The organism is Streptomyces sp. CBMA152 (assembly GCF_014596475.1).
GTDB lineage: Bacteria > Actinomycetota > Actinomycetes > Streptomycetales > Streptomycetaceae > Streptomyces.
The window spans coordinates 1-57671 of record NZ_MECJ01000017.1; the positions used below are offsets into that span (position 1 = coordinate 1).

The following is a 57671-nucleotide window of genomic DNA, read 5'->3' on the forward strand; positions in this document are numbered from 1 at the left end:
CCCGGCTGCGGCGCCGCCGCTGGGGCAGCGCGTCACCGTCGGGCGCGCTCTCGTGAGTGATCGCGCCGCCTGCGTACGGGGCGAGTTCGGGCGTGTACGGGGCCGCGTGGGCCGGGGCGGGCGGGAGCGCGGGGTGCGCGGCGGCCTGCGCCTCGGCCTGGCGCGTCGAGCGCGGGGCGGCCGCGGCGGGCGGGCGCTCGGCCGGGTCGATCCGGCTCAGCAGATGGTTCTTGACCAGCAGCACCGCGCGCACTCCGCCGTACGGCGAGGGCGAGGACAGGTCGACGGAGAGGTCGAACTGCCGGGTCAGCTGGCCGATCGCGGCCAGGCCCATCCGGGGCGGATCGCCCAGCTCGGAAAGGAGGATCGGGTCGGTCCCGGCCACCATCCGCTGGGCGTAGGCACGTTCGTCGGCGTTCATGCCGACCCCGGCGTCGTCGACGGTGACCGAGACGCCGTGGTGGGCGCGCTCCAGGTTCACCACGACCTCGGTGTCGGGCGCGGAGTGGCGCAGCGCGTTGTCGAGCAGTTCGGCGACGATGATCGCGACGGGCTCGACGGCGTGCGAGACGAGCGCGGTGCCCGGCTCCAGATGGTTGTGGACGCGGACCCGGTGGTAGCCGACGAGCCGGGACTGGCCGCCGGTCACCGCGTCCACCAGGTGCGACTCCTCGCGGGCGAGCCCGACCCAGGCGCCGCAGACGACGGCGGTGACCTGGGCGCGGCGCAGCGACTGCTCGTTCTCGTGGTCGAGTTCGAAGAGCGTCTGGGCGAGCTCGGGGTCGTCGTAGCGCCGTTGGAGGCCGCGCAGCTGGTCCTGGAGGCGGTAGAGACCGGCCTGGATCTCGCGGGTGGCGCCGCGCATGCCCGCGCGGGCGGCGGCGTCTACGCGCTTGCGCTCCTGGGTGACGGCGGCGAGGACGCCTGCGAGAACGCCGTCCAGGCCCGCGCCGAGTTCGGTGCCCGCCACATCGGGGTGGAGCGGGCCCGGCACCTGCACATGCGGATGCGCGGCCCGCGTCGCCTCGGCCGCCACGCGCCGCTCGGCGAGATGGGCGACCTCGGCGGCGTACGCCCGGGAGACCCGGCCCACTTCGCCGCGCGCGCCCTCCACCTGGGAGCGCAGCGAGGCCATCTCCTCCTGCTGGCGGGCCACCCGGCGTCGGGAGCGCAGCAGCCCGCCCCCCAGAACGAACGCGGACAGGGTCCCGGCCGCCAGGCCTCCGGCGGCCAGGTCCGGTATCTCAATCATCTAATGGACCTTCAGGGGGGATCAGAAGGAGGGCATGCGCACGCGCGCCCCGGGAGGCGAACGTGCCCAGTACACACTGTCATTGACCGGTCCCGCACTGTTTTACATGAAGATCGCTTCGAAAGCTGAACGCGGGGGTCCGAATTTGTTCGTCAGGGGTGGTTGAAGAAGTTACGGACCCGGTAGCGGCGGCGCCGGGACTCGCCGGGGTACTCCTCGTCGTCGTTGTCGTCCGGGTGGTGCAGCACGGTCCAGCTCACAGCCGAAACAGCCGGTTCCAACGACAGCCTGCTCACCGCTTCTTCGAGCATGCTGTCGTCGCGGCGCTCGGTGGTGAGCTCGGCGGCCACGGTGACCTTGCCCGGGGTGTCGGCGTCCTGGCTGAGCACCGAGCGCAGCCGGAAGCCCGGCCGGGACAGGGCCTGCACGGCGAGCGTGCGCACATGCGCCTCCTCCGGCTCGGCGCACACCACCTCGAACAGATAGTCCGTACCGACCTCGACCCCGCCGTGCGGCTCGCGGTCGAGCCGTCGCCCCAGCGGCCGCAGCAGCAGGTTCGCCCCGACCACCCCCGGTCGTCCCGAGCGCGGCCACCCCGTACAGACCGGCCCCCGCGAGCGCGCCGACCGCCGCCGAACACCACAGGGTGGCGGCGGTGTTCAGACCGCGTACGCTCAGCCCGTCGCGCATGATCACACCGGCGCCGAGGAAACCGATGCCGGAGACGATCTGCGCGGCCACCCGCGAGCCGTCGTAGCCGGTGCTGCTGGTCGCGCCCGCGAAGCCGTAGATCGAGAGCAGCACGAAGAGCGCGGAGCCCGCCGCCACCAGTGCGTTGGTCCGCAGGCCCGCCATCCGGGCCCGCCACTGGCGCTCCAGGCCGATGATCGCGCCGTAGCCCAGACCGGCCCCGATGTTGGCCGCCGTATGCCACTCGTTGAGCATGTTCCGTACCCCTCGCCGTCGCGCCGTCCCTCTCCTATCGGCGGCTCGGGGCGCGGTGTTGAACCGGGTTAGGCTGGCCGGGCGGGGGCCGCACGTACGGAGGGCAGCTTGGAGATCCGGAGCGCTCAGGAGCAGGCCTGGGAGAACAAGATCGACAAGGGGTTCAACGTCACCGACGTGCCCCTGGAGTTCGGTCTGCTGAGCGCCGAGATGGGCGAGGCGTTCACCGCCTGGCGCAAGCGGCTGCCCGACTTCGGCGAGGAGCTGGCCGACGTCTTCCTCTATCTGGTGGCGCTGGCCGAGATGAACGGCGTCGACCTCGACGACGAGGTCGCCCGCAAGCTGGAGAAGAACCGCCGCCGACGGTACGAACGCGATGAGCGGGGCGTGCTCGTACGGGTCACGGAAGGCTGAGACGGGCCGTCCGGGGAGGACGGCCCGTCTCTTTCGGAGCTACCGCTGCGCGAACACGGCGACCGTGCGCGCGGGCACGGCGAAGGTGCCGGAACTCGCCTCGTACGACGAGGACTTGACAGTCGTGTCGGCGCCCGATGCCTGGACAGGGTGCAGGGCGTACGCCTTGCCCGCCAGGTCCACCACCCGCTGGGTCTGCCGGTCCGGGGCCGCGTTGAAGACGACGACCAGGCCGCCGAGCCGCATGGTGATCACACCCGGGGTCTCGTCCTCGCCCGAGAGCGGGAACGAGAGCGCGGCCTGCACCTCGGCGGCGGTGGCGAGACGGAACGCCGGGTCCGTCGTACGGATCCTCAGCAGATCCTGGTACGCGGCGGAGGCGCCGTTGATCTGCGGGCAGCCGACGGTGAGCGTGGACGCCGTCAACAGGGGCTTCGCGTAAGCCCACTTGGACTTGTTGTCCGCCGCCTGCGGCAGACCGCGGCCGAAGCCGTTGCCGTCCTTGCAGTCCCAGTGGATCGCGTTGAACCAGTCGCCGCTGTCGAAGGAGTTGCGGTCCAGGGACTTGGAGCGCAACAGATCCGTACCGGCCTGGGAGAGCGCCGGACCCTGCGAGAGCGCGGCGGTCGCCAGCGCGAGCACCTGCATACGGGCCCGGTCGGCCGGCGACGTCGACTGCGGCAGCTTGAAGGCCAGCGCGTCGTACAGCGACTCGTTGTCGTGGGCGTCGGTGTAGGCGAGCGCGTCGCCGGGGGCGGCGGCGTATCCGGCCGGTGCGCCGTTGTAGTCGACGTCCGCGCCCTTGACCGTACGGCCCGAGGTGTCGGTGAAGGTGTACGCGGCCAGGCTGCCGGAGAGGCCGACCTTGATCAGGTCCTGGTAGTGCAGCAGCCGGGACCGCTGCTCGGCCACAGTGCCGTTGGCGGCCGAGGAGTTGGGGTCGGTGTACAGGCCCGAGGCGAAGCCCTGGACGCCCGGGTCCTCGTCGAAGGGGCCGCCGCCGCGCACCGCGTCGCGCGCCCGGTCCGAGAAGGTCGCGATGCCGGTGCCCGCCATGTTCTTCTGGGTGGCCTGCACGAACCGCGCGTCGTCGGCGACCTCCCCGAAGTTCCAGCCCTCCCCGTACAGCACGATCTTCTTGCCGTCCACGCCGTCCTTGGCCAGGGTCAGCGCGTCGAGCGCCTTGCGGACGGCCAGGATGTTGGCCTTGGGGTGATGGCCCATCAGATCGAAGCGGAAGCCGTCGACCTTGTACTGCTTGGCCCAGGTGACCACCGAGTCCACGACGAGCTTGCCCATCATGGCGTTCTCGGGCGCGGTGTTGGCGCAGCAGGTGGAGGTGGCCACCGTGCCGTCCGCGAGGAGCCGCTGGTAATAGCCGGGCACGATCTTGTCGAGGATCGAGTGGTCGGCCTGGCCGCTGGCGGTGGTGTGGTTGTAGACCACGTCCATCACCGTGCGCAGCCCGGCCCCGTTCAGGCCCTGCACCATCTGCCGGAACTCGACCGTGCGCCGCGTCCCCTCGGGGTCGCTGGCGTACGAGCCCTCGGGCACGGTGTAGTGCAGCGGGTCGTAACCCCAGTTGTACGCGTCCTTCGCGGCGCTCTTCGCCACGCACGCCTGCTGCTCGGTCGAGTCCGGCGCGTACACCTTCAAGTCACAGGCGGGGACGGCCTGGTCGGACTTCTTCTCGGGAATCGTGGCGATGTCGAAGGCGGGCAGGAGGTGTACGTACGAGGTGCCCGAGCGGGCGAGCTGGGTCAGGTGCTTCATGCCGTCCGAGCCGGTGTCCGTGAACGCCAGGTACTGGCCCGGGTGGTGGGACGTGGGGTCCGCGATGGAGAAGTCGCGGATGTGCAGCTCCTGGATCTGCGCGGCGCGCAGCGGCACGGCGGCGGGCTTGCGCAGCGTGGCCCACCCCTTGGGCGCGAGCTTCGGGTCGGCGAGGTCGACGACGAGGCTGCGGGCCGAGTCGGTGGTGAGCGCGGTCGAGTACGGGTCGGTGACCAGGTTGGTGACGACCTTCTGGACGCTGGGCGCCCACACCGTCACGGCGTACCGGTACGGCTTGCCCGCCCAGCCCTTGAGGCCGGTCACCGACCAGACGCCAGAGGCGCTGTCACGGTGCATCGCGACCGTGTGGCCGTCCAGTTCGAGCGCGACCCGCTGGGCGGTGGGGGCCCACAGCGACAGGGTGGGACGGCCGCCGTGGAACACCGGGCCGAGCGCGGCCTTGGCCGCCGCCGGGCTGTACACGTCGTCGAGGACGCCCTGGGTCTGGACGCCGGTGGCCGCGAGCAGCGCGCCGTTGTCCAGGCGCTGGGTGGCGACGATCTGGCCGGTGAGGGCCTGGGTGACACGGGCGCGGTCGCGCGGGTCGACCGTGAACGCCGCGTACTTCTTGAGCTGCGGGAACTTGGCCTTCTGGGCGTCGGTGAGGCCGCCCTTGACGGGGATGAGCCGCAGCCAGCGGCCGTCGCCGGTGAGGGTGCCGTCCTTGACGGCGAGGCCGCCGTTCGGCGCGTACACCAGTTGGTAGCTCGCCGCCGTGGTCCCGGTGTCCCAGGCGACGGTGTCACGGTCGATCCACTGTGCCTTGGCCTTGGTCAGATCGAGGTCGGCGGCGGAGCCCGCGACCGACGGCAGCAGGTACTTCTCGACGCCGTCCAGGAGCCACACCTCGTGCCCGTACGTCGAGAAGTCCAGGGACCGGTCGGTGGCGAACTCCTTGGTGTCGCCCTTGTGGACGATGTAGCTCAGGCTGCTCGCCCCGTCCTTGAGCGGCACCTCGAAGACCGCGCCGAAGGCGTCCGTACGGACGGGCTTCAGCGGGTTGGCCCAGTCGGTCGGCGACGCGGCGCCGGTCCAGGTGTGCATGCCCCAGCCGGTGTAGTCGCCGTCCGCGCGGTGGTAGTGGACGACGGCCTTGGTGGTGTCCTGCGGCGGGTGGGCCCCGGCGGGCGGCGTGGTCGCGAGACCGTCCTTGCCCTGCTCGACCCAGACCTCGCCGGTCCTGGAGAGGTCGATGGTGCGGTCGGCGGCGACGTCCTTGTTCCCGTTCTTGTCGACCACGAGGAAGCCGACGCTCGACGCGCCCGGCTTGAGCTTGACGTACGCGAAGGCGCCATAGGCGTCCCGGCCCACGAAGTCATGGCCGGCGGGCCAGGTGGTCGACTCGCCGTCGGCGAGGTCGCCCCAGGCGTAAAGGCGCCAGTCGGCGTAGTCGCCGGCGGGGCGCTTGTAGTGGACGATCGCGTAGTCGCGGCTGGTGGCGGTGGGCACGGGGTCGGCGGCGGGCGTGCCACTGGTCGTCACGGCGGTGGCGCTCGCGGTGTGCCCGGCCGAATCGACCACAACTGCCTTGTAGCGCACGGGAGTTCCGGCGGCAACCGTGCCGGGAAGATGCTGGGTCACCTTGTACGGGGCGTGGTCGGCGGAGCCGAGCACCTGCCACTTGGCGTTGCCGACCTGGGCGGCGAAGACCACCCGGTTCAGCTGGCCGCCGTCGACGTCCGCCGCGATCTCGATGTCACCGGTGGCACCGGCGGCCGGGGCCCGCAGCATGAGCGAGGGCTTCACAGCGGGGGCGCCGAGGGACTTGGTGGCTTTGTAGACGACGGCGGACAGGGCGGGCACGCGTACGGAAATGCGCCGGTCGGCGGAAGTGGTGGCCGTGTCGGAGGCTCCGTAGACGCCCTGGAAGGCGGTGTTCGCGGAGCCGGTCGCGAACTCGGCGCTCTTCACCTCGGTCGCGTTGTTAACCGCGACGACGTACTCGGTGCCGCTCTTCGCGTCGGTGCGCGAGAACGCGTAGACGCCCTTGCCCGTGGCCGCGTACCGCTCGGTCTGCACACCGTCGGCGAGCGCCGGGTTCTCCTTGCGGAGCTTGGAGAGAGCAGCGATCTCCTTGTAGAGCGGGTGCTCCGGATCGAAAGCGCTGCTCGCGTGCGTACGGGTCGTACCGATCTCGGTGTCGGCCAGATAGTCGGCGACCTTGGAGGCGAACATGGTCTGACGGGCGTCCTTGTCGCCGCCCGGGCCCGTGAAGCCCTGCTCGTCGCCGTAGTAGACGACCGGGTTGCCCCGGCTGAGGAACATCAGCTCATGGGCCAGCTCGGCGCGCCGCAGCAGCTCGGCGCCGTCGGCCTTCGGGTTGTCCTGGAGGAGGAAGGAGCCGATGCGGCCCATGTCGTGGTTGCCGAGGAAGGTCACCTGCTCATAGGCGTTGGCCTTGTCGGTGGTGTAGCGGTAGTCCTGACCGAGGACCGCCGACAGGTCCCCCGCCGAGCCGCCCTGCGAGGCGTAGCCACGCATCGCCTGCTGGAGCGGGAAGTCCAGCGTCGCGTCCAGCCTGCCCTTCGTCACATACGGGGAGGTGATAGCCGGGTCCCCGGAGTACACCTCGCCGTAGAGGAAGAAGTTCGGCCGCCCGTGCCGGGCCGCATACGCTTCCAGGGCCGTCGCCCACTGCGTCCAGAAGTCCATGTCGACGTGCTTGACCGTGTCCACACGGAACCCGTCGACGCCGAACTCCCCGACCCACTTCTCGTAGATCCGCTCCATCCCGCTGACGACCTCGGGCCGTTCGGTCCACAGGTCGTCGAGCCCGGAGAAGTCGCCGTACTCGGCGCTCTCGCCCGCGAACGTCGAGTCGCCCCGGTTGTGGTACATCGTCGGGTCGTTGAGCCAGGCCGGCACCTTCGCGTTCTTCTCGGCGGCCGGGACCACCGGGGTGTACGGGAAGGACGCGGCGTTCACCTTCGGGATGCCCGCGCGGTCGTCGAAGGGGCGGCCCTCCGTGTCCAGATACGGGTAGGCGCCCTTGGAGCGGTAGCCGTACTGCTTCTCGGCGTAGTCGACGGTGTCGGCCGTGTGGTTGGTGATGACGTCGAAGAAGACCTTCATGCCCTTGGCGTGCGCCTGGGCGATCAGGTGGGCGAGCTCGGCGTTGGTGCCGAAGTGCGGGTCGACCTGGGTGAAGTCGGTGATCCAGTAGCCGTGGTAGCCGGCCGAGACGTCCTTGCCCGTGCCCTGCACCGGCTTGTTCTTGAAGATCGGGGCGAGCCAGATGGCCGTCGTCCCGAGCCCCTTGATGTAGTCGAGCCGCTGGGTGACCCCCTTGAGGTCCCCGCCCTGGTAGAAGCCCTTGTCGGTGGGGTCGTACCCCGTCTGCAGCCGCGAACCGGTAAGTCCGCCGCGGTCGTTGGAGGTGTCCCCGTTGGCGAACCGGTCCGGCAGCAGGAAGTAGAACTGCTCCCGCGTGGCGTCATGACGGGCGGGCTCGGCGGCCAGCCGCGCGTCGCTCGGCGGCGCCGGCGGCCGTGGCACGGCGGAGACGGGCAGCGCGGGAACGAGCGCCGCGCACAGGGCGGCCGCAAGCGCGACCGCGGTTCTGCGCAGGGGGATCACCGGGAACTCCTCGGTCGTACGTGGATGGGTGCGGGGGCCGTTGGGCCGCCCGGCGCCGACTGGACGCGCCGGGCGGCCCGGCCGTGGGGGCTCAGCCGCGCGAGGTGTTCATCGCGGTGTTCCCGGCAGTGTTCGTGGCGCTAGCAGGTCCTGGCGCCCACGTGCAGCGCGAGCGCGGTGTCCGGGGCGAGGGTCGCGGTGAACTGCCCCGAGCCGTCGACGGTGACCGGCTTCCCGCTCTGGATGTCGCAGTAGCCGCCCGCCGCGAGCGAGGTCTGGAAGGTCCGGGTGAGCGACGAGCCCTCGTGGTTGATCGCCACGAACGCCTTGGCGCCCCGGCCGAACGCGATGGCATTGTTGCCGTCGTCCCACCAGTTGCTCACCGCCGCCCCGCTCGCGGTGTTGCGGAACTTCACCATGGACCGGATCTCGGGCCAGGCGTGCTGGCACTTCCAGCCGTCCTGGTAACAGGCGTTCACCTGGCCGCTGTTGGGCGGACCGGCGTCCGTACTGCTGAACTCGTAGCCGGAGTGGACGTCCGGGGAGCCGTAGGGCCAGGCCAGCATGAAGACATGCGCGAGCGTGTACCTGGCGCCGTCCCGGTAGTTGAGGGTCTGGCCGCCGCGCTCGGTGTCGTGGTTGTCGACGAACACCGACGCCTGACCGCTGGGCATATAGCCCCAGCCCTCGCCGTAGTTCTTCAGATACGCGAGCTTCTCGTTGTTGAACACCCGCTTGAGGTCCCAGGAGTAACGGAACTCCTGGGCGTCGCCGGTGCCGAGGTACTCGGTCGGCTGCACGGCCTCGCCCGCGCCGTAGATCGTCTCCTGCTTCCAGTAGACGCCCGGGTTGGTCAGCCGCGACTTGATGTTGGCGAGGTCGTCGGCGGGGATGTGCTTGGCCGCGTCGATACGGAAGCCGTCGACGCCGAGCGAGAGCAGGTCGTTGAGGTACCCGGCGATGGTCTTGCGGACGTACTCCTCGCCGGTGTCGAGGTCCGCCAGGTTGACCAGCTCGCAGTGCTGGACGTTCCAGCGGTCCTGGTAGTTGGTGACCGGCGAGGTGCAGTCGTCCATGTCCGCCGCCGAGTAGGTGCCCGGGTAGTCGTACTTGGTGAACGACGAGCCCGCCGAGCCGGTGCCCGACGCGTTGGTCATGTGGTTGATCACCGAGTCGGCGACCACCTTGACGCCCGCCGCGTGGCAGGTGTTCACCATGGCCTGGAACGCGGCCCGGTCGCCGAGACGGCTGCCGATCTTGTAGCTGACGGGCTGGTAGGCGGTCCACCACGGGTCGCCCTGTATACGTTCCTGGGGCGGCGAGACCTGGACGTATCCATAGCCGTCCGGGCCGAGTTCATCGGTGCACGCCTTGGCGACGGAGGCGAAGTTCCACTCGAACAGGACGGCGGTCACGTCCTTGGGGCCGGGCGCCGCCGCCTGGGCCTGCGGAGAGCCGACGACGAGCCCGCCGGCCGCCCCGACCAGGGCGAGAGCGGCGGCGAGTGGTCTGCGGGTGCGGGGGGTGCTGCGGGTCCGACCGTCCATGGGGGGATCCTCCGTGCGGGACGCGGGTGACGGAGCAGTTGCTGAATGTTCTTGCTGAAAAAACCGGCAACAGGTTGCGGTCGAGACCGTAAAGCGGCCGACAGCTTTCGGTCAACCCCTTGGACACCACCTCGACATATGGCGGAAACCTCGCTCCCCGTCGCCCGCAAAAACCTCCGCAAGATATTGCAGTGATGTGCCAAGCAAGAGCCGCCGCACGGTGACGGTCCGTACGGCGGCTCGGGCGGTCTTCAGGGGCCGTTGGCCAACGGCCCTCGGCGGGAGGGCTCAGAAGCCGATCGCCTCGCGGACGAGGACGACCGTGCTGCGGAACGGGATGACCTCGCGGCCGTTGATGAGGATCTTGGCGAGAACACTGCGCTGGCCCATCACGGTCTGGGCGCGGACGTCCTCCTTGGGCAGCGAGTACGTCTCCAGACGGCGCAGCGCGGTGTCCAGGTCGGCGACGACCTTCTGGGCACCGACCACCCAGATCGTCTTGCCCGCGCCGAACGCGTACGCGCCGAGCTGGCTGCCACTGGCCGAGCCGGTGACCAGACGCCCGTCCTCGGTGACGGCGTGCACGCTGCCCACGACCACGTCGGGCGCGGAGCGCGAGGTGCGCACGTCGTCGCGGCGGGCGCCGCGCTGGTCCCAGTCGGCCTGCTCGGCGCGCATGCTCTTGAAGCGGCCCGACTCGTCGATGTCCGCCTGGATGCCGGAGAGCCGCAGGGTCTCGCTCGTCGCCGCGAAGACCGACTTGTCGGTGGGCAGGGCCTCGTTCACGAGCTTGCGGGCGTCGGCCGCCGTGTCCACTATGTGCACCGCAAAGCCGTTGCCGCGCAGGGCCTCGGCCGCCCGCTCGACGCTCTCGGCGCTCGCCGGGACCGCGAAGGTCTCGTCGGCCGGCAGCGTCTGGATGGTCTTCTCACTCATGGTCATGCCCTTCAAAGAGATATCGCCGCCCCGCGCACCGGTCGCGCCGGGCGGCCCCGTGTCCGACCTCCCCGATCGGACTCCGTGTCAAAAACTAGCGACCGGGACGCGAGTCGCGTTCGAGTGGCGCCGGATCGGTCAACTGCGGCGCTTGTCCGATCGCATAGGCTCGGCCGCGAGATGAAGAGCAACCCCACTCCGCTGGCGCCCAAGGCCGACAAGGACACCGTGCGGCGGCACAACCTCAGCCTGGTGCTCCGGGCGGTCCACGACGAGGGCGAGACGACCCGGGCCGCCGTCGCGGCGCGGGTGGGACTGACCCGGGCCGCCGTGTCGTCGCTGGTGGAGCAGTTGCTGGAGAGCGGCTGCCTCACCGAGTCGGGCAAGACGTTCAGCGGCCAGGCCGGGCGGCCGGGCACGGTGCTCAAGCCCGCGCGGACCGGACCCGCCGGAGCCGGGGTCGAGATCAACGTCGACTACGTCACCGTGTGCGTCGTCGACCTGGCCGGAACCGATCGAGTGCGACTCACCGAGCATCTGGACAACCGGGGCGCCGCGCCCGCCGAGGTCCTGGCCCGCGCGGCCGGGATCGCCTCACGGGCCCTGGACTCGGCCCACCAGCAGGAGCTGCGCCCGGCCGGGGTGACGCTCGCACTCCCAGGTCTGGTGGCTGCGGGGAAAGTGCGCCAGGCGCCCAACCTCGGGTGGAACCAGGTGCCCGCGCAGGACCTGTTCGCGCAGGCGCTCACCGCACTGCGCCCCGGCACGCGCGCGCTGCCGGTGCGTTCCGAGAACGAGGCCAACCTGGCGGCCCTCGCGGAGCTCTGGTTCGGCGGCCGCGACGAAGCCCGTACGTTCCTCTACGTATCCGGCGAGATCGGGGTCGGCGGCGCGCTGGTGCTCGGCGGCGAACTCCTGCGCGGCGCCCACGGCTTCGCCGGAGAGATCGGCCATGTGCCGCTCGACCCGGCCGGTCCCCCGTGCCGCTGCGGGGCGCGCGGCTGCCTGGAGCAGTACGCGGGCCAGCTGGCACTGCTGCGTACGGCGGGCATCGACGAGAACTCCGGCGCGGCGGGCGTCGCCGAACTGGAGCGCCGGGCCCGCGCGGGCGACGAGCGCGCGGTCGCGGCCCTCTCCACGGCCGGGCTGATGCTGGGCCGGGTGCTCTCCGGCGCGGTCAACCTCCTCGACCCCGAGGCCGTCGTGCTCGGCGGGATCTACCGCTCCCTGCTGCCCTGGCTGTCGCCCCCGGCCGACGCCGAACTGGCCGAACGCGTGGTGTCGGGCCTGTGGTCCCGGGGCAGCGGCAGGCTGCGCGCCTCGTCGGCGGCGGGAGACGCGGCGCGGGGCGCGGCGGCGCTGGTGGTCGAGGACGTACTGGACGACCCGGCGGGGTGGGCGCGGGACGAGTCACGCTGATCCTGCGTGCGCTCAACAGGGCTCAGCGCACGCCCAGCAAGTGATCCAGCGCCAACTGATCCAGCCGCTCGAACGCCATGCCGCGCGCCCCCGCCGCCTCCGCGTCGAAGTCCTCGAAAGCCGACCGGTCCGCGAGGAGCCCGGCGAGGCCGTCCGCAGCCGTCGGGCGGGCGAGGTCGTCGAGGCGGGCCGCGCGCAGCGCCTCCCGTACCACCGGGTCGGCACGGAACGCGGCGGCGCGCTCGCGCAGGATCAGATACGTGCGCATGTTGCCCGCGGCCGACGCCCACACCCCGTCGGTGTCCTCCGTGCGCGGCGGCTTGAAGTCGAAGTGGCGCGGGCCTTCGTAGCCCGCCGACTCCAGCAGGTCGACCACCCAGAACGCGTCCCGCACGTTCCCCGCCCCGAACCGCAGGTCCTGGTCGTACTTGATGCCGGACTGACCGTTGAGGTCGATGTGGAAGAGCTTGCCCGCCCAGAGCGCCTGGGCGATGCCGTGGGTGAAGTTGAGCCCGGCCATCTGCTCGTGCCCCGTCTCCGGGTTGACGCCGACGAGTTCGGGGCGCTCAAGGCGCTCGATGAACGCGAGCGCGTGTCCGACGGTGGGCAACAGGATGTCCCCGCGCGGCTCGTTCGGCTTGGGCTCGACGGCGAACCGCAGGTCGTACCCCTGGCCGACCACGTACTCGCCCAGCAGGTCGAACGCCTCCTTCAACCGGTCGAGCGCGACCCGCACGTCCTTCGCCGCCCCGGACTCCGCGCCCTCCCGGCCGCCCCACGCCACGTACACCCGCGCGCCGAGCTCGACGGCGAGGTCGATGTTGCGGATCGTCTTGCGCAGCGCGTACCGGCGTACGTCCCGGTCGTTGGCCGTGAAGGCACCGTCCTTGAAGACGGGGTGCGTGAAGAGGTTGGTGGTGGCCATCGGGACGGCGAGCCCGGTGGCGTCGAGGGCGTGACGGAAGCGCTTGACGTGCGCGTCCCGCTCGGCCTCGGACGAGCCGAACGGGATGAGGTCGTCGTCATGGAAGGTCACCCCGTACGCCCCGAGATCCGCGAGCCGGTGGACCGTCTCCACCGGGTCGAGGGCCGCGCGGGTCGCGTCGCCGAACGGGTCGCGCCCCTGCCAGCCCACGGTCCACAGGCCGAAGGTGAACTTGTCCTCGGGGGTCGGGGTGAAGCGTTCCGTCATTGTCCTGGCCACCTCGGTACGCTATTTGTTTTCTGACATGACGAATATGGCATGATCGCGGCGACTTCCGGAAGCCCGGGCGTTCACCTAATTTGTTCCTGCCGCGTGCAAATGAGACCCGAGCATCGCTCGTGACCCTTGCTCGGGATCCGTCGAGGAAGGTTTCCGTATGCCGCCGAGCTCGGTCGTCATCGGGGTGGACAGCTCCACGCAGTCCACCAAAGCGCTGTTCGTCGACGCGGACACCGGGCGCACGCTCGCCGTGGGCCGCGCCCCGCACCGGGTCGACGGCACGGCCGGGGCCCGCGAGAGCGACCCCGAGGACTGGTGGCGGGCGCTGCGCGAGGCCGTCGGGGCCGGGCTGAAGGAGTCGGGCGTGCCCGCCTCGGCCGTCGTCGCAATCGCGGTCGCCGGACAGCAGCACGGCCTGGTCGTCCTCGACCGGGGCGGACGCCCGCTGCGCCCGGCCCTGCTCTGGAACGACACCCGCTCCGCCCCGCAGGCCGCCGCCCTCACCGCAGCGCTCGGCGGGCCCTCGGCGTGGACGGCCCGCACCGGTTCGGTCCCGGTCGCCGCCGTGACCGCCGCGAAGTGGCGTTGGCTGTACGAGAACGAGCCCGCGACCGCCGCCGCCACGGCCGGGGTGCGGCTCCCCCACGACTTCCTCACCGAGCGTCTGGCGGGCGTCGCCGTCACCGACCCCGGGGACGCCTCGGGCACCGGGTGGTACTCGACGGCGACGGGTGCCTATGACGCCGAGCTGCTTCAACTCATCGAATTGGACGTGGCGTTGCTGCCGCAGGTCGCGGCGACCGGTTCGACCCGTGTCGGATCACTGGCGGCCACCGCCGCCGAGGCGCTCGGCCTGCCTGCCGGGATCGCCGTCGCCGCCGGGACCGGGGACAACATGGCTGCCGCCGTGGGGTTGGGCCTGGGCGGCACCGGGCTGCTCGACCACCCCGTCCTCAGCCTCGGCACGTCCGGGACGGTGTTCGCCGCGACCCGCACGCGGCCCGCATCGGTGGGACTCTCCGGTTTCGCCGCCACGGACGGCACGTTCCTACCGCTCGCCTGCACCCTGAACTGCACTCTTGCCGTGGACAAGGTCGCTTCCCTGCTCGGCCTCGACCGCGATGACGCGGTGCCCGGTGGCGAGGCGGTGTTCCTGCCCTATCTCGACGGCGAGCGCACGCCCGATCTGCCGACCGCCGCCGGGTTGCTCACGGGGTTGCGGCATGCGACCTCGGGGCGCCAGTTGCTCGGGGCGGCGTACGAGGGCGCCGTGTTCACCGCGCTGCGCGCTCTGGACGACCTGTTGCGCGCGTGCGGGCTCGACCCCTTCGACCCGGGCGTCGCCGCCCGTCCGCTGCGGCTGATCGGTGGGGGTGCGCGGGGGCGTACGTGGGTCGAGACCGTGCGGCGGCTCTCGGGGCGGCCCCTCATCGTGCCTCGGGTCGCCGAACCGGTCGCGCTCGGCGCCGCTGCGGTTGCCTTGGCGGCGGCGACGGGTGGGGATGCGGTGGGTGTCGCGAACGGGTGGGGTGCGGGGGCTGGGCGTGTGCTGGACCCGGTCGCGCGTGATGCGTCGACGTGGTCGCGGATCGCCACGGTCCTGGACGACGCCATACCTTCCCTGCTCGGCGGCGGGCAATAGCAGCTATGCGTTCGGCTGCGGACCGTGCGTGGCCGGTCGCGCAGTTCCCCGCGCCCCTAAATGCGTCTGGCGGGCGTGCCCCATAGGGGCGCGGGGAACTGCGCGATCAGCCCGGCACGATCCGCAGCCGAATGTCCACGCATCCAGCGGCGGCGCGCTCAGCGGGTCTCGCGCAGCAGCTCCGCCAGCGCGCTGTCCATGTCCAGGTCCCGGTCCTCGACATCGGCGGGGACGGCCGCGTACGTCAGGAAGAGGAAGCTCCGTAGCGCCGCCGTCTCGAATTCCAGGAGCGCCCGGCCGTCAGGGGAGCTCAGTTCGACCATGGTGCGGGTGCGGCTGCTCGGCCACAGGTGGACGTCGCCCGCGCCGACCTCGCCGCGCAGGCCCCCGTCGAGCAGATTGCGGGCGAAGACCCAGGTCACGCCCTCGTCGTGGAGCGAGACCTCGGGTGGGAACAGCATGGCGACCGCCAATGGGTCGGCGGCGCTGTAGCCGAGGGTCACCGAGATGGTGACCGGGTGGGACGCATCGGTGACGAGGCGGGCCAGGACGGACTGTTCGACGGTGGGTGACATCGGCTCGCTCCTTGCTGACCGGCGCTGCGGTTCCGGCTCCTTCGCCCGTACGGCCTCGGCAGACGGCCCCTGGGACGGACCCCGGCTTCCCGATCTGTGACTCGCATCACATCATCTCAATAGTCACACATTCAACACCTGGCCTTGGAATTCGTACGAAAAACCTGGACGGGTTCCGGGGCGGGTGCAGCTGCTTCGGGGGTCTGACACCACCCCCGTCCGGGGGTCCAGACCTCCTGACCCGGCCCCCGCTCCCGGCGGACGATCGTCAGCGACCGATACGGACGACCGGAGCAGGGGGCTCAGCCATGGGTGATCACAGTCGGCGGAACGTGTTGCGCGGCGCGGCGGGCGCGGCCGCAGGGGGTTTTCTGGTCGCGAGCGGTGGCACAGCGGGCGCGGTCCCGCGTGGACGACAGACCGCGCCGGCCCGTACGGCCGCCACCTCCCAGCCCTTCCTCCACGGCCCCTTCGCCCCCGTCACGGAAGAACTCACCGCGTTCGACCTCCCCGTCACCGGCCGCATCCCCCGCTCCCTGAACGGGCGTTACCTGCGCACCGGCCCCAATGTGCTCGGCCTGGAGGACCCCCGGGCACACCACTGGATGCTCGGGGACGGCATGGTCCACGGGGTGCGGCTGCGGGACGGGCGGGCCGAGTGGTACCGCAACCGCTGGGTGCGGTCGGCCGCCGTCGCCAAGAAGCTCGGCGAGCCGCACCAAGGGCCCGTCCCCGAGGACGACTTCGCCTGCAACACGCACGTCATCCCGTACAAGGGACGCATCCTCGCACTCCAGGAGAGCGGGCCGCTGCCGTACGAACTCGACGGCGAGCTCAACACCTTGCGCCCGTACGACTTCCGCTCCACCCTGAGCGGCGCGTTCACCGCGCACACCAAGTACGACGCGCACGCCGACGAACTGCATGCCATCGCCTACTACCCGACCTGGGACCACGTACGTCATCTGGTCGTCGACCGGACCGGACGGGTCGCCCGGACGACGCGGATCCCCGTGGCCGACAGCCCGATGATGCACGACTTCGCGCTGACCGAACGGCATGTGGTCGTCTTCGACTTCCCGGTCACCTTCGACGCGGCGGCGGCCGCGTCCGGCGCGCCCGTGCCGTACGTGTGGAACGACCGGCACCCGGCGCGCGTCGGTGTGCTGCCGCGCGCGGGCGGCAGCGTGCGCTGGTTCGAGGTCGCGCCCGCCTTCTACTCGCACACGCTCAACGCGTACGACGAAGGGGACACGGTCGTCGTCGACCTCACCACCTTCCCGGCGCCGTTCTTCGTCGGCGGGAAGGGCTCCGACGGGCCGACCGCGCTCGGGACCGCCTCCCTGGACCGCTGGACGGTCGACCTGGCGCACGGCCGGGTCCGTACCCGGCGGCTCGACGACCGGCCGCAGGAGTTCCCCCGGGTCAACGAGACGCTGGTGTCCCGGCGTCACCGGTACGGGTACACGGCGGCCGCCGCCGCGATGTCCACGGCGTATCTGACGGCCGACGGCGTTCCCCCGGACCACTCCTTCGGCAACGCCCTGGTCAAACACGATCTACTGCGCGGCACGTCGCAGCTGCACCGGCTCCCCCGCGACGCCGCCGTCGGCGAGGCCGTCTTCGTCCCGGCGCACGACGGACCGGCGGCCGCCGAGGACGACGGATACGCGCTGGCGTATGTCCACAATCCGGAGCGCGGGGCCGCCGACCTGCTGATTCTGGCGGCACAGGACTTCACCGGGCGACCGCTGGCCCGTATCCATCTGCCGGGACGGGTGCCGCTGGGGTTCCACGGCAGCTGGGTCGCGGACGCCTGAAGGCCGGCGGCGAAAAAAGTTCACGGCTCGGCCGTGTTCCGTGTCGATCCCGGGGAGCGCCGTTCGTATAGAGGGTGAGAGACCGGCAAGGCGCCGGTCGTGCGGCCGAGGAGGACACCATGCAGCAGTATCTGCTCAGCGTCATGCAGCCCGAGGGAACCCCGCCGGCGCCCGAGGTCCTGGCAGGGATCATGCGGAACGTGGAGAGCTTCCACGACGAGCTCAAGGCGGCTGGTGCCTGGGTCTTCGCAGGGGGACTCCACTCCCCCGCCACGGCCACCGTGCTGCGGGTCAAGGACGGCGAGGTGCTGATGACCGACGGCCCGTACGCGGAGAGCAAGGAGTATCTGGGCGGGCTGTGCATCGTCAGCGCGCCGGATCTGGACGCCGCGCTGCGCTGGGGCCGCAAGGCCGCCGAGGCGACGACACTGCCGATCGAGGTGCGGCCGTTCATGGGCGGGGCCGGGGAGTGACGACCGGCACGCCCCCGGGCCCATCCGTCGAGCGCGTCTTCCGGGCCGAGTACGGCCGCGCGGTCGCCGTCCTGGTCCGTGTCTTCGGCGATATCGACATCGCCGAGGAGGCGGTCCAGGACGCGTTCACCACCGCGCTGGAGCGATGGCCGGCGGCCGGGGCGCCGCCGAGCCCGGCCGGGTGGATCATCACCACTGCCCGCAACCGGGCCATCGACCGGCTGCGCCGGGAGGCCTCCCGGGCCGACCGGCAGGCGCGGGCGGCCCTGCTGCGGGCCGGGCGGGCCGAGGACGAGGAGCCCGAGGAGGGACCCGTGCGCGACGAACGGCTTCGGCTGATCTTCACCTGCTGCCACCCCGCCCTCGCCACCGGCGCCCGCGTCGCCCTCACCCTGCGGCTGCTCGGCGGGCTGACCACGGCCGAGATCGCCCGGGCGTTCCTGGTGCCGGAGCCGACGATGGCCCAGCGGCTCGTACGGGCCAAGGCGAAGATCCGCGACGCCGGGATCCCGTATCGCGTGCCGTACGAAGCGGACCTGCCGGAACGGCTGCGAGCCGTCCTCGCTGTCGTGTACCTGATCTTCAACGAGGGGTACAGCGCCGGTTCGGGCGACCGGCTCGTACGGGAGGACCTGTGCGCGGAGGCGATCCGGCTCGGGCGGCTGCTCGCCGAGCTGATGCCGGACGAGGAGGAGGTGACGGGGCTGCTCGCGCTGATGCTGCTCGTCGAGTCGCGCCGGGCCGCCCGCGCGACGGCGAGCGGGGAGCTGGTGCTCCTGTCCGACCAGGACCGCACGCTGTGGGACGCGGCGCTCATCGCCGAGGGACAGCGGCTCGTCCGCGTGTGTCTGCGCCGCGACCGGCCGGGTCCGTACCAGATCCAGGCGGCGATCAACGCCGTGCACAGCGACGCGCCGACGGCCGCCGCCACCGACTGGGGCCAGATCCTGCGGCTCTACGACCAGTTGCTGGCGCTCGCGCCGAGCCCGGTCGTCGCCCTCAACCGCGCGGTCGCCGTGGCCGAGACCGAGGGCCCCGCCGAGGCGCTGGCGATCGTGGACGGCCTTGACCTGGACGGCTATTACGTCTTTCACGCCGTACGCGCGGATCTGCTGCGGCGGCTCGGCCGCAGCACTCAGGCGGCGCGGGCGTACGAGGAGGCGATGGCCCGTACCGACAACGCGGCCGAGCGCGCGTTCCTCGCCGGGCGCCGGGACGGGCTCAGCCCAGCTGGCTGAGCATGCCGACGACCGAGTTGACCGCGCTGTGCAGCGACGGCGCGGCTGCGGTGTCGGCGAAGTAGAAACCGAAACCCGCGCAGATCAGCACGTGGGAGAGCTTGGTGCCGCCTTTGCGCCAGAGGAAGAAGGCGGCGGCAGCCAGCGGCAGCATCAGAGGAAAGTGCACGGAGGGCAAGGGTGTTCACCTCGTGACCCCGAGTCTGTCGAGCACCGGGCCGCCGCCGTGCGGCTGCGGCCCGGTGGAAAGCACCTCCGTCACGCTACGACCGATGCTCACCCGACGCCACCCATGCGGTCACCGGTTGTCATCGCCGCAGGTGACACCCCGATCACACGGCCGTGGCCACCACGAGACGGCAGCGCGGGGTACCGTCCGCCCGCCGTCCCACCTCCGGCAGCTCGCGCAGCTCCACCACGAACCCCGCGCGGATCAGCTCCTCGCGGACTACGGAAAGCTTGAAGTCCCGGTAATACATGACGAATTGGGGCCGCCACACCGCGTTCCGCACCCGCATCGCCGAGTCGAAGGCGAGCAGGGCCCAGTACCCCGCCGAGCCAGGGCGGGGCGGGGCGGCGATCGGGAACGCGAACCGGCCGCCGGGCCGCAGCACCGAGCGAACCTGGGCGAACAGGCCCGGCCGCTCCCGGGGCAGGAAGTGCCCGAACGCGCCGAAGCTGACGACGAGGTCGAAGGCCGCCGCGAACGGCAGCGCGCGGGCGTCGGCCCGCACCCAGTCCGTACGCCCGGCGGCCGCCCGCGCCCGGCCCACCTCAAGCATCCCCGCGCTGAAATCGACCCCCACGACCCGCTCACGGCACACCTGCCGCAGCACGTCCAGGCCCGCACCCGTGCCGCAGCACAGGTCGAGCCCGTGATCGACGGGGCCGAGCTCGCGCAGCGCCCGCGCGACGGCGTCCAGGACGACATCGGGCGTGCGGTACGGGGTGAGGTCGAACTTCGGCGCGAGCAGGTCGTAGCCGTGCTCGACCGACGACAGTGCCTGAACGGCGAGTTCACGGACGGTGGGGCCCTGGGGAGCGAACATCGCCCTCAGCATAGGGGTGGCACCCAGCGGGCCTGGTCAGCGCGGGGGTGCGGCGCCACCGGTCGCCGAATGCGCGTATCCATGGATAACCTCGGAAAAGGTTACGAATTGGCCTATCGGGGGGTCGGCCGAGACGGGAGAAACCATCGTGAAATCCACTCTGAGCAACCGCTGTGCCCGGATGGCAGCAGTGGGCGCCCTGTCCTTCGCCCTGGTGGCCGGTGGAGCCACGGGAATCGCGACCGCCGCCACGCCCAAACCGACGCCGAGCGGCAGCAAGCACGCCTCGGCGGCGACGAGTTCGCTGACCATCAAGGCCAGCAAGACCGACGTCAAGGTGGGCGACACGGTCACCTTCACCGGCCGGTCGAAGGGCCTGTCCATAGGCAGCAAGGTCGTGCTCCAGCACAAGAACAAGGGCAAGTGGACGACCCTGCAGCCCAGTACCACCATCAAGCAGGGCAGCAGTTACTCACTGGACCACAAGTTCACGGCCAAGGCCAAGGAAGAGCTGCGGGTCATGGACGGCACGACCACGTCGCCGTCGGTGACCGTCACCGTGAAGTGACGGCCACCGCGTTCCGGCGACGCCGGAGCTAGCCGATCTTCAGCTCACCCATCTCGCTCCATCCCGCCGCACCCTCGATCGTCGTGCTGACGATGTCGGGAGTGCGGCGCAGGAGCGGGCGCATCGTCTCCATGGCGGCCCTGAAGTGGTCGGAGTTCACATGGGCCTCGCCCGCGCCGTCCTGGAACGCCTCCACGAGGACGTAGGTGTTCGGGTCCTCCAGGCTGCGGGACCACTCGTACCAGAGGTTGCCCGGCTCGGCCCGGGTCGCGTGGGTGAAGTCCGCGACGAGCTGGGGCCACTCCTCGGCGTACTCGGGCTTCACGGCGAACTTGACGCAAATAAAGATCATTCAGGCATTCTAAGCAGGCCGGTGCATAAGCGCTGCGCAGGCATCGCGTGTGCCGCCCGGTCGTGGCCCGTGCCGTGCTTCATCGCCTGCTGTGCATAATCGCTCGGCGGTGCGCGGTGGCCGGGGGTACTGTTGCCGCCGCCAAGCAGTCCTCCGCCCGCCGAACCCCAGGTGAGACCCATTACCGCACTCCCCCACTCCGCCGTCGTCACGCGGCTGCGCGCCGCAGGCTGCGTCTTCGCCGAGGACGAGGCGGAGCTGCTGCTCTCGACCGCCCGCACCCCGGCCGAGCTCGACGCCATGGTGCGGCGCCGGGCCGACGGGCTGCCGCTCGAACACGTCCTGGGCTGGGCGGAGTTCAGGGGGGTGCGCGTCGAGGTGGACCCGGGTGTGTTCGTGCCGAGGCGCCGTACGGAGTTCCTGGTCGAGCAGGCCGTGGCGCTCGCCGGTCCGGGCGCGGTCGTGGTCGATCTGTGCTGCGGCTCGGGCGCGTTGGGCGCGGCGCTCGTCGCGGGGATCGGGCGCGCCGAGCTGTACGCGGCGGACATCGACCCGGCCGCCGTGGCCTGCGCCCGGCGCAATGTCGGCGCCGCCGGCGGCCGGGTCTACGAGGGCGACCTCTTCGCGCCGCTGCCCGCCGGGCTGCGCGGCCGGGTGGACCTCCTGCTGGCCAATGTCCCGTACGTACCGACCGAGGAGATCGAACTGCTCCCCTCGGAGGCACGCGTCCATGAGGCGCGGGTGGCGCTCGACGGCGGCGGCGACGGGCTCGACGTGCTGCGCCGGGTCACCGCCGAGGCGGCCGGGTGGCTGGCGCCGGGCGGGCATCTGCTCTTCGAGACGAGCGAGCGCCAGGTGCCGACCGCCGTCGAGACGGTGACCCGGGGCGGTCTGGTGGCGCGCGTGACGACCTGCGACGAGCTGTACGCCACGGTCGTCATCGCGACCAGACCCTGAGCACGAACCGTCAGCGCGGGCTCACGCCATCCAGAAGAAGACCGCCGTCATCCGGCTGTCCTCCATGGTGCTCCCCCAGTAATTGGTCGCGCTGTGAATCATGTTGGCGCTGTACAGGAGCAGCCGGTTGTACTTGTGCGCGACGCGGACGTCCTCGGTGAAGGAGTTCGGCGGCACGAACCGGGTGCCGAGCGCCTCGGCCAGGTTGTTGTGCGGGGCCGCCACCTGGTTGCCGCCGAGGACACCGCCGGGCAGGCTCTGCCGGAAGAAGCTCGTACCGCAGTCCTTGGGCACGTCCGGGTTGAGATAGAGCACCGCGGCATAGCGGCACAGCGCACGTGAGTCGGTGTGCGGGCGCTGCTCGCTCTCGTCCTTGCCGACGACCTGGACGCAGTTGTGGTTGAGGGTGGCGCCGCCCGGTGCCTGCTGGAGCCAGAGCTCGCGGGCGCCGGTCGACTTCTTCACCAGCCGCTCCACCCGGCCGAGTTCGGCGGGTTCCAGGCCCGGCATGGTGCGCATGCCCGGCCAGGTCTCGGGCTTGCGGGGGTATCCCTCGACCCAGTCGTCCTTGGCCAGACAGCGCGCGCGGACCTCGTCGACATTGGGCAGGACGTCGTCGAGGACCCAGTAGTCCCGGCCGAGCGTGGGTTTGCGATAAGGGAGCACCGGGAGTGCGGAGGAATTGGGGGGCATGCGGCCGAACCTACTTCCGTAACCGCCGGTCGCCGTCCGCGACTTGGTCAACCTTGCGTCAAGGGGCGGCGAAACACTTCCCGTGACGAATGGCGCATTGCGGGGACTTCCCCATGGGAGATCCCCGCAATGGCAAAGGCAGCACCAATTCCCCGCCAGGAGCGGACCCGGGGACGGTCAGGCCTTGCGGCCGACGCCGCCGAACATGGCCACCTCGTCCGGCTCCGGCGCCGACGCGTCCTCCGGCCGCCAGCGCGAGCAGGAGACGACGCCCGGCTCCAGGATCTCCAGGCCGTCGAAGAAGCGGGCGGTCTGCTCGGGGGTGCGCTGGGTGAGCTTGGGCGTGCCGTGCTCGTTCCAGAACGCCACCGCCTCGTCGACGTCCGGCATGTCCGGGTGGGTGACGGTGTGGGAGAGCACCAGGAAGCTGCCGGGGGCGAGCGCGTCCATCAGATTGCGCACCAGCCCGTACGCCTGCTCGTCGTCCCCGATGAAGATGACGACGCCGAGCAGCATCAGCGCGACCGGCTGGCTCAAGTCCAGGGTCTTGGCGGCGTGTTCCAGGATGGAGTCCACATCGCGCAGATCCGCGTCGAGGTAGTCGGTGCGGCCCTCGGGCGTGCTGGTCAGCAGGGCGCGGGCGTGCGCGAGCACCAGCGGGTCGTTGTCGACGTAGACGATCCGGGACTCCGGCGCGATCCGCTGGGCCACCTCATGGGTGTTGTCGGCGGTGGGCAGACCGGTGCCGATGTCGAGGAACTGGCGGATGCCCCGGTCGGCGACGAGGTGGCGCACGGCCCGGCCGAGGAAGAGCCGGTCGGCCCGGGCGTAGTCGCCGATGCCCGGGTGGAGCTCGCGGATCTGGTCGCCGACCGCCCGGTCGACCTCGTAGTTGTCCTTGCCGCCGAGCCAGTAGTTCCAGATCCGGGCGGTGTGCGGCTGGGCGGTGTTGATCCTGCTCCGGACGTGCTCGGGAGCATCGAGGTGTGCCGGGTTGTCGGTCACGGGCGTCGTCTCCTGGGGGCCTGGTGGACTGTCAATGATCAGCCTAGATGGCCAAGTTGAGCCGTGTCGCCGATACCCCTCCCCCGCCTGCCCGAACTCCGGGTGTACGGATGACGTCATCGGCGCGCCTGCCGGGTTCCCGGGCGAAGTGACCCCCAGTCTCATACGATCATGGCTGAACGGTTCCGCTCCTCAGCCACCCCCGTATCCATGGAGGTCAACCGTGACCAGGACGGCTCACCGTATCCGTACATCCGCCACCGCCACAGCAGCCGCGGCAGTGCTGTTCGCGGTCGCCGGCTGCTCGTCGTCGGGCGGCGGCTCCGGAGAGGCCGCGGGCGGTGTTCCGGTGGTCAAGAAGGGCAAGCTGACCACCTGCACCCATCTGCCGTATCCGCCCTTCCAGTCGGAGCAGAACGGCAAGGTCGTGGGCTTCGACGTGTCCCTCATCGACCTCGTGGCCAAGAACCTCAAGGTCGAACAGAAGATCCTCGACACTCCGTTCGAGAACTTCAAGACCGGTGCCTTCCTCAACTCGGGCCAGTGCGACCTCGCCGCCGCCGGTATGACCATCACCGACGAGCGCAAGAAGAACGTCGACTTCTCGATGCCCTACTTCGACGCCACCCAGGCGCTGCTCGCCACCAAGAAGAGCGGCGTCACCTCGCTCGCCGACCTCAAGGCCAAGGGCAAGAAGCTCGGCGCCCAGGCGGAGACCACCGGCGAGAGCTACGCCAAGGGCAAGGGCTTCAACCCGGTCGCCTTCGAGAGCTCGGACGCAGTGCTCAACGGGCTGCGCACCGGCCAGGTCGACGCCGTCATCATCGACTACCCCGTCGTCCAGGGCTGGCTCAAGAACAAGGCCAACGCCGACGAGTTCGCGCTCGGCGAGAACATCTCGACCGGCGAGCAGTACGGCTTCTCGGTCAAGAAGGGCAACACCAAGCTGCTCGACGCCATCAACAAGGCCATCACGGACGCCAAGGCGGACGGCACGTACAACAAGCTGTACGAGGAGTGGATCGGCCCGCTTCCCAAGGCCCAGTCGTGACCTCCCGCCTGACGAGGCGTCAGCGCAGGCGCGTCTCGCAGGGCATCCAGTACGTCGTCTTCCTCGGCGTGCTGATCACCATCGGTGTGCTGGCCGACTGGGGCAGGCTGCAGAACCAGTTCGCGCAGCCTGACCTCGTCCGCAAGCTCTTCCCGGACATCATCACCACCGCCCTGCGCAACACCGTCGTCTACACCCTCTCCGGTTTCGTCTTCGGTCTGGTGCTCGGCCTGGTCGTCGCGCTGATGCGGCTGTCGTCGGTGGCGCCCTACCGCTGGGTCGCGAGCATCTACATCGAGCTGTTCCGGGGACTGCCCGCCCTGCTGATCTTCATCTTCGTGGGGGTGGCGGTCCCGCTGGCGTTCCCCGGCACGGAGATCCCCGGCGGTACGTACGGAAAGGTCGCCCTCGGACTCGGTCTGGTCGCCGCCGCCTATATGGCCGAGACGATCCGGGCCGGCATCCAGGCGGTGCCCAAGGGCCAGATGGAGGCGGCCCGCTCGCTGGGGTTCTCGCACGCGCGGGCGATGATCTCGGTGATCATCCCGCAGGCGTTCCGTATCGTCATCCCACCTCTGACCAACGAACTGGTGCTGCTGTTCAAGGACTCCTCGCTCGTGCTGTTCCTCGGGGTCACCCTGGAGGAGCGGGAGCTCACCAAGTACGGCCGCGACCTGGCCAGCGAGAGCGCCAACTCCACCCCGATCCTGGTCGCCGGGCTGTGCTACCTGATAGTGACCGTGCCCCTGAGCTTCGTGGTGCGCCGCCTAGAGGCCCGCGCCGACCGGGCGAGGTGAGGAAGCGATGCCACAGAACGAGATCGAGATCCGCGGGCTGCGCAAGTCGTTCGGCGACAACGAGGTGCTGCGCGGCATCGACCTGGAGGTCGCCCGGGGCGAGGTGGTGTGCGTCATCGGCCCCTCCGGCTCGGGCAAGTCGACACTGCTGCGGTGCGTCAACCTGCTGGAGGAGCCGAGCGCGGGCCAGGTGTACGTGGGCGGCACCGAAGTCACCGACCTGGACGTCGACATCGACGCGGTGCGGCGCCGTATCGGCATGGTCTTCCAGCAGTTCAACCTCTTCCCGCACATCACGGTCACCGAGAACCTGATCCTGCCGCAGCGCCGGGTGCTGCGCCGGGACAAGGCGAAGGCGGCGGCCGTCGCCCGCGAGAACCTGGACCGGGTGGGGCTCGCCGACAAGGCCGACGCGTACCCGGCGCAGCTCTCCGGCGGCCAGCAGCAGCGGGTCGCCATCGCCCGGGCGCTCGCGATGGGCCCCGAGGTCATGCTCTTCGACGAGCCGACCTCGGCGCTCGACCCGGAGCTCGTCGGGGACGTCCTCGCGGTGATGCGGGTGCTGGCGGGCGAGGGCATGACGATGATGGTCGTCACCCATGAGATGAGCTTCGCCCGCGAGGTCGCCGACCGGGTGGTGTTCATGGACGGCGGCGTGATCGTCGAGCAGGGGCCGGCGGCCCAGGTGGTCGGCGCCCCGCGCGAGGAGCGGACCAGGAACTTCCTCAACCGCATCCTCGACCCGTCGGCCGCCGACCGGCCGACCTCGCAGCGGCCGCCGGAGGACGGCTGACGGTTTATCAGGTGTACGTGAGCGGCGCCCGCCCATTGGGGCGGGCGCCGCCCGCTCTCATCGGATCAGGACCCGGCGGCCCTCATCTTGTGGGTGAACACCCAGGTCGCGATGGAGTCGCCCAGGGTGTAGCCGTCGCTCGCGTCCCACGGGTAGTGGACGCCGAGCCAGACCCGGCTGTCGCCGTCCTCGTGCGCGGCCTGGCTGAAGCTGGTGAACGAGCGGGTCCGCATGGGCGACTTCGGGTCGTCCGTGGTCACGGTGAAGCTCACGTTGTCGCTGGTGAAGTACTGCCGCATGACCCCCGCCCAGGCGGCGCTGAACGCGGCGTGGCCCGAGGCCCACGCCGGGAAGCAGGGCGAGGTGCCCGACAGCGGCTTCCAGGTGGTGTCGAGCCCGCCCTCGCGGATCGCGGAGACCGGCCGCCACAGGTCGATCGGCGTACGGTACTTGACGTCCCACTCCCCGATGGCCGCGTCCGCCATGGCGACCGAGACCAGCGCGAAGAGCCGGGCATTCTGATACGGCGTCAGATTGTGGTCCTTGGCGACCCGCGCGGTCGTGTCGAGCAGCTGCCCCGGCGGCTTGAAGGTGCCGTTGGCGTCATTGGCCCAGAACCAGGCGGCCGCGGTCTGGTCGGTCGTCCGCGCGGTGGACCCGGCGGCACCGAGGGTGCGCACCGCGTCGACCTGGCTCGCGTAGGCGGGGCTCGCCAGCAGACTCTCGTACGAGGCGTACGTTCCCGGCGTCGGGGGCCGGAACTGGGAGCCGGACGTCATCGCCCACGGCTTGACCAGGCCCCAGGTGGGGGTGACCGCCTGGCTGCCCTGGGCGCAGGCCGGGTCCGGCAGGTCGGGGTAGCTGGTGGGCTGCCAGGCGCCGGGCTTGCCGTCGGGCGTGTACACGCTTCTGTCGTCCGAGCCGTCGGCCGTACGGAAGTTCTGGATGTTCTTGACGATCGTGCCGACCAGCGTGAGGTCGATGATGTCGAAGTCGGTGGAGTTGGTCCCGAACCGCTCCTTGAACTTGTTGTCCAGATAGGTGGTCTGGTCCGGGAACAGCTTGAGCAGGACGTTGTAGGCGGTCCGCCCGATCGCCCGCTCCTCCTCGCCCGGCCCCTCGTACCCCCAGCCCTTGGAGTAGTTGATCGCCTGGAGGTACGGGTCGGAGGTCATGGTGCGCCAGCGCAGCTGGTACGAGCTCTCCGCGTCGTAGATCGCGGTGTTCATCATGGCGGCGGCCCGGCTGATCGGGCCGGGGGCGCCACCGGCCGTGCGGATCGCGCCGAGCAGCACGTCGTTCCAGTACTGCACGGGGTCGCCGGTGTAGTTGGGGGGTGCCGCCGAGGCGGGCTGGGGCGCGAGCGCGAGCACCCCGCACGCGGTGGCGCAGACGGTCGCCAGGGCCACCGCACGGGCGCGCAGGCCGCCGCGTCTTCTCTTTCTGCTCTTTCGGTGGATCCGTAACATGCCCAGGTCCTCTCTCGGCGGGTTTCGGTACGGTCTCGCGGTCCGCGTCGCAATCTAGGGCCGGGGGTTTCGGCCGCACATCCAGCAGGCGGACGACGGGAAGCGGCCGCCGGTAAACCCTGGTGGTACAGGGCAGCGCCTGGACGGCCACGCCCACACCACCGCAAGGCGCGAAAAGGTGTGGATCGGTAGAATTCACCCCATGGGAGAGCGGTCGGCCGTACCGACGGCGCCCGAACTCGTCCTGGAGACCGATACCGGCTCCACGGTGATGAGTCCGAGCCGGGACTATCACGTCGGGCGCGACCCCCTCAGCGAGATCGTCATCGACGACGCGCGTGTGTCCTGGCACCACGCCGTGCTGCGCGCCGAGGCGGGCCACTGGACCGTCGAGGACGAGGACAGCACCAACGGAACGTACGCCGACGGCCGACGCGTCCACGAGTGGGACGTCGGCCCGGGCAGCGAGATCCGGTTCGGCAGCCCCGCCGACGGCCCGCGCGCCGTCCTGGTGGGCCGCGCGCCGCCCGTCCACGCCCCGGAGCGGCTTTCGGCCGTCTCCATGCCCTCCGCCACCGGCGTCTTCCGCCAACCGACGTCGGTGCGCCCGCTGCCCGCGAAGACCGTACGGATCGGCCGCGCCGCCGACAACGACCTCGTCGTCGACGACCTGGTGGTCTCACGCCGCCACGCGGAACTGCGCGCGCACCCGGACGGCGGCTACGAGATCGTCGACCTCGGCAGCCACAACGGCACCTTCCTCAACGGCCAGCCCGTCGCCCGCGCCCTGGTCGCGCCGGGCGACATCGTCGGCGTCGGCCACTCGGCGTTCTGCCTGGTCGGCGACGAGCTCCAGGAATACGTCGACACCGGCGAGGTCTCCCTCGATGTGCAGGATCTGACCGTCGCCGTGGACCGGGGCCGTAAGACCTTGCTCGACAACGTGTCGTTCCCGGTCGGCGAGAAGTGCCTGCTCGCCGTCGTCGGCCCCAGCGGCGCCGGAAAGTCCACCCTGCTCAACGCCCTGACCGGCCAGCGGCCCGCCGACCGGGGCACGGTCCTCTACGACGGCCGCGACCTCTACCGGGACTACGCGGAGCTGCGCCAGCGCATCGGCCTCGTCCCGCAGGACGACATCCTGCACGCCCAGCTGACCGTCCGCCGGGCCCTCGGCTACGCCGCCGAACTGCGCTTTCCGCAGGACACCGCCAAGGCCGAGCGCCGCGCCCGGGTCGACGAGGTGATCGGCGAACTCGGCCTGGAACAGCGTGCGGACCAGTCCATCCACAGCCTCTCCGGCGGCCAGCGCAAACGCGTCAGCGTCGCCCTGGAACTGCTCACCAAGCCGTCGCTGCTCTTCCTCGACGAACCCACCTCCGGCCTCGACCCCGGCATGGACCGCTCGGTGATGCACATGCTGCGAGGGCTCGCGGACGACGGCCGTACGGTCATCGTGGTCACGCACAGTGTGCTCAGCCTCGACGTCTGCGACCGGCTGCTGGTGCTGGCGCCCGGCGGCCGGATCGCGTACTACGGGCCGCCGCGCGAGACCCTGCCGTTCTTCGGCTTCGCCGAGTGGCCGGAGGCGTTCGAGGCCTTCGAGCGGGACCGCGAGCGCGACTGGGCGCGCGAGTACGACGGCTCGCCGCTGCACCAGCGTTACGTCGTCGCCGCCAGCGCCCAGCCGCACCTCGACGGGGCCGCGCCCGCCCGGACTGTGGGACCCCCGCCGAAGGCCCAGAGCTGGGGCTCCCAGCTGCGCACCCTCGTACGCCGGTACGCGGCCGCGCTCGGCGCCGACCGGACGTTCCTCGCGATCATGATCGCGCTGCCCTTCGTGATGGGCGCGATGGCGAGGGCGCTCGCGGGCGGTGAGCTGACCCGGGAGACGGCGATGAACGCGCTGCTCATCCTGTGTGTCGGCGGTGTGCTCACCGGAGCGGCCAACGCGGTACGGGAGCTGGTCAAGGAACGGGTGATCTACCAGCGCGAACGGGCGGTCGGCCTGTCCAGATCCGCGTATCTGATGTCCAAGGTGGTGGTCCTGGGGACGGTCACCGTGCTCCAGGCCGTCGTCCTGACCCTGGTCGGCCTGTTCGGCGTACGGCTCAACGCACCCGGCGGCAAGGGCGTGCTCATGCCACCGCTGGTGGAGATCACGGCGGCGGTGGCCCTGCTGGCGTTCACCGCGATGATGCTCGGCCTGCTCGTCTCGGCGCTGGTGCGCAAGGAGGAGGTCACGATGCCGCTGCTCGTCCTGCTCGCCATCGTCCAAGTGGTCTTCTGCGGCGCGCTGTTGAAGCTCCACGGCGTGCCGGGCGTCGAGCAGCTGGCGTGGCTGGTGCCGTCCCGCTGGGCGCTGGGCGCGATGGCGGGCACGATCGGGCTCGCCAGGATCCTGCCGGGCGACCTGACCGGCGACCCGCTGTTCAAACACGACACGGGCGTATGGCTGCTCAACATGGGCATGCTGGTGGCGCTTTCCGTACTGTTCGGCTTCGTTGTCGCCCGGCTGCTGCGGCGCCACGAGCCGTCCGTGATGCGGAAGTAGGCGGCCGCGATGACCGCTCCGGTGGACTTCCGCCCCACCCACGTCGTCCCGCCCGGCGGGCTCGCGGCCTGGGAGAGCCCGGACCCCGGGCGCCCCACGGTCCCGCTGGACGCGCTGCTGCCCGTACGACTGGCGGAGCGGCACGGCGACTGGGCGCGGATCGTGTGCGCCAACGACTGGTCGGCGTGGGTGGACGGCCGCCTGCTGGTCGCCGTCCCCCAGGATCCGCCGGTCCCGGGCGCGCCCCTGGCCCGTACGGCGGACCCGCGCCCGCTGCTCGCCCGGGCCCAGGACATGATGATCCGCTACCGCAGCGCGGCGGAGGAGCTGGCCGCGGGCCGCCTCGACGGCGAGTCGTTCCGCCAGCACACCCAGGGACTGCGGGTCGGCATGATCGTCGACGGCGAGGCGGTGTGGCTGTACGACGCGGAGCACGAGCGGTGGGTGTACTGCGACGGGACGCGGCTCAGTACGTATGCGACGACGGGACGGCCGTCGGAGGTCGGTGAGTCGTCTCCCGGCGACGACTCCGCCGTGGGCCCGACGGACGCCACCCGGATCGTCGGGCCCGGTGACGTCTGATGGCGCCCGACGGTGCGTACACCGGGCGGCCCTCCGACCTCATCGGGCGGAAGATCGCCGGTTACCGGGTCGAGGCGGAGATCGGGCGCGGCGGGATGGCCGTGGTCTACCGGGCCCGTGACCTGCGGCTCGACCGCACGGTCGCGCTGAAGCTGCTCGCGCCCGAACTGGCCCGCAACGACACGTTCCGCCAGCGCTTCACGCACGAGTCCCGGGTGGCCGCCGCGATCGACCATCCGCACATCGTGCCGATCTTCGAGGCGGGCGAGACCGACGGCGTCCTGTACATCGCCATGCGCTACGTCTCGGGGCGCGACCTGCGCGCGCTGCTCGACCAGGAGGGTCCGCTGCTCCTGCCGACGGCGGCCCGTATTGCGGCGCAGGTCGCGTCCGCGCTCGACGCGGCGCATGAGCACGACCTCGTCCACCGCGACGTCAAACCGGGCAACATCCTGGTGGCCCCGGGCACCGACAGCGAGCACCCCGAGCACGTCTACCTCACCGACTTCGGCCTGACCAAGAAGTCGCTGTCGCTGACCGGGTTCACGACGGTCGGCCAGTTCGTCGGCACGCTCGACTATGTGGCCCCGGAGCAGATCTCGGGGCGCCCGGTGGACGGCCGTTGCGACGTCTACAGCCTCGCGTGCGTGGTGTACGAGATGCTGGCGGGGGCACCGCCGTTCCGGCGGGACGACGACATGGCGCTGCTCTGGGCGCATCAGTACGATCGGCCGCCCGCGCTCACCGAGAGCCGTCCTCAGCTCGCGGATGCGGTGGATGGTGTCATGGCCAAGGCGCTGGCCAAGCTGCCGGATGATCGGTACGGGTCTTGTCTTGCGTTCGTCTCTGCCCTGCGGGCAGCGGCCGTCGGCTCTGCCGGGCAGGGGCATCCTCCGACCCAGGTGGATCTGCGGGTCGTTGCTGCGCCGGAAGTTGTGGAGCCGCCGCCTCAGCCTCCGCCGTGGGCTCGGGCCGTTTTTATCACGCCCCGGCACTGAGTTGCTCCAGTGGAAGTCATTTTGCCGCGGACCGTGCGTGGCTTGTCGCGCAGTTCCCCGCGCCCCTAAACGGCATCGCCCGATGTCGGGTCCTGGCCGACCACTCGGTCCACCTCGCCTCTCCGTCGTACGCCTCTCGCCAGCACGCTCCCCAAGAAGCCCGCCACCAGACCCCACAGCACCGCGAGACCCACCGCCCGCCACAGGTGGGGCTGCAGGGACACCTGGCCCGCGAGGCCGCCGCCGATGTCGCCGATTCCCAGCAGCGACAGGCCGTAATGAGCGGAGATCCGGGACAGGAGGCAGACGGCGAGGACGGTGAGGGCCAGGGCGATCGCGAGGTGCAGGGCGTGTTGCCAGGAGCGTACGTAGGCCGGGGAGCGGGCGGCCATCAGGAACCCCGCGCCCAGGACCAGCAGCGCGGCCACCACAAGGAGCCACCACACCCGGCCGTCGTGGTCGGCCAGGGTGCGCAGGTTCAGGGTGGCGAGGTCCGGCGTACGCAGCACCTGGTCCAGGACGTGCGGCATGGGCAGCCCGAACGGCCCGTCCACCCGGCCCTCCCACGAGGCGCCGAGCCCGAGAGTGAGCGCGAGCCAGACGAGGTTCGGCAGGCCGAGCAGGATCACGGCGAACGTCTCGGCCGTGTGCCCCCTGGCCACGGCGACGATGAGGCCGACCACGAGCCCGATCACAACATAGGCCAGGAGCAGCACGACCATCGCGAAGGCGGCCGGGCGTACCGACTCCTGGAAGCGCAGCAGTTGAGCGGGGAGCGGGGCCTTGCGCGAGACCAGCAGGGCCAGAAAGAGCAGACCCGCGAGCCAGCACAGCCCGAAGAACAGCGTGGGCCACACCTGGGCCTCGAACCCGACCTTGGGCGTGGCGCCGAGCAGGTCGCCGATGTCGCCGATCGTGCCGCCGAGCCCGATCGCGAACCGGTGGCGGGCCAGGAACGAGAGCCCGAGCAGCGCGATCAGCCACAGGACAGCGACCCGGGCGGCCCAGAGAGCCAGCTCGCGGGCGCCCGCGACGGCCCGGTGGCGCAGGGGCCGCAGGAAACCGGCGGCGATCACCAGCGCTCCGACGAGCGTGACCGAGAGCGGCAATACGGTCAGCCCGGCGTTCGTGTCGGCGAGCACACCGGCGTCGCCCTTGACCGCGACGGAACCGCCGACCGCCATCACCATGACCGCCCCCACGACCTGCGGGAACGCGTTGTCGGGCAGATCCCCCGCACCCGCCGCGAGCAGGCCGAGCGCGGCGACGAGGGCCATCGCGATCAGCCCGGCGAGCACCGCCACGAAGGCCTCGCCCCAGCCGTGGCGGGCGCGTCCTGGCTTCGCGGAGGTGTCCGGCGGTGTCTCCTGGCTCACGCTTGTCACGCTAAGCAGCCCCGGCGAGTCCCGCCCGTCATGGAGGGCCGACCGCGTCGGCTTGCGGGCGCGGCGGGGCCCGTACACACAATGGGCAGGCCGAGGACGAACCGGATGCAACTGGTGATTCCCCCCACCGTCGTACGGAGGCGTCCGTTCGCCCCGGTGGCGCGCGCCCCGCGTCCCCGCAGGGCCCCCGACCTGGGAAGAAGAGCTCGTGAGCGACGACGAACCGCCCCCGTCCGACCGCCCCACCGGCCCCCCGTCCGGCCCCCTCTCGGGCCCGTCCCGCCCGGGCCCGGCAACAGGCCCACCGAGCGGCGCGGGCGAGGGCGACACCGGCCGGGGCACCCACGAGGACGGCGGCCACGACGACACGATCGCGGCCGACACGGGCGGCGGGGCGTACGGCCCGGGCGGCCCGGGCGGACCAGGTGGCTCAGGCACCGGCCCCGGCGGCCCGGACCGGGGCTCGGGCGAGGGCCCAGGCGGCCCGGACGGCCCAGAAGGTCCCGGTGGCCCCACAGACCCCAAAGGCCCGGGCGAAGGCGAAGGCAAAGGCCCCCAGGACCGTGGCGCGGGCGACGCCCGCCCCTGGTGGCACTCCGCCCCCCGAATCGCCCTGATGACCGGCGCGACGGTCGCCGCCGTAGTCCTGATCATCGTCTTCACCCGCCCCAGCGGCTCAGGCGGCAGCAAGGGGGCCGGCAGCGAGGTCTTCCTCCAGGCGGCGGGCAAGGACGGCCCGGAGCCCTTCACGCCGTCCACGGCACGGACCGGTTCACCGCCGCCCAGCCCCCCGTCCCTGCCCAACTCGTCGACGTCGGCGTCCGCCAACGTGACGCGTGGCGTGGACGGTTCGGCGCCGGGTCTCTACGGCGGTACGCGGAACGTGGCGAGCTGCGACGTCGAGAAGCAGATCACCGCGCTCGGGACGGACCCGGCGAAGACGAAGGCGTTCGCCTCGGTCCTCGGCATCACGCCCGGCGACGTCCCCCGCTACCTCCGGGCGCTCACCCCCGTACAGCTCCGCGTCGACACCCGGGTGACCAACCACGGCTACCGCGACGGCTCCCCCACCGCCTACCAGGCCGTGCTCCAGGCGGGCACCGCCGTCCTCGTGGACGACCGGGGCGTGCCCCGGGTGCGCTGCGCCTGCGGCAATCCGCTGACCCCGCCGGTTGCCCAACAAGGAACGCCCAAGCCGACGGGCGACTCCTGGCCGGCGTACCGCCCGTCGAACGTCGCCGTGGTCGCGCCCTCGACCCAAGTGGTCGATGTCTTCGTCATGTTCGACCCGGACCACAACGAATGGTTCCAGCGCTACAAGGGCGACAAGGGAGGCGGCGACAAGAAGACCACGCCGCCCTCTCAGACGTACGCGTCGCCCAGCGCGTCCCCGCCCTGTTCCCCCTACCCGTCGCCCTCGGCCGGCGCCCCGACGCCCTGCGCGCCGACGGCCGTGACGTCGGCGCCGCCCTCGGAGTCCAACTCCCCGTCCACCGAGGCCCCTTCGACCTCGCCTGGGACGCCGACGCCGTACGAGCCCGCGACGACACCGTCGGCTTCGGCGCCCGGAGGTTACTGACCCTCAGCTGCCCGCCCGGCAATCCCCGGATCGGAGTACCCAACCCCACACGAGTGATTCGAACTACGGATGACCGGCGCCCTGCCCAGTCCTCCCAAGCATCGCGCCCCCAAAGTCGAACTTCCGATCGAGAACTGGCCGTTACGCCGCGCTGATCAGCAGCGTTAGGCATGTGTCACGTTCCGCGAAAGCCGACCGAGGAGCCGTCATGCAGCCGTCCCGCAGCGCCGCCGAGACCGACCGCAGTTCGAACAGCGCACCACCGGAGCCGCCCCCGCCCACCGAGATCACCTTCTCGGGTTCGTACGGGAAGAACCCGCTCGGGGAGGCGTCGTTCCGCCATATGTGTTCCCGGCTGCCGTCCGTCCTCGGGCAGACGTGCCGGATGGCCTGGCGGATCGACCGGGGCGCGGTGGTCCTGCTGGTGGTCTGCCAGGCCGTGACGGGCCTCGCGGCAGCCCTGCTGCTCGGCGCGACGGCGCGCGCGATGCGGCCGATCCTGGGCGACGGGCGGGCGGCCGACCGGCTCGACGCCGCGTTACCGGCCCTGATCGTCATCGCGCTCGCCGTGGCCGTCGCGCGCGTGACCTCCGCGCTCTCCTCGTACGCGGACGGCAGGATCACCCCGCCGCTGACGACGGCCGCCGACGCCGCCATGGTCGAGGCGGTGTGCCGGGTGGAGGCGGCCGCGTACGGCGAGGAGGGGTTCGCCGACCGGCAGGAGGCCGCCGAAATGGGCGTGATGCGGACCAACTTGATGGTGAAGGACGCCCAGCACTTCATGGCGGCCGTCATCCGCATGACCGCGGCGGCGGGCGTCCTCACCGTGCTGCATCCCCTGATGCTGGGCCTGCTCGTGCTCGCCGTGCTGCCCGCCGGGGCCGGCGCGGTCATGTCGGCGCGGGTCGACTACGAGACGCACTACGCCAATGTGGGCGACCGCAATGTGCGCGGCATGATGCGCTGGTGGGCGACCACGCCCAAACTCGCCGACGAGGTGCGGGCGAACGGCATGACCGGCTATCTGATGTTCTGGTACCGGTCCCTGTCCGAACGCATCGACCGTCGCACCCTCGCGATGGCGCCCCGGCTGCTGCGCATCTCCCTGACCACCTCGGCCCTCGGCGGCGCCTTCCTGCTCGCCACCTGGGCCACCCTCGCGTGGCTCGCGGTGACCGGCCGGGTCGGTCTCGGTGTGGCCGCGACCGCCGTCGTCGCCGTACAGAGCTCGCTCGCGGCACTGTCGCAGGTCGTCATCTACGGCGCGGCGATGTTCCACACCAGCCTGTACCTCGCCGACATGCGCTCCTTCCTCGACTTCGCAACCGAACGCGCCCCGAAACGCGGCGAGTTGGCCGCACCCGAGCAACCGAAGGAGATCCGGCTCGACGAGGTCGTCTACCAGTACCCGAACAAGGCGACCCCCGCCGTGAACCGGGTCTCGCTCACCCTGCGGCGCGGCGAGGTCGTCGCGGTGGTCGGCGAGAACGGCTCGGGCAAGTCCACCCTGACCCGGCTCATCACCGGGCTCTACCTCGCCGACAAGGGCCGGGTGGTGTGGGACGGGGTCGACGTGGCCGCCGCCGACCCGGAGACGGTGTGGCGGCGCACCGGGCTCGTGCCGCAGTTCTTCGGCCAGTGGCCGCTCGCCGTACGGGAGAACATCACGCTCGGCCAGCCCCGCACCCACCACGACGACCCGGTCTGGGACGCCGTCGACGCGGTCGGGATGCGCGCGGCGGTGGAGGAACTGCCGCGCGGTCTCGACACGTTGCTGGCCCGCGAGCTGTGGGGCGGCAGCGAGCTCTCCGGCGGCCAGTGGCAGCGCATCGCGTGCTCGCGCGCACTCTACCGCCGTCCGCCGGTCCTGATCCTCGACGAGCCGACGTCGGAGATGGACGCGCGCGGTGAGCACCGGATGTTCAGTGTCCTCAAAGGCATCGCGCGCGACCGCATCACCATCGTCGTGACGCACCGCATCGAGAACACCCGGATGGCCGACCGCATCGTGGTCATGGAACGCGGCCGGATCACCGAGCAGGGCACGTACGAGGATCTGCTCCACTCGGGCGGCCTGTTCAGCGAGTTGCACGCACTGTCCCAGGACCGTTAGCCCGGCGGCGGGGTCCGCCCGGCCGTACCGGGCGGACCCCGGTACGGTAGATCCCCCGACCGAGCCGCCGCTCTCCTCAATCTCCGAAGGGTTGTCACCCCACCCGATGTGCGCTAAGCCGACGCTGAGCCGCGAGCCGCGAGCCGCGAGCCGCGAGCCGCGAGCCGCGAGCCGCGAGCCGCGAGCCGCGAGCCGCGAGCCGCGAGCCGCGCGGGGCTTTGGGGCGGGCGGCGCGTAGTTTTTCGGGGTGGCCATGCACGCTAGCCAGCCCCTTCGCGTACCCGTCGGGGATGACGCCCACCGCTGGAGCACGTTTCGCGGCGAGAAGACGCTCGTCGTAGCCGCACGCACGGTCACCTCGACCGTACGCGTACTGGAGTGCCTGCCCGCCCTGCTGCGCGGCGACGAGAAAGTGACCGTCGTCTTCGCGTACGACCCCACGTCCGCCTTCAACGACGGCGTCCTCGACCTGCTGCACGACGCCGGATGCCGGGTGATGCCCTGGGCGCAGCTGAGCCGGATCTCGCCCGACCTCATCGTCTCCGCCAGCGAGAACATCGAGGTCCCGGACGGCGACTGCCCGGTCCTGGTCCTGCCGCACGGCATCGGGTTCCAGAAGTACGTGCCGGATTCGCGTTCCGCACGCGAGCGACTGTCCGGCGTCGTACCGGATCCACTACTCGAAGCGGGCCGCGCGTGGCTGGCCGTCTCGCACCCCGGCCAGGAGGAGCAACTGCTCGCCGCGCACCCGAAGGCGTCGGGGCACACCCTGCTCGTCGGCGATCCCTGCTTCGACGAACTGCGCGCTGGACTGGACGACGCGGAGGCGTACCGCCGAGCGCTCGGAGTCGCAGACGGGCAGCGGTTGGTGGTGGTCAGCTCCACCTGGCGTGCCACCTCGCTGCTCGGTCGGCTCCCCCACCTCCCGGCCCGGCTCCTGGCCGAACTGCCCTGCGACGAGTACCGCGTGGCCGCGATCCTCCACCCCAACATCTGGTCGGGCCACGGCGCCTGGCAGATCCGTACGCTCCAGGCCGCCGCCCTCGACGCCGGGCTGATGCTCATCTCCCCGGTGCACGCGTGGCGCTCCGCGCTGCTCGCCGCGTCGGTGGTGATCGGCGACCACGGTTCGGTCACGCTGTACGGGGCCGCGCTCGGCAAACCGGTACTGCTCGGCGCGTTCGGGGCGGACGCGGTGCCGGGCACGGCCGTCACCGACCTCGGCCGCAGCGCGCCCCACCTCGACCCGCACGGCGATCTGCGCGGCCAGATCGAGGAAACCCTGCGCACGCACACGCCACACCAGTACGCGGAGATCGCCGACCGCGCGTTCGCCGCACCCGGCGAGGCGCTGACCCGGCTGCGGGCCTGCATGTACCAGCTCATGGGGCAGCCGGAGCCGACGGACACCCCACCGCCGGTGGTCGCCCCTCCGCTGCCGGAGCCGGTGGGGGCTGCGGTCACCTCTTGGGTGGTCACCACATCGCTCACCGCGTCGGTCGCGGGGCACCCGGCCGTGGCGCTGCGGCGGCGCCCCGCCGCGGTCTCCGACGACGTCGGCGAGGCGCCGGACACGTACGTCCATCTCGCGTGTGACACCAAGGAGCGCGACGGGCGCCTCACGGAGAGCGCGTCGGTCCTGGTCCGGCAGAACCCGGCTGACACAGCGTCAGCCGCCGTGCGCTGGGCGCGCGACACACTCGACCGCTTCCCCGGCAGCCTGTTGACCGCCGCCCCGGTGCGCGGCGGCACCACGGTGGTGGGGCTGCGGGACGGGCGGATCGTGGAGGCGACGGCCACCGGTTCGCTCGGCGACCCGGACCTGGCGGCCGCCGTCGTCTACACCTGCCTGCGGGCCGAACTCGCGCTGGACGACGCAGTGGTGACGCTGCGGATCGGGGACGTACGCGAGGAGGATGTGGTGGTGCGGCTGCGGCCTCCGGGATGACGGCTCGTAGAGCCGCTCACGCACCCCGCCCGCGCTCACCCCGCGTCGTCGAGCCCCATCACCCGCTCCCGCAGCGCCTGCGCCTCCGGGTTGCCGCGCGACTCGTAGATCTCCAGGGCCCTGGCCAGATGGGCGCGGACGGCCGACGGATCCTGGCCCGTCCGTTCCTCGATCGCGGCCAGCGCCACCAGCGCCTGCGCCTCGTAGTGGTCCGCCTTCTGCTCATGCAGCGCGGCGGCCGCCTCGGTCAGGGCCACGATCGCCCGGTCGGTGTCGCCGAGGTGGTCGTGGGTGAAGGCGAGGGCGATCGTCGCGCGCGCCGCCATCCTCGCGTCGTCGCAGTCGAGCAGCGCCCGGCGCGCGCCGCGCAGGGTCTCCAGGGCCAGGGCGTGCTCGCCGTGCGCGTCCTGAGCACAGCCCAGGAAGTACGACGCGATGGCCGCACCCCTCAACTCCCCTGCCTCCGTGTTGAGTTCGAGGGATCGCCGGTACGCCGCCATGGCACGGTCGAGGTCGAAGCGCTCCCAGTACCGCCCCAGGAACTCCTGCACCGAGGCGCACACCACCGCGTTCCCCGACACCTCGGCGCAGGCGACCGCCGCCTCCAGCTGGGCGCGGGCCGCGTCGTACTCGCCGAGGTCCATCAGCGGGCGCGACAGCAGACTGCGCAGCCGCGCCTCGGCCGCGGGCTCCATGCACGCGGCCGCAGCCTCGGCCCCCAGTTCCAGGGACTCCTTCCAGGGCGCCAGATGTCGATGGTGGAGGAACAGTACGGTGTACGCCTCGGCCAGCGGCCACACCAGGTCGGCGAGGCCGTACCGCGCCCCGGCCCGCACCATGTCGAGGATGTTGTGGTGCTCGGCCTCCAGCCAGTCCAGCGGATCCGGTCCACGGTCACCCGCGAACGGATCGGGCGCGTCACGCAGCAGCGCGCCCAACTCGGCGACCCTCAACCGGTCCTCCCGGATCGCCCGGTCGGCAAAGGCGGTGAGCGCCAGAAAGTGCGTCAACACCCGCTGGACGAGGGCCAGTTGAACCTCGTCCGCCTCCTCCCGCTCGGCACACCGGCGCGCGTGCAGACGTACAAGACCATGGAAGCGGTAGCGGCCGTCGTTCGGCTCCACGTCGAGGAGGCGCAGCTCCTCCAATGCGGTCAGCTGTGCGCGGGCGGCCGCCGCAGTGATGCTCGCGGCGACCGCCGCCGTTCCCACGTCGAAGGTGCGGGCGGGCAGGAGCGACAGCAGGCGGTACATCCGGGCCGCTTCCGGCGCGAGCTCGCGATAGGTGAGATCGAAGACGGCGGCCACCGAACGCTCCTCCCCGACGGACAGCGCGGACCCCAGGGCCATGCCCTCCAACGGGTCGGCCTCATCGGCCAGTTCACCGGCGAGCCGGGCCATGGTCAGCCCCGGGGTGGTGACCAGTCGGGCCGCCAGCACACTCAACGCCACCGGCAGCCCGCCACACAGCTCGACAAGCCGCTCGGCGGCCGCCCGTTCCGCCTCCACCGCCTCGGCCCCACAGGTAGCGGCGAGCAGATGCAGCCCACCGTCCTTGTCCAGTGGCTCAAGCGGCAGCAACTTGGCTCCCTCCATGGCAAGTTCGCCGAGCCGGGCGTTGCTCGTGGCCAGCAGCGCGCTCCCCCGCCCCTTCGGAATCAGCGACCTGATCTGCGCGGAATGGCTCACATTGTCGAGCACGACCAGCATCCGACGGCTGGCCGAGTGCGTACGGAACCGTGCGATACGTGCGTCCGTGGACTGCGGGATCGCGGACTCGTCGACGCCGAGGGAGATGAGGCAACTGCGCACGGCGTCGGAGACGTCCCCGCCACCCGACAGTCCGCCCAACGGGGCGAAGTCGACGTAGATCTGGCCGCCGGGGAACAGGTCCCGCCCGCGTTCCGCCCAGTGGCAGACCATCGAGGTCTTGCCCACGCCCCGCATCCCGTAGACGAGCCCCAACCGCACTCTGGCGGAGGTGTCACCTTGCTGGGCTCCGAACCAGTCGTCGAGGGCCGCGATGTCCTTCGTACGGTTGATGAAGTCGACGACCAGCGGCGGGACTTCGTCCGGTGTGACGTCCGGGCCGGGCGACGGCTGCGGTGCTACGTGGAAGGTGATGCCACCGTGGATCTGCGCGGCCTGCACGCTGGGCCCGTGCACCACCCCCGACAGCTCGTTGCGCACGCCGCGCGACGGGACGCCGACGTCGTCAAGCAGTTCCCGCAGTTCCTGCGCGGCGGTGGGGTCCGCCCGCAGCATCCGACGGATCCGCAGCCGCCACTGCTCCTCGATGTCGGCCGCGCCCTCGTCGTCGCCCGCCGCACGAGCGGCCAGCAACTCCTCGCGCGAGGCCTGCAACTCGTCGACCAGCCGACCCGTGTCGTCGTCCCCGCCGCCCCGGCTGAACACCCGCGCCAGCCGCCCTCGGGCCTGTGTCCAGGCGTCCGAGACCATGAGCGTCACCATCGTCGTCGCCCCTGACACCGCGAGTGCCGTCAGCTCAGCTTCCATGGCTCCCCCACGCCCGAGTGAATCACCGATGCCACGGTAGAGAGCGCGGGGCGGCTTCGGTAGTCGACGCTCTGCCTGATGGGGGCCGAGTTCAGGCGAAACCCCCGATCTAGGTGATCTCCACCGTGACGGTGTAGCTGCCGTCGCCGGGGCGGCACGGCATCGCCTCGCCGCAGGAGTTGCGGTGCGCGGAGAGGTGCGCGGTGCCGGGGTGGCGGGCGGTGAAGTCGGCGACGGCGAGGCCGCAGCCCGCGCCGGGCGGGCACGTCGTCGCGGGCGTGCTGCCGCCTTTGCCGACGGGGGCCAGGACCTGCGGGTCGGAGCTGGTGGGCACGGACCAGTACGTACTGTGCAGACGGACCAGCACGGCCGCCCCGACACTCACTCTCACGACCGTACCGCGGGCATGCTCGTCGAGGGTGACGGTCTTCGGGGGCACGGAGGCGGTGTGCGAGTCAGCCGGTGGGTGCGAACTGCCGGAAGGAGAGCACCCGTTGACCGCACCGACACCGAGGATGGCGGCCAGAGTCACCCCGAAAAGACGCGCGGTGTGCCGACGGCGGCCCGGCAGAAAAGCCATGGGAACTCCGGAAAAGAGGAGCGCAGGGGCGGACCGGACGGCCCGCCCCTGCGGTCACACGGTGGTGAGTGAGCGTCAGGAGACGGTCACGTCGTCGTAGTAGGTGTAGGTGGCGTCACCGGCGTAGTTGTCGTCCTTGCTGGTGAGCGTGAGGGTGTAGCTGTGGCCCGCCGTCAGGGTGCCGGAGGCCGTCTTCCAGCCCGCACCCTGGGTGCAGGTCTTGGCGAGGACGGTCGTCGTGGTGCCCGACGTGTTGTCCTTGAGGGTGGCCGTCGCCCAGTCGTACGTCAGGGTGTCGGGGCACGTGATGTTGTACGAGAAGGAGACCTTGGAGCTGCCGCTCGGCGCCGTGAAGGTCTGGGCGATCGAGGACGTGTTGCTGGGGTTGGTCGAGCCGACCATCGCACCGTAACTCCCGCTGTGGGCGGCCGAGGTGGCGGCGGTGGCGGTGCCTGCGGCGGTCCAGCCGGAGAGGCTGCCGGTCTCGAAGCCGCCGTTGGTGACGCCCCCTCCGCCGGCGGGCGAGACGGTCCAGCCGAACGACGTGCTGCCGGTGGCACCAGTGCCGTCCTTGGCTGTCACGCTCACGGACGAGGTGCCGGTGGTGGTGACCGTACCGCTGATCAGTCCGGTCGAGGAGTTGATCGAAAGACCTGCGGGCAGACCGGTGGCCGAGTAGGTCAGGGACTGGCCGCTCCCCGAGTCGGAGGCGTTGATCTGCAGCGAGACGGCCGTGTTGACCGTGGTGGTCTGGCTGCCCGGGTTGGTGACCGTCACGGTGTTGCCGGACGTTCCGCCGACGATCGGGTGCGAGATCGCGCAGGCGTTGGTGTCATTGGACCAGCTGGCCTGCTCGGCGAAGGTGCCGGTGCCCATGGTGACGTTGGCCGCGCCACCGGCGGTGCCGGGGTTGAGCCAGGCGCACTCGTCGGAGTTCTCCTGGCCGTCGTACGAGCTGCCGGTGTGGTTGGTCCAGCCGCCCGCCGGGTTCTGGTCCGACATCATCTCGTGCCACTCGTGGCCGAGCGTCATGGTCCAGCCGTCGAGGGTGCCGGGCGAGTTGACGAAGCCGACGCCACAGCCCTGGCCCGAGTCGATGTTGTACGGCTGGTTGCTGAACGCGACGTCGCCGTACGGGGAGTTCACCGCCCCGCCGGTCAGCGTGCTGTCACCGTTGTAGTCGTGCCAGGCGCAGTACTGGCCCTGGTAGTTGTCCGGGTTGGTGCCGTGCGGCGACAGGATCACGTAGTACGCGTCGCGGTTGGACGCGGCCGTGGTGTTGCCGAAGTGGGCGGCCGCGTTGACGGCCTCCTGGCCGAGCTGGTGCCCGGACGCGGCGCTCGGCGATGCGGCCGCGTTGTCGTACCACACACCGGAGAGCACACCGCCGCTCTGGTATGGGACGAAGTTGGCGTTCGAGGGGCAACTGGTCGCGCCCGTCGCCACGTTGGGGCCGTCGCACCACTGGGTCAGGTCGGCGGACCACAGCTCGTTGCCGGTGCCGATGCCCTTGAACATCTGCTGGGCCGCGCCCGCGGCGCCCGCCGAGTCACCCGAGAACTTGGCGTTCCCGTTGCCGTCGGTGGTCTGCGTGCCCCACTGGGTTCCGTAGAACACCAGGTAGACCTTGGAGTGACCGCTCTGGACGCCGATGCCGTCGATGCCACCGCCGTAGGACAGCGTCTCCGGTCCCGTGGCCACGTTCGGGGTGGGGTGGGCGGCGTCCCACGCCTTCATCTTGGCGTGCTGCTGCGCGGTCGGCACGACACCGTGCCGGTAGGTGTGCCCGTAGGCGGGGCTGTACGGGTTGGACACGGAGTGGCTGTTGGCCGACTCCGGGGCCGGGGCGGCCGCCGCCTGGGTTGCGGTGGCGGCGACCATGGCGCCGGTGACGAGGGACAGCGAGGCGAGACCGGTCAGGGCTCTTCGTGCTGTGCCGCGTATGTAGGGGGTGCCCATGTGTAGGGGGATTCCTCTCTCGTGCAGATCGCCGGACGCCGGGGCGGCGGGGCGGTCCGCGGCCTGGAAGCGGGCAGCGAGGCGACGCATGTCGTACTGGTGCGAAGAGCGGCCGGAGTTGCCGGAATTGCACGACAGGGACGGGAGAGGGGATACACGCGCGGCACCGGCTGGTTCAGGTGTGACTCCGGTACGACTCCGGTCCGGAGCTTCCGCGCGAGTCCTCCCGCCCCACTCCGACGGGATGGCACGCCAACCGCACGCCTTAGCACGGTAGTTGGCGGTAGTACGTCGTGCTGTGCGTGGTACGAGTGATGGTGCGGAAGGTGGTGCGAATGGTGACGCAGAACGTAATGCGGAAGGTGATGCGCCGATCGCTGCGCGGAAGCCAAGCAGAGCCGAGGTGACACGGTCAATCGATGGAAAGGGGCTTTCCAGTCTCTTGACAGACACCGATGTCAACTTGACCGCACCGAGCAGAAACCTCTACCGACACATGGGTGGCCCGGGGGCGGTGGGGGGCTTTGGGGGGGGCGACGAGGGGTGTGGCCGCTCCACGGACAGAGCTACCGGCCCAGGTTGCCGAAATCCGTGTGCGGTGTGCTGATGGCGCCCACTACCGTGCCCGCCATGGACGTGACGTTCACCAAGCTCGCCGGGCGCCGGTATCTGATGACGGTCGTCCGCGAGCACGGCCCGGAGCTGGCGCCACGGCAGGGCCCCGGCTACCACGACTACCTGCCGCATGACGCCGTGCACTTCCTGGTCGAGGCCGAAGCGCGGCTGTCCGGTGGTGCCTTCGGCCGGATCGCCGCCGGACGCAACAACATCTTCTGGCCGGCCGACCCGGCGGCGCGCAAACGCCAGGCACGCCACGAAGCGAAGCGGCGACCGAGTCCGGCCGAGCACGCCGACATGGCCCGCTCCGAGGAACTGGCCTCCGTGTGCCGGCCGCTGTGGGAGCTGAGGTCGGGCCACCTCGCCGAGCCGCCGTCGTGGTTCACGCGGTTGGATCCCGCCATCCTCAAGTCGCCCGTGGTGGAGCGCGTACTGGCGCGCTTGGACGAGTTCGCCACGACCTGGCACGCGCTCCCGACGGGCGGCAGCGTCACCCTGCCCTGGCCGACACGCGCCTGACGCAACGTCGAGAATCCTCAACCCCTGGTCATGGTTGCCGCACGCACACCGCACCCCCGACCCGTATCGTCGCCGCCAGTCTCATCGGCACCAGCATCGAGTGAAGCGACATCGCCAGCTCGGGCCCCGGTTTCGACAACCGGGACTTCGCCGCTGTACCGCCCGCTTCACACGCCCCGGATCTCGCAACCAAGCGACACCGAAAGCCGAACCATGCTTGAACAAAAGGGAGTTCAGCACCCAAGCCGCTGGCATGCATGACTGGCACGTCGACGTCCCACGGGCGGGCCACATCTTCGGCGTACGGCACAGCGGCAGGCGTTGCGCGGGCCGAGGCAGCAAGCGGGGAGAGCTCTGGGGCTCGGCCTTCACCATGCGGGCGGCGACTGACCCACTCGATCGGCACAACCTCACCGACACCATCTGCACCGCCGCACTGAAGGTTCCGCGCAGCACCTGGGCACCGGCCGTCGAGCCGGAGACTTCACATATGGCTGCTTGGGGATGGATCCTCAGATATCCCCTCAACTCGACGTTGCCTGTAATCGGACAGATCCGCCTTCGCCGTCCCCCTGAACCCGTGCATCCACTTCACAGAAGAAGCACAGGATTCCCCTGGGTGGCAGGGAAAGTGCACGTGCTGGCGCAGCCGTTGCGGTGCTCGCGGTTTCAGCCAGGCATCCTGACCCAAAGAATCAAACACCTGCGCCATTTCGTTGAGTTGTGCCTACTGCCCGGCTGGAAGGAAGCGCGCAACACGTCCCACAAGCAGGTCCGCGCTCGTGTGGAGCACGTCTTCGCACGCATGAAGACCTGGAAAGTCCTCCGCGACTGCCGGCTCAAAGGAGATGGCGTACACCACGCGATGCTCGGCGTCGCCCGCCTACACAACCTCGTACTTGCCGGATAAGAAAGGCGCACTCATCGCTGCTGAACACAATGCGGTGGACCATGGCATTGGTCTGACGGTCACCGCCGCAGTTGAGGCGACGGTAGCGGGTAGTCAGCTGAGACGCGGAGGCTCGGCCGAGAGCTGAGCGGGACCGGCCGCGCCCGGTAGGGCAGCAGGGCCCGGACCGCGCGTCGGGGTCCGGCCTGCCCCGTGCGGTGCCGCCCAGCGGGGGGGGGTGCGTCAGTTCTGTGCGGTGTCGTCGCCCGTCTGCCCAGCGCCGTCGGCCGCGCCCGCCTTCTCGCGCATCTTGCGCACCAGCTCCGCCTTCTGGTCGGCGGCACTCTGGCGGTCGAGGTTGCGGTGCGGACCGTTGTTCTGCCGTTCGGCACGGGACAGCTTCTTGCGCTGGCCGCCACCCTGGCCCACGGGGTTGTTGATGTTTTTGCTGTCGGTCACGGGTTCTCCCGGTGATGATGTGCGGTGATCTACGGATTCATCGGTGGGGGGACGGGCGCGGCGACGTCGAAGGACGTCAGCAGGGGCCCATCACGCTCTCACTCGTAAATCGGCGTCTGGAAGAACATGACAAAGACGTTACCCGGTTCCGTCGGCCCCGCACACCAACCTCTGCACCGCCCCGGCGTCAGCCGGGCCTTCAGCGAGCGCCCGGGGTCAACCGCTTCCTTCCAGTCAGCTGACGGACCATCCCCCACATCACGGGTCCCCGCCAGATGGAGGCGAGCCAGCCGGGGTTCTGCATCGCCCGTTCTGTCACACACAGCCCCTATAACGGGGCGTCGGTGGATACCGTTCTGACCAGGTTGAAGACCTCGCGGGCGGGATATCGCTTGAGGCAACGGATGATCTCGCGCCGGGTCTTGCCCTCTTGGGCGCGGCGTGCGAGCGGTGCCCTGCTGTCAACCCGTTCGAAGGCTTCAAGATCACACTGGGCGCCCTGCAGCGGGCCGGGCGCCCAGTGGCACCCCGAAACCCCCGCCGCCCGCGATGACGACGAGGACAGCAGTCCCGACCTCAGCGGACCCGTGCTTGGCGCAACGAAATGTGGCCGTCCCTGTGCCTGACCGCCATGGGCAGGCAGACGGACATGCAGGCGGCACCCTGCAGCGGCATCGATGCCCAACTGTGGCAGGAGAGCTCTCGCGCCGTGCCGACGGGCCTGGCAGGGCGGCGGAAAGCGGGAGCGGCTGCGCGCCGCCAACGGCTCCTACCTCGACACACGAGGTGGCGGCACCGGCAACCTCACAGACGTCATCGTTCATCCCCGCAAGAACGTGGACAACCAGTTCCGGGACGTCCAGTTCCAGAACTACGGCGACAACCTGGTGCGGCTGCGCGGCAAGGACAGCGGCAAGTGCGTCGACGTCCGCAACAGCGACGCTACGCACCGCGGCACACCCTCGGTGATCTTCACTTGCGATTACGCGGACACCAAGAACGACAACGCTGGACCGCCGTCGGCGAGCCCGACGGCAGCTTCCATCTCCGCAACGAAGCCACCGACCTGTGCCTCACCGCCCCCGAAGCCCACATCGGCCAGGTCTGTCTGAACAGCGACGCAGTCCCGGCCGCCACCCCGTCATATTCCTGGCCGTCCTGCAAGAGGGCCGCCGGCCACTGCGCCCGGCAGGGCCGGCCGAGACGAAGACGGTGGTACGCACCCCGGATCTGGACGTCGTGCGGTTCGGCGCGAGCTACGGCCTGGCCTCATCCGGATTCCGCTGTGCCCGACCTCTCCACCGAGCAGGCCCGGAGCAGGCTGTTCGGCCGGGAACTCTGCGCCGCCGGCCGTCGGTGACGGCCGGGGCCTCCGCGGACGCCGCGGCTCACTCCTGCGCGGCCGCGCGCACCGCGGCTTCGGTCAGCGTGGTCGCCGTCCGTACCGCGCTCGCGACGGCGACGTCGGGGGCGAGGCCGCACAGGTCGGTGAGGGTGAAGAGGGCTTCGGCGCTGACGGCCACGGCGAGGTCCCGCTTCAGTTGGACGAAGGCTTCCGGGTCCGTCGTTCCCAGCGTTTCCTCCAGAGGAGCGAGCGCGTGGTCGATCAGACCGAAGCGGACACCGGGTCTCGCGGCCGCCGCCGCGGGGCGGGTGATGGTGGCCGCGATCATGGCGCGCACCGCCCCCTGGCGCCGGAGTATGCCGCGGAGCAGGAACTCGCAGGCGTAGGCGACCCGTTCGGCGGGGTCGGTGGAGTCCGCGACCGGGGCGAGCGCCTCGGCAGGGGGCGGCCAGGTGCCGACCAGGGCCTCGCTGATCAGCGACGGAAGGTCGGGGAAGTACCGGTAGGCGGTGGGCTCGGAGACCATGGCCGCGCGTGCGACCGCGGGCATGCTCACCTCGCCGCCCGTGGCGATGAGGCCGCTCGCGGCTTCGACGATCGCAGCCCGCGTGCGCCTCTTCTGGTTACTGCGGCCGGTGTCGATCGGCGTCGCCATCGCTGCGTCCCTTTCCCGCTCGTCCCGTTCACGGCCCAGCTTATCACTGTCGACTCTCTTCACGAGAGTTCACTTGCACGACGAGAGTCGACCCTCTACTCTCCCTCCTGAGAGTCGACCCTCACGAAGGAGACGCGATGACACAGGCTTCCGTGGTCGGCCCGGACGACGGCGAGACGATCCGCCTGGGACCGGCGCAGATCCGCATCCTGGAAGACGGCAGCACCACCGGCCACCGGATCGGGATCGGTGAGATCACCCTCGCCCCGCACACGCAGGGCCCGCCGCAGCACCGCCACGCCCAGCACGACGAGGGTTTCTACGTCGTCTCCGGCACCGTGCACTTCACTGTCGGCGAGACGACCCACGTCGCCCCGGCCGGCGCGCTCGCGATGATCCCGCCCGGCGCCCCGCACACCTTCGCCAACCACGGCGACGAGCCGGCGGTGATGCTCAACACCTTCACGCCCGACCTGTACGTGCAGTACTTCCGCGACCTGCGGGACATGATCGCCGGCGGCCAGGAGCTGACCCCTGAGGCGACCGTCCAGGTAATGAGCCGCTACGCCACCGTCCCTGCCACCGAGTACGACGCATGACGGCTCGGACCGTCACCCACCCACGTCAGTAACCGATGGGGAGACCTCCATGACCAGCACCACCCGCACCATCACCCTCACCCTCACCCTCGGCTCCGGCGACGTCGACCTCACCTTCGAGGAGCAGGGGGAGGGGCGCCCCTTCCTGCTCCTGCACGGCGGCGCCGGCCCGCAGACCGTCGCCGGGTTCGCCGGGCTGCTCGCCGAGCAGCGGCCGGCCCAGGTCATCACCCCCGTCCACCCCGGTTTCGATGGCACCGCCCGACCCGACCGGCTGACCGACGTCCCGGCCCTCGCCGAGATCTACGTACGACTGCTGGACGAACTCGGCCTGGCGGACGTCACCGTCATAGGCAACTCCATAGGAGGCTGGATCGCCGCCGAGATCGCCCTGCTCCGCAGCGACCGGGTCAGCAGCGTCGTTCTCGTCAACGCCGTGGGCATCCACGTCCCCGGCCACCCGGTCGCCGACCCCTCCACCCTGACACCTGCCGAACTTTCCGCGCTGGCCTTCCACGACCCCGCGAAGTTCGCTGTGGACCCCAGCACATTCTCCGACGCGCAGCGTGGGGTCGCAGCCGCCAACCAGGCCGCGCTGCAGGTCTATTCGGGCCCGCACACGATGGCCGACCCCACCCTGCGTGAGCGCCTGGCCAAGGTCACGCGCCCGGTCCTCGTCGCGTGGGGCGAGAGTGACCAGGTCGCCGACACCGCGTACGGACGCGCGTGGGCCTCCGCCGTTCCCGGTGCCCGGTTCGAACTCCTGCTCCGTACCGGCCACATGCCCCAGATCGAAACGCCCGAGCAACTCCTGCCGGTGGTATGGGACTTCGCAGCCTCTCACGCCACCAACCGGCCCAACGGCTGAACAGCGCAACCCACATGCCCGTCCTGGCCGCCTGCTGCCTGAGCGTGCTGCCGGTCAGTCTCGACGTCACCATCCTCAACGTCGCACCGCCCTCGATGCAGCAGGACCTGAACTCCTCGGTCTCCGGCCCGCAATGAACACTTGACGCCTACCCCCTCGTCCCGGCCTCGCTGCTGACCCTGGCCGGTGCCACCGCCGACCGCGTAGGCCGCCGACGGATCTTCCAGGTCGGTCTCGCGCTGGTCACCACCGGGTCGGCCCTGTGCAGCCTGGCACCCACGACCAGCTGGCTGGTGACCTTCCGCATGGCGCGGGCGGCGGGCGGCGGCATGCTCACCCCCTCGGAGCGACGGCGGCTGTCGTCCACTTCCCGAACCGTGTCGGCAGGTACCGCCATGGGATACCAGTGAGGTTGACAGGCGATTCGGTCGAGCCGCTCGGTGAGGAGGTGCTGGTCGGCCGGACTGAGGCTGCCTGTTCGGGCAGTGCGCGCAAGGTTCAGCCGACGCCAGCGGGGCCTCATGAAATGGCATCGCCCGCGGCGTGCAGCGTCACCGTGACCAGCGCGCCGCCTTCGACCGCCGCGCCGATGGACACCGTCCCCTGGTGCGCGATGGCGATCTCCCTGACGATCGCCAGGCCGAGCCCGGTCGAGCCGCTGACCTGCTCACGGCTGGCGTCGAGGCGGACGAACCGGTCGAAGACCCGGTCCCGGTCCTCGGCGGGGATGCCGGGGCCGTCGTCCGCGATGGTGATCCGGACCAGGCCGTTCGCGGTGCTGCCGGCGGCGTTCGGGGAGGCGGTGATGCGAACCGTCGTGTGCGCGTGGCGGACGGCGTTGTCGATGATGTTGCGGAAGAGCCGCGACAGGTCCGCGCTGTCGCCGGTCACGGCCAGCCCCGGCGGCGCCTCGACCGAGACGGCGACGTCGGCTGGTGCGGTGGTCTCCGTCAGCTCGGCCAGCAGTGGCGCCAGTTCGACGCGTCCGCGGCGGGCGGCGGCTTTACCGGCGTCGGTCCTCGCGAGCAGCAGCAGATCGTTGATCAGCGTCTCCAGGCGGGTGGCCTGTTTCACCGCGCGCCTGGCGATGTCCGGCCACGGGGCCCGGTCCGGGTGGGCGAGGCCGACTTCCAGACCGGTGCGGATCGCGGTGAGTGGGCTGCGCAGTTCGTGGCTGGCGTCGCCGACGAAGCGGCGCTGCCGGGAGGAGGAGTCCTCCAGTCGGGCCAGCATCGCGTTCATGGTCTGCGCGAGGTGGCCGACCTCGTCGTCGGTGCCGGGTTCCGGGACCCGTTGGGTCAGGTCCGTCGCCGAGAGGTCGGTGATGTCGGTGACCGCGCGGCGGATCTGCTCGACCGGTCGCAGGGCCCGGCCGGCCACGAGCCAGACCGTGGTGCAGGCCAGCAGCAGCAGCGCCGGCAGTCCGATGATCAGCAGTCGTGCGAAGGTCTCGTTCACCTGGGAGAGCAGCGAAGTGGGCGTCAGGGTGACGACGGACACCGGTTGTCCGCCGACCGTGACGTGCGCGCCGTAGACGGTGACCTCGCCGGGGACGACGCCGTCGGCTGCCTTGTGACGGACCGGGGACGTGGAACGGGGTGGCAGGTCGTAGACGGCGGGCAGTGTGGCCAGGGTCCGGGTGGCGGCGAGGACGCGGCCGTCGGCGGTCAGTACCTGGGCCTCGGCGGCGGGGTCGAGGGTGGAAGCCGGAAGCGGGTTCGGGAACGTGCCGTCGGCGGAGGCCGACTGCTGGATCTGGGTGGCGTAGGTGCGCACCTGGCTCTGCACCGTGCGTTGTGCCGAGTCCTTCTGGAGCAGATACATGCCAACGAGGCCGAGCGTGACGGCCGCGGTCAGCGCCAGGCCTGCCGCGATGGTCACCCGCGAGCGCACCGTCGCGGGTCGGAGCCTCGTGATGACCTGAGCCAGGGTCACGACCGCTCCCGGATCACGTAGCCCTGCCCGCGCACCGTGTCGACGATCGACCCGCCGGCCGCACCAGGAGTCTCGATCTTGCGTCGCAGCCGGTGCACCAGCACTTCGACAGCCGTCGGGTCGCCGTCGAAATGGACGTCCCAGCAGTGCTCCAGCAGCTCGGTCTTCGAAACGACCCGTCCTGCCACACGCAGCAGGTACTCCAGTACCGCGACCTCACGCGCCGTCAGATCCAGTGCCTCGCCGTCGCGTGTGACGGTCCGCGCGGCGGGGTCCAGCGCCAGGCCGGCGGCGGTGAGCACCGCCGGCCTGGCGCCGAGTGCGCGCCGGGTCAGGGAGCGCAGGTGGGCGAGGAGCACCGGGTAGGAGAACGGCTTGGGCAGGTAGTCGTCGGCGCCGCTGTCGAGGCCCTCGGCGTGGTCGAGGTCCTCGTCCAGCGCCGTGAGCATCAGGATCGGGGTCCAGATCCCGCGCTCGCGCAGCGTGCGGCACACCTGGTAGCCGTCCATCCCCGGCAGCATCACGTCCAGGACGATCACGTCGTGCGGGCTCTCCGTGGCCTTCCACAGCCCGTCCACGCCGTTGCCCGCGACGTCCACGACGTAGCCCTCCGCCGCCAGGCCCCAGGCCAGTGCCTCGGCGACGTCCGGCTCGTCCTCGACCACCAGCACTCGCATCTATCCAGCGTCCCTTACGGTGTGCGCAGTGTGCGCGGGTTCGCGCCGCGCCGCGGGAATGCCGGGGCCCGCTGCGGGCTTCAGGCGCAGGATACGGCGGGCCCGGTCCGGCAGCCTCCAGTTCCAGTCCCCGAACAGCGAGACCAGCGCGGGCAGCAGCAGCATCCGCACCACGATCGCGTCCAGCACCACTCCGGACGCCAACCCGGCGGCGATCTCACGGACCGTCACGTCGTTGGCGGTGGACAGCGAGGCCAGCGCGAAGAACAGGATCACGGCGGCCGAGCTCACCAGGCGCCCGGTGCGGGAGACGCCCTCGATGATGCCTTCACGGGTGGACCCGGTGCGATCAAAGCCCTCGCGGACCCGGGCCAGGATGAAGACCTCGTAGTCCATCGAGACTCCGAACAGGAATCCGAAGATCAGGACCGGCGCGAAGGCGTCGATCGTGCCGTAGCTGCCGACGCCCCACAGCGCCCGCATGCCGATGCCGTGCTGGAACACCAGGACCAGGATGCCGTACGTCGCAGCCACCGACAGCATGTTCAGCAGCACCGCCTTCGCAGGCAGGAGCAGCGACCGCATCCCCCGGGCCAGCAGCAGGAACGTCACCAGCGCCACGATCCCGAACAGCAGCGGGAACGAGCCGTACGTGGCATTCGTGGCGTCGATCCGCTGCGCGCCGTCGCCACCGGCCAGCGCGCCGGGGGCCACCGAGCCGGCCGCCGCCCGGACGTCGGCCAGCGCGGTGCCGCTGTGCGAACTTCCGATCTCGGTCCGCGGGATCGCGACGACCAGCGCCGAGCCGTCGCTCGCCGACCAGCCGGGCCCGGCCGCCACGGCGGCGCCGCGCAGGCTGGACAGCGAGTCCAGCGATGTGACGACGGCCCGGGCATCGGCGGTGTGCGGGACGTAGACCGGGACGGCGGTCAGCGTGCCGGACGGGAACCCGTCGGTCTCCAGCGCGTGCAGACCGTCGGTGTAGCTGCCGGCCGAGGCCATCGCGTGCGTAGTCGGCTGCGCGATGTCGATCGTGGCCGCCGTGCCCGCCAGCGCGCCGAGCAGGCCAATGCCGACGACCGCCGCCAGCACCCGGTGCTTGATCACACCGACCGACCAGGCGGTCCAGAACCGGCTCGCCGCATCGCGGCGCGACGCACGGCGGGGCCAGTCCATCCGCGGCCCGATCTTGGACAGGATCGCGGGCAGCAGGGTCAGCGCGACGAGCGTCGCGGTGGAGGGGATGAACAGCCCGGAGATCCCGATCCCGCGCACGACCGAGTTGGGGATCACGATCAGCGCGAACAGCCCCAGCGAGGCGACGACGCCGCTGAACCCGACGCTGTGCCCGGCCCGCTTCATCGCGGCGAGCACCGCTTCGTCGTTGGACCTCCCGGCCCGGCGCTCCTCGCGCCAGCGCGTGACCACCAGCAGCGAGTAGTCGATCGACAGGCCCAGCCCCAGCAGCGCGACGATGTACTGCACCGAGGGGTTGAGCGGCGAGGACGACGGCACGAGGTAGGTGAGGCCGTAGATGAGGACCTGCATCGTCAGGACGCTGACGAGGGCGGTGAGCAGCGGCAGCAGCGCCAGGAGCGAGCCGAACACCCACGCCAGGACCAGCAGTGCGCCCAGCGCCCCGATGAGCAGTTCGCTCAGCACCGAGGAGTTGCCGCTGCCCGTGGTGTTCCCGGCTTCCAGGGCGTGGTAGCTGGTGCCGTGGACGGTCAGGCCCGGCGCGGCCTGCCGTGCGGCGGCGGTCAGTTGGTCGACCTGCTCCGGGCCGATGTCGTCGTTCGGCTTCGGCGGGTAGGCGAGCACGATGGTGCTGGTGCGGCCGGCGCCGACCAGCGCGGCGTCGCCGTTGGCCGCGAAGGAGACGACGCGCAGATCCGGCGCAGCCTTGGCGAGCGTGGCGTCGATCCGGCTGAGGTCCTGCTTGACCTGCGGTGTGTCGACGGTCTGCCCAGCCGGGGTGTTGAGGATCAGCACGCCGGGGTCGGCGGCCGCGCCACCGTATTGCGCGGCGATCGCGGTGTTGGCGGTGAAGGCGGGGCCGTTGACGTGGCTGCCCGGCTGCAGCCGGCCGGACAGCGAGGGCGCGAGCACCACGCCGACAGCGGTGATGAGGAGCCACAGCAGCCCGACGGCCAGGCGGTGCCGGGTCACCCAAATTCCGAGTCGTTCCATCAGATCCCCCTGAGATCGGGTCCGAGTAGGCGTCTTCCAAGTCGCCGGTCACCGTAGGAAGGCGCAGCTTTCAGAACCCTTTCGTGACGGTCCCCCCGCCCGGGTCGTCCTCCCCGCCGACGCAGGGGGTTCCGATGGCTGACCCGCGCCGGGGTTGGACGCCGCACTCCTCCCCGCTAGCGCGGAGGTGTTCAGTGCGCTCCCGACCCCCTCCGCTACCCACCCGAGTGCCCCGGGTGGGCGAGCAGGTGTCGCCGACCGCCCTCGCCGCCGACAGCCCGGGCATTGGGCCGGATCGCCGCCCACTGGCCCCAACCGGACACCGTCGTACACCCGTTGACCGCACGTCTCGTCAAGTCGATGCCGAACCGGGGTCGTCGGCATCGAGCCGGGCATCGGCACCGCGGGTACACGGCAGGCTGGAGCCCGCAACGCGGGAACTGTCGGACCTGGCCGGCATCGAACGCTGGGATCCTGGTTTGCCCACCAAGAAGCTACGTTGCGTTTGGACAGCCCACAATGGAACCGTTCCGCCCGGGAAGCCCGCCAACCCCTATGCCATAACTCCATGTTGAGGCATTTACAGTGTGTCCCATGTGGTGATCGAGTCTCGACGGTCCAGCCGATCTCCAGGATCATCCAGGACTTCGAACGGCCCCAAAGAGTTCGGTCGCGCACTGGCCGCGGCCATCGACACCTTCGTCTTGGCCTACGACGAACACGATGCCAAGCCCTACCGCTGGACCTACGACGGCAGCCCACTCAAAACCACATGAACCCCCGAAGGATCAACGCGGCGCTGCACTAGCAGTACCTCGTCACCGCCGTCATCCCAGCTTCACGCCGGGCTGAGGCCGACTCGGCAAGGCACGACTGCTCTGATCCGGTCACTGCTGTGGGCCAACCCGTGCTTTGCAGCCGCCGAGGCGGCCGTAGAGCGGAGCCCAATCGGCACACCAAGTACCGACCCTGCCAAGCCTGACCGTCACGATCGGCTCTGCAACTCTCGCGTCCGATCCGTGCCGAATGCGGAAGTTCAACGCCGCGTAGTCAGCACCAAGTCGGCACGGGAGCGGTGACAGGGGTGGATGACGTGGGATTTTAGTCAGCACCGAACCAGCACGGGCGTCAGCACCGCACCACCAAATCATGCCCGAACATGACAACTCAGACAGCCTGTTTCGCGGCCACGCTCATGCCCTCGCAGAGCCCCTTCGTTCCTTCTCATGGTGGCCGCCGTCACTCTCACCGAACCAACTATGGTGCCCCACCACATACGCCCCTGACCTGCACGTTCCTACGGTATGGCGACACACAACCGTCCCCGTCGAACGCCAGGAAGTGGTGCTGATGTCCTCCGCCGCAACCGCTCCCCCACGCCCCACCAACCTCCCCCGTATCGTCGCCGCCAGCCTCATCGGCACGACCATCGAGTGGTACGACTTCTTCCTGTACGGATCCGCCGCCGCGCTGGTCTTCAACAAGTTGTTCTTTCCCGGGTCCGACCCGCTCGTCGGGACGCTGCTCTCCTTCCTGACGTACGCCGTGGGGTTCGCCGCCCGGCCGTTGGGTGCCCTGGTGTTCGGGCACTTCGGGGATCGGATCGGGCGTAAGAAACTGTTGGTGCTCAGTCTCGTCATGATGGGTGGGGCGACGTTCGCGATCGGGCTGCTGCCGACGCACGCCACCGTCGGCTCCGCCGCGCCCGTGCTGCTCACCGCGTTGCGACTGGTGCAGGGGTTTGCGCTCGGGGGTGAGTGGGGCGGGGCCGTGCTGCTGGTGTCGGAGCACGGGGACGCTCGGCGGCGCGGGTTCTGGGCCTCGTGGCCGCAGACCGGCGCGCCGGCCGGGCAGTTGCTCGCGACCGGGGTGCTCTCGGCGCTCACCGCACTCCTCTCCGACGACGCGTTCCTCTCCTGGGGCTGGCGCGTACCGTTCCTCCTGTCCGGTGTCCTGGTGATGGTCGGTCTGTGGATACGTCTCTCTGTCGACGAATCACCTGTGTTCAAGGCCGCGTTGGCGCGCGCCAAGGCGCGCGAGGCCGACGAAGCCGACGGCCTCACCGAGAAGCTGCCGCTCGTCGCCGTGCTCCGCGACCACTGGCGCGACGTCCTGGTCGCGATGGGCGCGCGCATGGCGGAGAACATCAGCTACTACGTGATCACCGCCTTCATCCTGGTGTACGCGACGACCTCGGCCGGGATGGCCAAGCAGACCGCGCTCAACGCCGTACTCATCGCCTCCGCCGTGCACTTCGCCGTGATCCCCGCGTGGGGCGCGCTCTCCGACCGGATCGGGCGGCGGCCCGTCTATCTGATCGGCGCGGTCGGTGTCGGTGCCTGGATGTTCCCCTTCTTCTCGTTGATCGATACGGCGGACTTCGGCAACCTGGTCCTCGCCGTCACCGTCGGACTGGTCTTCCACGGCGCCATGTACGCACCCCAAGCGGCCTTCTTCACCGAGATGTTCGCGACCCGGATGCGGTACTCGGGGGCGTCCATCGGCGCCCAGTTCGCCTCGGTCGCCGCCGGTGCGCCCGCGCCGCTCATCGCCACGGCCCTCCTCTCCGACTACGGCAGCTCCACCCCCATCGCGCTCTATGTGATCGCGGCCGCCGTCCTCACGGTGATCGCCATCGCCTTCGCCCACGAGACCCGCCACCGCGACCTGGACGACATCGAACACGCGGGCCGCGCCCAGGACTCGGTCAGCGTCTGACCGCCGTCGACATGGCGTGCAGGCGCAGCGCCAGCTGGATCTCCAGCGCTCGGGCCGGACAGTGCCAGTCCGGCCCGAGCAACCGGCCTATTCGCTCTAGGCGTTGGGCCACCGTGTTCACATGGACGTGCAGGTCGTCCTTGGTGCGCGCCGGGCTCATCCCGCTCGCGAAGTACGCGTCGAGCGTGCGCACCAGGTCGGTGCCGCGCCTTTCGTCGTACGTCACGACGTCGCCGATGGTGCGGTCGACGAAGCCGTCGATGTCACGGGTGTCCGCGAGGAGCAGGCCGAGGAAGCCCAGGTCCGGGGCGGCCGCGCCCTCGCCGGACCGCCCGAGCAGCCGCAGCGCCTCAAGGCACCGGCGCGCCTCCCCGTACGCC

General features: G+C 70.9%; 45 protein-coding genes and 5 pseudogenes (1 of these 50 running past the window's edge). 25 read left to right on the forward strand and 25 right to left on the reverse strand.

The window, feature by feature from the left end:
• From BG418_RS16150 to BG418_RS40895, 3 genes and pseudogenes are all read right to left on the reverse strand, one after another.
• The coding region (locus tag BG418_RS16150; protein WP_223184931.1) for an ATP-binding protein at positions 1-1252 on the reverse strand (1252 nt) is incomplete at its 3' end.
• Between the two features lie 152 nt (positions 1253-1404).
• Positions 1405-1821: a hypothetical protein gene (locus tag BG418_RS40890; protein ID WP_317453681.1), complete on the reverse strand. Its 417-nt coding sequence runs from the start codon at positions 1819-1821 to the stop codon at positions 1405-1407.
• A gap of 67 nt (positions 1822-1888) precedes the next feature.
• A pseudogene (locus BG418_RS40895) lies at positions 1889-2197 on the reverse strand (MgtC/SapB family protein); the annotation flags it as partial.
• A 108-nt stretch (positions 2198-2305) separates the two neighbouring features.
• On the opposite strand from BG418_RS40895, the gene BG418_RS16160 reads away from it, so the two are divergent.
• Positions 2306-2611: a MazG-like family protein gene (locus BG418_RS16160; RefSeq protein WP_188274582.1), complete on the forward strand. Its 306-nt coding sequence runs from the start codon at positions 2306-2308 to the stop codon at positions 2609-2611.
• 39 nt (positions 2612-2650) lie between these two features.
• Here BG418_RS16160 and pulA read toward each other — a convergent pair whose 3' ends face one another.
• The 3 genes and pseudogenes from pulA to BG418_RS16175 form a co-directional block, all read right to left on the reverse strand.
• On the reverse strand, positions 2651-8020 hold the full coding sequence (gene pulA / locus BG418_RS16165) for a pullulanase-type alpha-1,6-glucosidase (protein ID WP_188274583.1): 5370 nt from the start codon (positions 8018-8020) through the stop codon (positions 2651-2653).
• A gap of 143 nt (positions 8021-8163) precedes the next feature.
• A pseudogene (locus BG418_RS16170) lies at positions 8164-9567 on the reverse strand (alpha-amylase family protein); the annotation flags it as partial.
• A 288-nt stretch (positions 9568-9855) separates the two neighbouring features.
• Positions 9856-10503 (reverse strand): LUD domain-containing protein, encoded by a 648-nt coding sequence (locus BG418_RS16175; RefSeq protein ID WP_223184933.1) that lies wholly within the window; start codon positions 10501-10503, stop codon positions 9856-9858.
• A 180-nt stretch (positions 10504-10683) separates the two neighbouring features.
• On the opposite strand from BG418_RS16175, the gene BG418_RS16180 reads away from it, so the two are divergent.
• Positions 10684-11922, forward strand: coding sequence for an ROK family transcriptional regulator (locus BG418_RS16180; RefSeq protein ID WP_188274586.1), 1239 nt, complete (start codon positions 10684-10686; stop codon positions 11920-11922).
• Between the two features lie 22 nt (positions 11923-11944).
• Here BG418_RS16180 and xylA read toward each other — a convergent pair whose 3' ends face one another.
• Positions 11945-13114, reverse strand: a complete 1170-nt coding sequence (gene xylA / locus BG418_RS16185) for a xylose isomerase (RefSeq protein WP_188274587.1) — start codon at positions 13112-13114, stop codon at positions 11945-11947.
• Between the two features lie 169 nt (positions 13115-13283).
• Between xylA and xylB the strand changes: the two genes are divergently transcribed.
• Positions 13284-14768: a xylulokinase gene (gene xylB, locus BG418_RS16190; protein ID WP_188274588.1), complete on the forward strand. Its 1485-nt coding sequence runs from the start codon at positions 13284-13286 to the stop codon at positions 14766-14768.
• 158 nt (positions 14769-14926) lie between these two features.
• Here the strand turns inward: xylB and BG418_RS16195 are convergent, their stop codons facing one another.
• On the reverse strand, positions 14927-15343 hold the full coding sequence (locus tag BG418_RS16195; protein ID WP_188274589.1) for an SsgA family sporulation/cell division regulator: 417 nt from the start codon (positions 15341-15343) through the stop codon (positions 14927-14929).
• A 308-nt stretch (positions 15344-15651) separates the two neighbouring features.
• Between BG418_RS16195 and BG418_RS16200 the strand changes: the two genes are divergently transcribed.
• From BG418_RS16200 to BG418_RS16210, 3 genes are all read left to right on the forward strand, one after another.
• Positions 15652-17163: a carotenoid oxygenase family protein gene (locus BG418_RS16200; RefSeq protein WP_188274590.1), complete on the forward strand. Its 1512-nt coding sequence runs from the start codon at positions 15652-15654 to the stop codon at positions 17161-17163.
• 119 nt (positions 17164-17282) lie between these two features.
• The gene (locus tag BG418_RS16205) at positions 17283-17636 is read left to right on the forward strand and encodes a YciI family protein (protein WP_188274591.1); all 354 of its coding nucleotides are present in this window, start codon (positions 17283-17285) and stop codon (positions 17634-17636) included.
• Positions 17633-18874 (forward strand): RNA polymerase sigma factor, encoded by a 1242-nt coding sequence (locus BG418_RS16210; RefSeq protein WP_188274592.1) that lies wholly within the window; start codon positions 17633-17635, stop codon positions 18872-18874. Before BG418_RS16205 ends, BG418_RS16210 begins: the two co-directional genes overlap by 4 nt.
• On the opposite strand, the gene BG418_RS16215 is transcribed toward BG418_RS16210, so the two are convergent.
• Both BG418_RS16215 and BG418_RS16220 read right to left on the reverse strand, forming a co-directional pair.
• The gene (locus BG418_RS16215) at positions 18858-19043 is read right to left on the reverse strand and encodes a hypothetical protein (protein WP_317453666.1); all 186 of its coding nucleotides are present in this window, start codon (positions 19041-19043) and stop codon (positions 18858-18860) included. The genes BG418_RS16210 and BG418_RS16215 overlap by 17 nt on opposite strands.
• A 163-nt stretch (positions 19044-19206) precedes the next feature.
• Complete coding sequence (locus tag BG418_RS16220) at positions 19207-19923, reverse strand: class I SAM-dependent methyltransferase (protein ID WP_188274593.1); 717 nt, start codon at positions 19921-19923, stop codon at positions 19207-19209.
• Between the two features lie 148 nt (positions 19924-20071).
• On the opposite strand from BG418_RS16220, the gene BG418_RS16225 reads away from it, so the two are divergent.
• On the forward strand, positions 20072-20491 hold the full coding sequence (locus tag BG418_RS16225) for a hypothetical protein (protein ID WP_317453667.1): 420 nt from the start codon (positions 20072-20074) through the stop codon (positions 20489-20491).
• A 28-nt stretch (positions 20492-20519) separates the two neighbouring features.
• Here BG418_RS16225 and BG418_RS16230 read toward each other — a convergent pair whose 3' ends face one another.
• Positions 20520-20843, reverse strand: a complete 324-nt coding sequence (locus BG418_RS16230) for a putative quinol monooxygenase (protein WP_188274594.1) — start codon at positions 20841-20843, stop codon at positions 20520-20522.
• A 180-nt stretch (positions 20844-21023) separates the two neighbouring features.
• Here BG418_RS16230 and BG418_RS16235 point away from each other — a divergent pair, with 180 nt between their 5' ends.
• Positions 21024-21800 carry a putative protein N(5)-glutamine methyltransferase gene (locus tag BG418_RS16235; RefSeq protein ID WP_188274793.1) on the forward strand — a complete coding sequence of 259 codons (777 nt, stop codon included), beginning with the start codon at positions 21024-21026 and terminating at the stop codon, positions 21798-21800.
• Positions 21801-21821: 21 nt separating this feature from the next.
• Here BG418_RS16235 and BG418_RS16240 read toward each other — a convergent pair whose 3' ends face one another.
• The gene (locus tag BG418_RS16240) at positions 21822-22493 is read right to left on the reverse strand and encodes a DUF6445 family protein (protein ID WP_188274595.1); all 672 of its coding nucleotides are present in this window, start codon (positions 22491-22493) and stop codon (positions 21822-21824) included.
• 177 nt (positions 22494-22670) lie between these two features.
• On the reverse strand, positions 22671-23498 hold the full coding sequence (locus tag BG418_RS16245) for an SAM-dependent methyltransferase (protein ID WP_317453668.1): 828 nt from the start codon (positions 23496-23498) through the stop codon (positions 22671-22673).
• 223 nt (positions 23499-23721) lie between these two features.
• Between BG418_RS16245 and BG418_RS16250 the strand changes: the two genes are divergently transcribed.
• From BG418_RS16250 to BG418_RS16260, 3 genes are read left to right on the forward strand one after another with little or no spacing between them, the layout of a single operon-like run.
• The gene (locus tag BG418_RS16250; RefSeq protein WP_188274597.1) at positions 23722-24549 is read left to right on the forward strand and encodes a transporter substrate-binding domain-containing protein; all 828 of its coding nucleotides are present in this window, start codon (positions 23722-23724) and stop codon (positions 24547-24549) included.
• Entirely contained in the window at positions 24546-25346 is an 801-nt protein-coding gene (locus BG418_RS16255; RefSeq protein WP_317453669.1) for an amino acid ABC transporter permease, read from the forward strand. Before BG418_RS16250 ends, BG418_RS16255 begins: the two co-directional genes overlap by 4 nt.
• A 7-nt stretch (positions 25347-25353) precedes the next feature.
• The gene (locus BG418_RS16260) at positions 25354-26139 is read left to right on the forward strand and encodes an amino acid ABC transporter ATP-binding protein (protein ID WP_188274599.1); all 786 of its coding nucleotides are present in this window, start codon (positions 25354-25356) and stop codon (positions 26137-26139) included.
• 65 nt (positions 26140-26204) lie between these two features.
• On the opposite strand, the gene BG418_RS16265 is transcribed toward BG418_RS16260, so the two are convergent.
• A complete protein-coding gene (locus BG418_RS16265; RefSeq protein ID WP_188274600.1) occupies positions 26205-27608 on the reverse strand; it encodes a vanadium-dependent haloperoxidase in 1404 nt (467 codons plus the stop codon).
• 202 nt (positions 27609-27810) lie between these two features.
• Here BG418_RS16265 and BG418_RS16270 point away from each other — a divergent pair, with 202 nt between their 5' ends.
• From BG418_RS16270 to BG418_RS16280, 3 genes are read left to right on the forward strand one after another with little or no spacing between them, the layout of a single operon-like run.
• On the forward strand, positions 27811-30159 hold the full coding sequence (locus BG418_RS16270) for an FHA domain-containing protein (protein ID WP_188274601.1): 2349 nt from the start codon (positions 27811-27813) through the stop codon (positions 30157-30159).
• Positions 30160-30168: 9 nt separating this feature from the next.
• Positions 30169-30741, forward strand: coding sequence for a hypothetical protein (locus tag BG418_RS16275; RefSeq protein ID WP_223184934.1), 573 nt, complete (start codon positions 30169-30171; stop codon positions 30739-30741).
• The gene (locus tag BG418_RS16280) at positions 30741-31739 is read left to right on the forward strand and encodes a serine/threonine-protein kinase (RefSeq protein WP_188274602.1); all 999 of its coding nucleotides are present in this window, start codon (positions 30741-30743) and stop codon (positions 31737-31739) included. Before BG418_RS16275 ends, BG418_RS16280 begins: the two co-directional genes overlap by 1 nt.
• A 65-nt stretch (positions 31740-31804) precedes the next feature.
• Here BG418_RS16280 and BG418_RS16285 read toward each other — a convergent pair whose 3' ends face one another.
• Positions 31805-33115: a streptophobe family protein gene (locus BG418_RS16285; RefSeq protein WP_188274603.1), complete on the reverse strand. Its 1311-nt coding sequence runs from the start codon at positions 33113-33115 to the stop codon at positions 31805-31807.
• A 217-nt stretch (positions 33116-33332) separates the two neighbouring features.
• On the opposite strand from BG418_RS16285, the gene BG418_RS16290 reads away from it, so the two are divergent.
• The 3 genes from BG418_RS16290 (at position 33333) to BG418_RS16300 (ending at position 38764) form a co-directional block, all read left to right on the forward strand.
• Positions 33333-34703: a DUF6777 domain-containing protein gene (locus BG418_RS16290; protein ID WP_188274604.1), complete on the forward strand. Its 1371-nt coding sequence runs from the start codon at positions 33333-33335 to the stop codon at positions 34701-34703.
• A gap of 208 nt (positions 34704-34911) precedes the next feature.
• Entirely contained in the window at positions 34912-36816 is a 1905-nt protein-coding gene (locus tag BG418_RS16295; RefSeq protein WP_188274605.1) for an ABC transporter ATP-binding protein, read from the forward strand.
• A gap of 253 nt (positions 36817-37069) precedes the next feature.
• A complete protein-coding gene (locus BG418_RS16300; protein WP_188274794.1) occupies positions 37070-38764 on the forward strand; it encodes a hypothetical protein in 1695 nt (564 codons plus the stop codon).
• Positions 38765-38799: 35 nt separating this feature from the next.
• Here BG418_RS16300 and BG418_RS16305 read toward each other — a convergent pair whose 3' ends face one another.
• The 3 genes from BG418_RS16305 to BG418_RS16315 all read right to left on the reverse strand — a co-directional run bounded on the left by BG418_RS16305 (position 38800) and on the right by BG418_RS16315 (position 43819).
• Positions 38800-41280 carry a tetratricopeptide repeat protein gene (locus BG418_RS16305; RefSeq protein ID WP_188274606.1) on the reverse strand — a complete coding sequence of 827 codons (2481 nt, stop codon included), beginning with the start codon at positions 41278-41280 and terminating at the stop codon, positions 38800-38802.
• A gap of 109 nt (positions 41281-41389) precedes the next feature.
• Positions 41390-41665, reverse strand: a complete 276-nt coding sequence (locus BG418_RS16310; protein WP_188274607.1) for a hypothetical protein — start codon at positions 41663-41665, stop codon at positions 41390-41392.
• 270 nt (positions 41666-41935) lie between these two features.
• Positions 41936-43819 (reverse strand): Ig domain-containing protein, encoded by a 1884-nt coding sequence (locus BG418_RS16315; RefSeq protein WP_188274608.1) that lies wholly within the window; start codon positions 43817-43819, stop codon positions 41936-41938.
• A 630-nt stretch (positions 43820-44449) separates the two neighbouring features.
• Between BG418_RS16315 and BG418_RS16320 the strand changes: the two genes are divergently transcribed.
• Both BG418_RS16320 and BG418_RS16325 read left to right on the forward strand, forming a co-directional pair.
• Entirely contained in the window at positions 44450-44956 is a 507-nt protein-coding gene (locus BG418_RS16320) for a hypothetical protein (RefSeq protein ID WP_188274609.1), read from the forward strand.
• A 730-nt stretch (positions 44957-45686) separates the two neighbouring features.
• A pseudogene (locus BG418_RS16325) lies at positions 45687-45866 on the forward strand (transposase); the annotation flags it as partial.
• Positions 45867-46088: 222 nt separating this feature from the next.
• Here the strand turns inward: BG418_RS16325 and BG418_RS16330 are convergent.
• Together BG418_RS16330 and BG418_RS39900 are read right to left on the reverse strand one after the other, a co-directional pair.
• On the reverse strand, positions 46089-46304 hold the full coding sequence (locus tag BG418_RS16330; protein ID WP_188274610.1) for a DUF6243 family protein: 216 nt from the start codon (positions 46302-46304) through the stop codon (positions 46089-46091).
• Positions 46305-46632: 328 nt separating this feature from the next.
• Positions 46633-46773, reverse strand: a pseudogene (locus tag BG418_RS39900) (IS110 family transposase); the annotation flags it as partial.
• Positions 46774-46981: 208 nt separating this feature from the next.
• Here BG418_RS39900 and BG418_RS16335 point away from each other — a divergent pair.
• Positions 46982-47416: an RICIN domain-containing protein gene (locus BG418_RS16335; protein WP_188274611.1), complete on the forward strand. Its 435-nt coding sequence runs from the start codon at positions 46982-46984 to the stop codon at positions 47414-47416.
• A 276-nt stretch (positions 47417-47692) separates the two neighbouring features.
• Here the strand turns inward: BG418_RS16335 and BG418_RS16340 are convergent, their stop codons facing one another.
• Entirely contained in the window at positions 47693-48304 is a 612-nt protein-coding gene (locus tag BG418_RS16340) for a TetR/AcrR family transcriptional regulator (RefSeq protein WP_188274612.1), read from the reverse strand.
• Positions 48305-48441: 137 nt separating this feature from the next.
• Between BG418_RS16340 and BG418_RS16345 the strand changes: the two genes are divergently transcribed.
• The 4 genes and pseudogenes from BG418_RS16345 to BG418_RS41200 form a co-directional block, all read left to right on the forward strand.
• A complete protein-coding gene (locus BG418_RS16345) occupies positions 48442-48903 on the forward strand; it encodes a dimethylsulfonioproprionate lyase family protein (RefSeq protein WP_188274613.1) in 462 nt (153 codons plus the stop codon).
• A gap of 49 nt (positions 48904-48952) precedes the next feature.
• A complete protein-coding gene (locus tag BG418_RS16350) occupies positions 48953-49771 on the forward strand; it encodes an alpha/beta fold hydrolase (protein WP_188274614.1) in 819 nt (272 codons plus the stop codon).
• Between the two features lie 14 nt (positions 49772-49785).
• A complete protein-coding gene (locus BG418_RS41195; protein ID WP_398999035.1) occupies positions 49786-49908 on the forward strand; it encodes a hypothetical protein in 123 nt (40 codons plus the stop codon).
• Positions 49909-49929: 21 nt separating this feature from the next.
• Positions 49930-50181, forward strand: a pseudogene (locus tag BG418_RS41200) (hypothetical protein); the annotation flags it as partial.
• A 109-nt stretch (positions 50182-50290) separates the two neighbouring features.
• Here the strand turns inward: BG418_RS41200 and BG418_RS16355 are convergent.
• From BG418_RS16355 to BG418_RS16365, 3 genes are read right to left on the reverse strand one after another with little or no spacing between them, the layout of a single operon-like run.
• Positions 50291-51706: an ATP-binding protein gene (locus BG418_RS16355; protein ID WP_188274615.1), complete on the reverse strand. Its 1416-nt coding sequence runs from the start codon at positions 51704-51706 to the stop codon at positions 50291-50293.
• Positions 51703-52383 carry a response regulator transcription factor gene (locus BG418_RS16360; RefSeq protein ID WP_188274616.1) on the reverse strand — a complete coding sequence of 227 codons (681 nt, stop codon included), beginning with the start codon at positions 52381-52383 and terminating at the stop codon, positions 51703-51705. Before BG418_RS16360 ends, BG418_RS16355 begins: the two co-directional genes overlap by 4 nt.
• The gene (locus BG418_RS16365) at positions 52384-54573 is read right to left on the reverse strand and encodes an MMPL family transporter (protein WP_188274617.1); all 2190 of its coding nucleotides are present in this window, start codon (positions 54571-54573) and stop codon (positions 52384-52386) included.
• Positions 54574-55923: 1350 nt separating this feature from the next.
• Between BG418_RS16365 and BG418_RS16370 the strand changes: the two genes are divergently transcribed.
• Positions 55924-57291: an MFS transporter gene (locus BG418_RS16370; protein WP_188274618.1), complete on the forward strand. Its 1368-nt coding sequence runs from the start codon at positions 55924-55926 to the stop codon at positions 57289-57291.
• Here BG418_RS16370 and BG418_RS16375 read toward each other — a convergent pair.
• Positions 57281-57671 carry the 3' end of a GAF domain-containing protein gene (locus tag BG418_RS16375; RefSeq protein WP_188274619.1) on the reverse strand. 1526 nt of this gene lie beyond the right edge of the window, so 391 of the gene's 1917 nt are visible here — the last part of the coding sequence; the start codon falls outside the window, past its right edge — the gene reads right to left on this strand; the stop codon is at positions 57281-57283. The two genes, BG418_RS16370 and BG418_RS16375, sit on opposite strands and share 11 nt — an antisense overlap.

What these genes read in the sequence shown, in the direction of transcription:
- BG418_RS16270 (WP_188274601.1), top strand. Translation starts at nt 27,811, where the DNA reads ATGGGAGAGCGGTCGGCCGTACCGACGGCGCCCGAACTCGTCCTGGAG.
- BG418_RS16265 (WP_188274600.1), bottom strand. Translation starts at nt 27,608, where the DNA reads ATGTTACGGATCCACCGAAAGAGCAGAAAGAGAAGACGCGGCGGCCTG.
- BG418_RS16205 (WP_188274591.1), top strand. Translation starts at nt 17,283, where the DNA reads ATGCAGCAGTATCTGCTCAGCGTCATGCAGCCCGAGGGAACCCCGCCG.
- BG418_RS16315 (WP_188274608.1), bottom strand. Translation starts at nt 43,819, where the DNA reads ATGGGCACCCCCTACATACGCGGCACAGCACGAAGAGCCCTGACCGGT.
- BG418_RS16300 (WP_188274794.1), top strand. Translation starts at nt 37,070, where the DNA reads ATGCACGCTAGCCAGCCCCTTCGCGTACCCGTCGGGGATGACGCCCAC.
- BG418_RS16240 (WP_188274595.1), bottom strand. Translation starts at nt 22,493, where the DNA reads ATGCCCCCCAATTCCTCCGCACTCCCGGTGCTCCCTTATCGCAAACCC.
- BG418_RS41195 (WP_398999035.1), top strand. Translation starts at nt 49,786, where the DNA reads ATGCCCGTCCTGGCCGCCTGCTGCCTGAGCGTGCTGCCGGTCAGTCTC.
- BG418_RS16320 (WP_188274609.1), top strand. Translation starts at nt 44,450, where the DNA reads ATGGACGTGACGTTCACCAAGCTCGCCGGGCGCCGGTATCTGATGACG.
- BG418_RS16275 (WP_223184934.1), top strand. Translation starts at nt 30,169, where the DNA reads ATGACCGCTCCGGTGGACTTCCGCCCCACCCACGTCGTCCCGCCCGGC.
- BG418_RS16195 (WP_188274589.1), bottom strand. Translation starts at nt 15,343, where the DNA reads ATGTCACCCACCGTCGAACAGTCCGTCCTGGCCCGCCTCGTCACCGAT.
- BG418_RS16350 (WP_188274614.1), top strand. Translation starts at nt 48,953, where the DNA reads ATGACCAGCACCACCCGCACCATCACCCTCACCCTCACCCTCGGCTCC.
- BG418_RS16220 (WP_188274593.1), bottom strand. Translation starts at nt 19,923, where the DNA reads ATGTTCGCTCCCCAGGGCCCCACCGTCCGTGAACTCGCCGTTCAGGCA.
- BG418_RS16200 (WP_188274590.1), top strand. Translation starts at nt 15,652, where the DNA reads ATGGGTGATCACAGTCGGCGGAACGTGTTGCGCGGCGCGGCGGGCGCG.
- BG418_RS16370 (WP_188274618.1), top strand. Translation starts at nt 55,924, where the DNA reads ATGTCCTCCGCCGCAACCGCTCCCCCACGCCCCACCAACCTCCCCCGT.
- xylA (WP_188274587.1), bottom strand. Translation starts at nt 13,114, where the DNA reads ATGACGGAACGCTTCACCCCGACCCCCGAGGACAAGTTCACCTTCGGC.
- BG418_RS16305 (WP_188274606.1), bottom strand. Translation starts at nt 41,280, where the DNA reads ATGGAAGCTGAGCTGACGGCACTCGCGGTGTCAGGGGCGACGACGATG.
- BG418_RS16340 (WP_188274612.1), bottom strand. Translation starts at nt 48,304, where the DNA reads ATGGCGACGCCGATCGACACCGGCCGCAGTAACCAGAAGAGGCGCACG.
- BG418_RS16260 (WP_188274599.1), top strand. Translation starts at nt 25,354, where the DNA reads ATGCCACAGAACGAGATCGAGATCCGCGGGCTGCGCAAGTCGTTCGGC.
- BG418_RS16365 (WP_188274617.1), bottom strand. Translation starts at nt 54,573, where the DNA reads ATGGAACGACTCGGAATTTGGGTGACCCGGCACCGCCTGGCCGTCGGG.
- BG418_RS16175 (WP_223184933.1), bottom strand. Translation starts at nt 10,503, where the DNA reads ATGAGTGAGAAGACCATCCAGACGCTGCCGGCCGACGAGACCTTCGCG.
- BG418_RS16295 (WP_188274605.1), top strand. Translation starts at nt 34,912, where the DNA reads ATGCAGCCGTCCCGCAGCGCCGCCGAGACCGACCGCAGTTCGAACAGC.
- BG418_RS16360 (WP_188274616.1), bottom strand. Translation starts at nt 52,383, where the DNA reads ATGCGAGTGCTGGTGGTCGAGGACGAGCCGGACGTCGCCGAGGCACTG.
- BG418_RS16335 (WP_188274611.1), top strand. Translation starts at nt 46,982, where the DNA reads ATGCCCAACTGTGGCAGGAGAGCTCTCGCGCCGTGCCGACGGGCCTGG.
- BG418_RS16230 (WP_188274594.1), bottom strand. Translation starts at nt 20,843, where the DNA reads ATGATCTTTATTTGCGTCAAGTTCGCCGTGAAGCCCGAGTACGCCGAG.
- BG418_RS16280 (WP_188274602.1), top strand. Translation starts at nt 30,741, where the DNA reads ATGGCGCCCGACGGTGCGTACACCGGGCGGCCCTCCGACCTCATCGGG.
- xylB (WP_188274588.1), top strand. Translation starts at nt 13,284, where the DNA reads ATGCCGCCGAGCTCGGTCGTCATCGGGGTGGACAGCTCCACGCAGTCC.
- BG418_RS16345 (WP_188274613.1), top strand. Translation starts at nt 48,442, where the DNA reads ATGACACAGGCTTCCGTGGTCGGCCCGGACGACGGCGAGACGATCCGC.
- BG418_RS16180 (WP_188274586.1), top strand. Translation starts at nt 10,684, where the DNA reads ATGAAGAGCAACCCCACTCCGCTGGCGCCCAAGGCCGACAAGGACACC.